Below are 57,614 nucleotides of genomic sequence, written 5' to 3'. Positions count from 1 at the left end.
ATGCACGAGCACTACCACCGTAGGTTTTAGCCAGAACGGTAGTGATTGCAGCGGTCAGCGTTGTTTTACCATGGTCAACGTGGCCGATAGTACCGACGTTAACGTGGGGTTTTGTACGTTCAAATTTTTCTTTAGACACGGCGATATTCCTTACTCAAATGCTCTCCCCCAACGGAGAGAGCACGGGATTTTGTTTTAACCCTGAGGCTTATTTACCACGGGCTTCAATTACGGCCTGAGCAACGTTATTAGGCGCATCATCGTACTTCAGGAACTCCATGGAGTAAGAAGCACGGCCTTTGGTCAGAGAACGCAGTTGAGTTGCGTATCCGAACATTTCAGACAACGGAACTTCAGCGTGAATCACAACGCCAGTAACGTTGGATTCCTGACCGCGCAGCATACCACGACGACGGCTAAGGTCACCGATGACGTCACCAGTGTTCTCTTCCGGCGTTTCCACTTCAACCTTCATGATTGGCTCAAGCAGAACAGGTTTTGCTTTCTTAAAGCCATCTTTAAAGGCAATAGAAGCAGCCAGTTTAAACGCCAATTCAGAGGAGTCAACGTCATGGAAAGAACCGAAGTGCAGACGCACACCGAGATCTACCACTGGGTAACCAGCCAGAGGGCCGGCTTTCAGCTGTTCCTGAATGCCTTTATCAACGGCAGGGATGTATTCACCAGGAATCACACCACCCTTGATGTCGTTGATGAACTCGTAACCTTTCGGGTTTGAGCCTGGCTCCAGAGGGTACATGTCGATAACAACATGACCATACTGACCACGACCACCAGACTGCTTGGCGTGTTTACCTTCGATATCGGTAACTTTCGCACGAATCGCTTCACGATAGGCAACCTGAGGTTTACCTACGTTCGCTTCAACGTTAAATTCACGCTTCATACGGTCAACGATGATATCGAGGTGCAATTCACCCATACCAGCGATGATAGTCTGGTTAGATTCTTCGTCAGTCCATACGCGGAAAGACGGGTCTTCTTTAGCCAAGCGACCCAATGCCAGACCCATTTTTTCCTGGTCAGCTTTGGTTTTTGGTTCTACCGCGATGGAAATTACCGGCTCTGGGAATTCCATACGCTCCAGAATGATGACGTTGTCTGGATCACACAGAGTGTCACCCGTCGTTACATCTTTCAAACCGATAGCGGCAGCGATATCGCCTGCACGAACTTCTTTGATCTCTTCACGCTTGTTAGCGTGCATCTGAACGATACGACCAAAACGTTCACGTGCTGATTTAACTGGGTTCAGTACGGTATCACCGGAGTTAACCACACCGGAGTACACGCGGAAGAACGTCAGGTTACCCACAAACGGGTCGGTAGCGATTTTGAACGCCAGTGCAGAAAACGGTTCATCATCACTTGCGTGACGCTCAGCCGGCGTATCTTTACCGTCATCCAAAATACCGTTGATCGCAGGTACGTCAACTGGAGATGGCAGGTAATCAATTACCGCATCCAGCATCGCCTGAACACCTTTGTTCTTAAACGCAGAACCACAGGTCACCAGGATGATTTCGTTGTTCAGAACACGCTGACGCAGAGCTTTCTTGATCTCTTCTTCAGTCAGTTCGTCACCACCCAGGTATTTTTCCATCAGCTCTTCTGAAGCTTCAGCGGCGGACTCGATCAGGTTCTGGTGCCATTCGTCAGCCAGATCCTGCATATCTGCCGGGATGTCTTCGTATTCAAAGGTCACGCCCTGATCGGCATCGTTCCAGTTGATGGCTTTCATTTTCACCAGGTCAACAACACCGGTGAAACCTTCTTCAGCACCAATAGCCAACTGCAACGGAACAGGGTTCGCGCCCAGACGGGTTTTGATCTGACCAACAACTTTCAGGAAGTTAGCACCCATGCGGTCCATTTTGTTAACGAACGCAATGCGTGGAACTTTATATTTATTTGCCTGACGCCATACGGTTTCAGACTGCGGCTGAACACCACCAACTGCGCAGTAAACCATTACCGCACCATCAAGAACACGCATGGAGCGTTCTACTTCGATAGTGAAGTCAACGTGCCCTGGGGTGTCGATGATGTTTACGCGATGCGGTTCATACTGCTTAGCCATACCAGACCAGAATGCAGTAGTCGCTGCGGACGTGATAGTAATACCACGCTCTTGCTCCTGCTCCATCCAGTCCATAGTAGCCGCGCCGTCATGAACTTCACCGATTTTATGGTTTACACCAGTGTAGAACAGAATACGTTCGGTAGTAGTGGTTTTACCGGCGTCGATGTGCGCACTGATACCGATATTACGGTAGCGTGCGATGGGTGTTGTACGAGCCATTTGTATCCTCTATATACTAGGGCGTTCAATTTAGTTAACCCAAGCGGGTTGGCTATTTTTAGCGCCCGCTTGGTTAGCATGACTACATCGAAGGGATTACCAACGGTAGTGAGCGAACGCCTTGTTGGCTTCAGCCATACGGTGAACGTCTTCACGTTTCTTAACAGCAGTACCTTTGTTTTCTGCTGCATCAGAAAGTTCGTTCGCCAGGCGCAGAGCCATAGATTTATCACCGCGTTTACGAGCAGCTTCTACGATCCAACGCATTGCCAGAGCATTACGACGAACCGGACGGACTTCTACTGGTACCTGATAAGTAGAACCACCAACGCGGCGCGACTTAACTTCGACAGTCGGGCGAACGTTGTCCAGAGCTACTTCAAAAGCTTCCAGATGATCTTTACCAGAACGCTGAGCCAGGGTCTCCAGCGCGGTATAGACGATTGCTTCAGCAGTAGATTTTTTACCATCTACCATCAGGATGTTTACAAATTTGGCCAGCAGTTCTGATCCGAACTTAGGATCCGGCAGAATTTTACGTTGACCAATGACGCGACGACGTGGCATGGAAATACTCCGTTGTTAATTCAGGATTGTCCAAAACTCTACGAGTTTAGTTTGACATTTAAGTTAAAACGTTTGGCCTTACTTAACGGAGAACCATTAAGCCTTTGGCTTCTTCACGCCGTATTTGGAACGGGATTGCTTACGGTCTTTAACACCTGAGCAGTCCAGCGCGCCACGAACGGTGTGGTAACGCACACCTGGCAGGTCTTTAACACGACCGCCACGGATCAGGATCACGGAGTGCTCCTGCAGGTTATGACCTTCACCACCGATGTAGGAGGTAACTTCAAAACCGTTAGTTAAACGAACACGACATACTTTACGCAGTGCGGAGTTCGGTTTTTTAGGGGTGGTAGTATATACACGAGTACATACGCCACGTTTCTGCGGGCATGCTTCCAGCGCCGGAACGTTGCTTTTAGCAGCCTTCAGGGAGCGTGGTTTGCGTACCAGCTGGTTAATTGTTGCCATTAAAAAAGCTCCTGGGTTTTGCTTCGTAAACACGTAATAAATCGTCTCATGTCTGCGCAAGGCAAAGTATGAGGACGCGGAATTTTAGGGCTGGCAGTGAAAGGAGTCAAGAAATATACAAAAATTCGGCGTTACCACGCGAGTTGCTGCGAATGCTCCACTGTCAGTTGAACAAATTCATTATAGTCAATGAGCACGACACTGTTTGAAATTTGTTCAGTCATGCCTCTCGCTACGACATCAGACCGGAGCGCATAGAGAGGAACCGCTGAATCAAGAAGACGATGGATAATGCTGCCACCAGTCAGAGCAGCGATAACACCATCCTGCAATAGGACTACAACATCGCCGCTACCCAAGCTACGCAACAGGGTATCCAGGTCAACTTGATAAGGAGAATATGAGAGCGTATGCAGCATAAATGGAGAGATCCGTCGCTAGAATGAAAGGATGGAATGATAGCTGGCCAGTTTGCTACGCCAGGCCTCCGGCGCTAACAGCTCCACATCCAAAACCCAGTCGGTATCGAGATTCAATCCACGCTGGCGCACGGACGCTTCGCACAGATAGCAACTGTCGATATCGTACAGCGGCAATACGCCAAACGTTGCGATATAATTACGCATCAAAATCTGCTCTGGCTGCTGCTGTGGCAGTAGTTGAAGTACACCGTCTCCGACAAAAAACACGCCAATCTCTTCCGTCAGGGCAGACATCGCCAATAGCGCATCCAGCCCCTCTCGCCCGGAAGCGCTCCCATGTGGAGAATGCGTAAAAACAAATGCGACTCGCTTCATAACGCTACCTTAAAACTGAATAACCCGATCGCAGGTCAATACAGATTGTGCCAGTTCCCCCAGCCCGCTGAGAACAAAGCCGGGTTGCAGGTTTGTACCTGCAAGGTTGAGCTGACTGGCTTGCTGAGCATCGGTTACGCCTCGGCGCAGCGCAGCAGCAACGCAGACATTCAGCGCCACCTGATGCGTTACCCCCAACTGCTGCCAAGCACGTACAAGATCAAATTCATCATTAGCGGGCGACGTCAGTTGGTTGGCATTCAACACGCCTTCACGATAGAAGAACACACTTTTCAGCCAGTGCCCCTCAGCCAACAGCGCCTGCGCAAACTGCAACGCGCTGCTCGCCTGCTGTGTGCCATAAGCAGGACCAGTCACCAGCAAACAGTAGCTCAGCATCAACGTTCGTGTCCGCTGAAGTCGCCGCTTTTGAATTGACGGATATAAAGGTAGACCGTGTGTTTGGAAATATTAAGACGCTCGGCGACCTGGTTGATGGCATCTTTAATATCAAAGATGCCTTTCTCATACAGGCTCAGTACGATTTGGCGATTTTTCGCATTATTGGAGACGTTGCGATCTGCATTGACTTCTTCGATCGAAAATTCCAGCGTTTGCGCCACAAGGTCATCAACCGACGACGCAAAGTTAACAGAAGATGCAACATCATGCGTTTCAGGTGGAATAAAGGTCTGCACAATCTGGGAGAAAGGGACGTCCAGATTCATGTTGATGCACAACAGCCCAATCACGCGCTGATCGCGATTACGGATTGCAATCGTGACTGACTTCATCAACACACCGCTTTTTGCGCGGGTAAAATAGGCCTTCGATACGCTGCTATCTTCGCCTGCCATGTCATGCAGCATGCGCAATGCAAGATCCGTAATCGGCGAGCCAATCTTTCTGCCGGTATGTTCCCCATTAGCAATACGCACGGCGGAACATTTAAGATCCTCAAGCGAGTGCAACACAATCTCACAGTGCTCGCCAATCAACATGGCCAAGCCATCAACCACCGCTTCATAAGATTTCAGGATCTCATAGTCCGTCTGGCTGAAAGGACGTTCATCCAGCAAATCAAGCTCATAAGATTCGCCAGATACAAGCGAATTAGACATGGCAGACACCACCCTCAACGTCATTTATTTATTTTGTATTGACAGGGTACATAGTCTAGCAAATGTCCACTCTCACGTCCCTGAATTTAACGGGCTACCTCTTAAGGTTGTATTAATTCAACCCCGCTAGAGTCTGCGTCTTCTTGCCTCTCAATCATGGAAATCACGAGAGACGTATATGAAAAAACCAATACCGATGGGCAGACCACACCTGAGCACCACAGTTCGTGCTGATCTTTTTCTGCCTATTACTCTGGTCCAGAGCATCGCCTACTACCGTTAGACACTGTAACTACTGGATATGACAGACGGGTTCAATACCCCTTTCTTCCTCAGCATGTGCGCCATGCGCAGGTAACTTTCAGGCTTGGTCTTGCTGACAGGTAGCAGTCGCACCGTGGCAGGATCGCAGCCAACGCGATGACAGGCGGCCTCAATGCGGGTCTGAACGCAGCCAGATTGAGCGGGAAATCTTCAACCGTGGCGGCTTCAGGGAGCGGCCATGCCTGTTGTGGCGCGTGGCTGTAGTGGAAGAGCGCGGCATCAGCTTAGCTCATGACGAAGAGGATAAATGGATTGTGAAACATACTTAAAAAGACGTTTACGGGAAAAGGATGAGGTCGCAGGGACATCGTTTTAACGCACAAAAAACCGCAGGCCAAAACCTGCGGTCATACCAACACTATAGCGAGGCTTATTTAGCAGCTTTTTCTTCTGCTGCTGGTTTTTTAGCTTTCGCATCATCCGCTGCTTTCAGGTCAGCTTCAGATTTAATGTCCAGCAGTTCAACGTCAAATACCAGCGTAGAGTTAGCCGGAATGCCAGGCACGCCGTTTTCACCGTATGCCAGTGCAGGTGGGATAGCCAGCTTGATTTTTCCGCCTTTCTTAACGTGTTTCAGGCCTTCGGTCCAGCCTGGGATTACACCATCCAAACGGAAAGAAAGCGGTTCGCCACGTTTGTAGGAGTTATCGAACTCGCTACCGTCAACCAGCGTACCTTTATAGTTAACCACCACGGTATCGCTGTCTTTCGGTGCGTTGCCGCTGCCTTCTTTCTCAACCTGATACAGAAGGCCAGATGCGGTTTTCTTCACGCCTTTTTCTTTGGCGAAGGATTCAAGGTACTTGGCACCTTTGTCCGCGTTATCTTTCGCATCTTGCTTCATTTTAGCTTCAGCAGCGGCTTTTACTTTTCCTTCAAAGCCTTGCAGCGTTTTCTCGATTTCTTCGTCAGTCAACTTGCTCTTGTCAGCAAACGCATCCTGCACGCCAGCAATCAGTTGCTCTTTATCCAGCTTAATGCCTAACTTTTCCTGCTCCTTCAGAGAGTTATCCATGTAACGCCCTAAAGATGCACCTAAAGCATAAGCCGCTGCCTGCTCATCGTTCTTGAATTTGGCTGCCGCAGTATTGTCAGACGCCTGCGCCTTGTCTGCCGCCAGAACCTGGCCTGCGTTCAGAGCCAGAGCCATCGTTGTTGCTAACAGCGTTACTTTAAACAGTGATTTCATCCATTTCTCCAGCATCTGGAGCAACGCGCTCCAGCCATCATTAAAATACATTCGCGCCTACTATAACTGTGCGAACGAAGACAACACAACGACGCACTCGACAATCCTTTGATAAAAAACGTCAGGAAGCTTTTCCAGCATCATTTGTGTCGTCCTAAGGTCATCTGGCAACAATATGCCCCACTCAGGATGGTTCATTGCGCCCTACTGCGACCGTTTTTACTACCAGAAGTTTCCGCTTTCTGACAAACTCGCGGGTAACAAGAAGTAAGGGGAATACCGATGTCACCATTAGCACTTGAAGAACGGCTAGAACAGTTGGAAAGCCGACAGGCTTTTCAGGAAGTCACCATAGAAGAGCTTAACCAAACGGTTATTCAACACGAGCGGGAAATTAGCCGCCTGCGCGAGCACGTGCGTCTACTCACCGACAGACTGCGCAACCAGCAAACCTCGCTCGTTGCCCCCCAGTCAGAAGAAACGCCGCCGCCGCATTATTAAGATCTGCACCTCGGTTATATCAGCGCTCAAGACAGGCCAGATATAAAAAACCTCAGGTGATAATCATCAACCTGAGGTTTTTTTATGCGCTACGGCTAATTAGTGGCAGCCGCATCCACCGTGGCCACCGCAGCCGCCTTTACCGTGCTGGTGACCGTGCTCATGATCATGGCCGTGACCGCCACAGCAACCGTCTCCGTGTTCATGATCGTGCTCACCGTGAACGTGACCATGCGCCAGCTCTTCTTCCGTTGCTTCACGGATAGCGACGACTTCAACATTGAAGCTCAGATTCTGGCCTGCCAACATGTGGTTGCCGTCAACAACAACGTGGTCGTCTTCAACTTCGGTGATTTCAACGGGTACTGGCCCCTGATCGGTCTCAGCCAGGAAACGCATGCCAACCTGCAGCTCATCAACGCCCATAAAGACATCTTTCGGTACGCGCTGAACCAGATTCTCATCATAGTTGCCGTAAGCGTCGTTGGAACCAATGTTCACATCAAACTTCTCACCCGCTTCACGGCCTTCCAACGCTTTTTCCAGACCAGAAATCAGGGAACCGTGACCATGCAGATAGTCCAACGGCGCACTCACCGGAGACTCATCAACCAACACACCATCTTCTGTACGTACCTGATAGGCCAGGCTGACCACCAGATCTTTTGCTACTTTCATGATATCTCCTACCGTTGGAAATCAAACTGGCGCAAATTGTAGCTGAAAAATGTCCCTATGTACCGTCCGGAATCAAAAAACGTCAACGGTTGATGACAATGCCATCACGGTACTCATCCCTCATTCAGGGCGGAAGATCCCGATAATCTCGTTAGCCTGCGGCGCGGCTGCCACAGCGGGTTCATCAGCCTGACTTTGGCGATACCCGCACTTCACGCACACCACCACCTCGACGTCATCCTCTCGTCCAACCGCCAGCGTGTCCTGCGCCTGGCACATCGGGCACACAGCCCCTGCAATAAAGCGTTTACGCATGATAGCTCCAATTCATCTCCGCCCTAGAACCTATTCAGATAGGCGTTATTTATTCTTACTCGTCGTCTTCATCCCACACGCTAGGCCGGCGGCGCTCGTGCTGCATTTCCCGCTGGAAAATATCCTCCAGTTCGCGACGTGCTTCTTTCACACGGGAGATTTGCGCAACATCCCCCGTCAGTTGCGGCATCAGCTCACGCAACATACGCATATCCAGACGGCGGAAATGCTGTTGTGCGCGCATCGCCTGATGTGGGTGCATACCCAACGTTACCAGCGTTTTCCGCCCCAGCTCCAGCGCGCTGGAAAATGTTTCGCGCGAAAAATGTCTTACGCCCGTCTGCAATAGCTCGTGGGCTTCAACACGCCCGCGAGCCCGCGCAAGAATTTCCAGATGGGGGAAATGTTGCTGACAGAGATGTACAATCTCCATCGTGTCTTCCGGCGCATTGCAGGTAATCACGATCGATTGCGCCTTATCCGCCCCTGCTGAACGCAACAGTTCCAGCTCAGTGGCATCGCCATAGTAAACCTTATAGCCATAGCTGCGCATCAGGCTCACGGCGCTGATATCACGCTCAAGCACCGTAATACGCATCTTGTTCGCCATTAATAAGCGACTGATCACCTGTCCGAAACGACCGAATCCCACAACAATCACCTGCGGCTCGTCATCCTCGACATACGGTTTCTCATCCGGCACATCCTGCACGTTGTAACGACGGACCAGAATGCGGTCGATCAACTGCATCAGCAACGGCGTTGTCATCATTGATAGCGTCACCGTCACCAGCAACAGCGGCAGTTGCTCGCCTTTCAATACGTTGAATGACGCCGCGGCGGAAAACAGGACAAAAGCGAACTCGCCGCCCTGACTCAGCACCCCCGCAAATTGCAAGCGCTCCGAGCGGCGCATCCGGTTAACCCGTGCCAGAAAGTATAAAACCGCCCCTTTAACGGCCACCAGCACCAGTACCGCGACCATCACTTTCATGATGTGGGTGTAGAGGATCCCGAGATTCAGCGCCATCCCCACTGAGATAAAAAACAGACCCAGCAGCAAGCCTTTGAACGGCTCGATGGCAATTTCCAGTTCATGCCGATACTCGCTTTCCGCCAGCAGGATACCAGCGATAAAGGTGCCTAGCGCCATGGAAAGCCCCAGCGTTTCCATAAACAGCGCCGAGCCGAGCACCAGCAACAGCGCGGCGGCGGTAAACACTTCGCGCACGCCGGATGCCGCAATAAAACGGAACAGCGGGCGCACCAGATAGCGGCCACCGATTAACATGCCAAGAAACGCGGCGACCTTCAGGCCAATCCGTTCCCAATCCCCAAAATCGCCCTGCACGCCAGCCAGAATGGGAATCAACGCCAGCGCAGGGATAACCGCCAAATCCTGAAACAGCAGGACAGAAAAACCAAGCTGCCCAGACTCGCTGCGGTTCATGCCCTTTTCGCGCATCAACTGTAGCGCCATCGCCGTTGACGACATCGCCAGCCCGACGCCGCCAATCAGCGCGGACTGCCACGAAAAGTCCGTCAGATACAAGGCACCGCCTAAAATCAGCGTACTCAGGCCAACCTGAGCCGCACCAACACCAAATATCGAGCGGCGCAGCGTCCAGAGCTTCGAGGGATTCAATTCCAGTCCGATGATGAACATCAGGAAAACGACACCCAGCTCCGAGAAATGCAGAATAGCTTCCACATCGCGGATAAAGCCAAGCCCCCAAGGACCAATAGCGATCCCGGCGATCAAATAGCCCAATACAGCACCAATGCCTAATCGAACAGCTATCGGTACGGCTACGACCGCCACAAACAAAAACAAGACTCCGGCGGTCAGTAGCGCGGAACTCTCCATATTAGCGTTCCTCTTCAGGTAAAGGGGAGGCTAGCCATTCACCGTAAGCTCTGGCTTGACTCGACAACACATCGGGCTGTAAACGACGCGCCCAGTAAACAATCATGGGATGCATCCAATGCATACGACACATGGCTGCCGTCAGCTCAAACGGACGCAGCAACTCTTCCATCGAGTAACGATTATTCCCGTCAGGATGGTAGGCATCTTCCGGTTCACCGGTCGTAATCACCGAACGCCAGTATTTCCCCGCCAGCGCATTACCGCCAATCCCGTTGGCAAAACCGCGGGAAAGCACCCTATCAAGCCACTCTTTCAGCAACGCCGGGCAGCTATAGGTATAAAAAGGATGTTGGAAAACAATGATCTGATGCTCACGCAGCAGTTGTTGTTCGTGATGAATATCGATAAAAAAATCAGGATAGTGTGCGTAAAGATCGTGCACGGTTACATTCGCCAACTGCTGAGCCGGTTGCAATAAGATCCGGTTCGCTACCGAGTCCTGTGGTTCAGGATGGGCATACAGCAGCAAAATCTTCGGTGGCTGCGACATCATTCCCCTCCAAAGCGTCGTCATAATAATTGTTTTCCGTTACCATGCAGCGCAACGACTCAAAACAGGACACCGCGTGTCCTGAGATGTCCATAATTTAACATACTCTGAACAGACGGCGCTTTATGATTGTTTTCTCTTCGCTGCAAATTCGACGTGGTGTACGCGTTCTGATCGACAACGCGACAGCAACGGTTAATCCCGGCCAGAAAGTCGGTCTGGTTGGCAAGAACGGCTGTGGTAAATCTACCCTGCTATCCTTACTGAAAGGTGAAATCAGCGCCGACGGCGGCAGCGCGACATTCCCGCAAAACTGGTCACTGGCCTGGGTTAATCAGGAAACCCCCGCGTTGGATAAACCCGCGCTAGACTACGTGATTGACGGCGACCGCGAGTTCCGCCAACTGGAAGCCGCATTGCAGACCGCCAACGAAGAGAACGACGGCAACGCCATTGCCACGCTACATGGCAAGCTGGATGCGATTCAGGCCTGGACGATTCAGGCCAGAGCATCAAGCCTGCTCAATGGGCTAGGGTTTTCTCAGTCACAATTACAGCAGCCTGTCAGCGCCTTTTCCGGCGGCTGGCGGATGCGTCTGAATCTGGCACAGGCATTGATCTGTCGTTCAGACCTGCTGTTGCTGGATGAGCCGACCAACCACCTCGATCTGGATGCGGTTATCTGGCTGGAGAAATGGCTAAAAAACTACGCTGGCACGCTGGTACTGATCTCGCACGACCGCGATTTCCTCGATCCGGTGGTAACCAAGATCCTGCACATCGAGCAGCAGTCGCTCAACGAGTACACGGGTAACTACTCCTCGTTTGAACGTCAGCGCGCCACCCGACTTGCACAACAACAGTCACTCTATGAACACCAGCAAGAGCGCGTCGCACATCTGCAACACTATATTGACCGCTTCCGCGCGAAAGCGACCAAAGCCAAGCAGGCGCAAAGCCGGATAAAAATGCTGGAACGCATGGAGCTGATTGCGCCAGCGCATGTCGATAACCCCTTCCGCTTCAGCTTTCGCGCCCCGGAATCGTTGCCCAATCCATTAATGAAGATGGAAAAAGTTAGCGCGGGCTATGGCGACACGCTGATTTTGGAATCAATTAAACTCAATTTAGTACCGGGCTCTCGTATCGGGCTACTCGGCCATAACGGCGCGGGTAAATCCACGCTGATCAAACTGCTTGCTGGCACGCTTGCCCCTTTGAAAGGGGAAATCGGGCTGGCAAAAGGCGTGAAGCTCGGCTACTTCGCCCAGCATCAATTAGAGTTTTTACGTGCGGACGAGTCGCCCTTGCAGCATCTGGTGCGTCTGGCTGAACGGGAAACGGAACAACAACTGCGTGACTACCTCGGCGGATTCGGTTTTCAGGGTGATAAGGTTACGGAGATTACCGAGCGCTTCTCCGGTGGCGAAAAAGCCCGTCTGGTGCTGGCGCTTATCGTCTGGCAGCGTCCGAATCTCCTACTGCTCGATGAACCGACTAACCACCTCGATCTGGATATGCGTCAGGCATTGACCGAGGCGTTAATCGATTTTGAAGGCGCGTTGGTTGTCGTTTCGCACGATCGCCACCTGATCCGTTCGACCACGGACGATCTCTATCTGGTACACGATCAGAAAGTAGAACCATTCGACGGTGATTTGGAAGATTATCAACAGTGGCTGGTCGGCCTACAACGTCAGGAAAATGCGGCGGCTGAAACGCCAAAAGAGAATGCCGCCAACAGCGCGCAGGGCAGAAAAGATCAGAAACGCCGTGAAGCCGAGTTGAGAACGCAAACTCAGCCGCTGCGAAAACAGATCGCTAAGTTTGAACAGCAGATGGAAAAGCTGGGAGAGACGCTGGCGGCGCTTGAAACCCGACTGGCGGACAGCGCAATCTACGACATCAGCCGCAAAGCGGAACTCACCGACTGCCTGCAACAACAAACCAAAGTCAAAATCGAGCTGGAAGAAACGGAGCTATCCTGGCTGGACGCGCAGGAACAGCTAGAGCAGATGATGCAGAGCGATTCGCTTTAAGATTTGTGTCCTGAAAGACATAGCGAGCGGAAAGCCGCTCGCTATACTCGTGAATGAAGCATTAATGCCAAATCAGCAGCACGCAGGCGGCAGTCAGCAGCCCCATTGACACATTAAAGATAATCCACGCTTTCTTACTGCGCAGCAGTCGGCCAATCATCGTGCCAAACCCAAGCCAGATGACACCGGACACTAGATTGACCAGCACAATCCCGATGCTTATCGCGATAACGGAATGGTTATAGCCTTCCCCCGCAAGACTAAAGCTGGCAACGGCGCCCAGCGCCATGAGCCACGCTTTCGGGTTCAGGAATTGTAGTAACCACCCTTGATAAAGCCGAATCGGCTTCGGTGGGGCTACGGACGTTTCCAGCCGTTCGTAAGCCGCCGTGGCGATTTTCCACGCCAGCCAGAGTAAATAGGCGCTGCCGAGCACTTTCAGGATAACGTGCAGCGCGGGATAAATCAGAATCAACCCGCCGACGCCGAATGCCACCAGCAGCAAAATGCTTTGCATGCCCAGCATGATGCCAATCATCAGCCACAGCGAGCGTACAAAGCCAAAATTCGCGCCCGAAGTAGTCAACAGCATATTATTCGGGCCCGGCGTGATGGCCGCGACCCACAAAAATCCTAACATCGACAGAAATAAACTCAGTTCCATTATTTATGGGCGCTCCTGACCCAAATATCGTACCCACTGGCAGCATTGAAGCTAACAGTGTGATATTGATCGTACAAGAGCCGACAATAAGATTTCCATATCCTTTATGTATGACCATTTTCATCCGCTGAGCGGTGCCCATAACCCGCATCTGCAAACGCTACTCCCGCGTCTGATTCGCCGTCGCGTACAGTTTTCACCCGTCTGGCAATCGCTCGAATTACCCGACGGCGATTTCGTCGATCTGGCGTGGAGTGAAACGCCCGAGCAGGCGCGGCACAAACCGCGCATCGTGCTGTTTCACGGGTTGGAAGGCAACTTTCATAGCCCCTATGCCCACGGCCTGCTGCATGCCTGTAAACAGCATGGCTGGCTCGCCGTCATCATGCATTTTCGCGGATGCAGCGGTAAGCCCAACAGGATGAAGCGTATTTATCACTCCGCTGAAACCAGCGATGCCAGCTATTTTCTGCACTGGATGCAAGAGACACTGGGCGTGGTGCCTACCGCTGCCATCGGCGTGTCTCTCGGCGGCAACATGCTGGCTTACCTGCTCGCCCAGCAAGGCGAAGCTTGCTCCCTATCCGCTGCCGTCATTGTTTCTGCACCATTAATGCTCGAACCCTGTAGCCGTCGGATGGAACAAGGCTTCTCCCGCGTCTACCAGCACTACCTGCTGCGACTGCTGAAGCAAAACGCCGGCCGCAAGCTGGCAGCCTACCCGGATACGCTGCCAATTCAGTTGCCGCAGTTGAAGCGAATTCGCCAGTTGCGAGAGTTTGATGACGTTATTACATCACGTATCCACGGCTTCCGCGATGCCGCCGATTACTATCGACGCTGTAGCGCCCTGCCGCTGCTGCCTCAGATACGTAAACCGCTGCTCATCATCCATGCGAAGGACGATCCTTTCATGACGTCAGAGGTGATTCCCGACCAGTCGCAGTTACCGTCAAATATTGAATATCAGCTAACAGAACACGGCGGGCATGTCGGCTTCGTCTGTGGAACGTTGCTGAAACCGGAAATGTGGCTGGAACAGCGCATTCCCAACTGGCTTAGCCCGTTTTTGGACCACGCCACCGATTCTTCAGGAACCTTTCACTCAGGAACTTTTTATTCAGGAGGAATCGCGTGATTATTCCCTGGCAACAGCTCGATCCAGAAACGCTGGATAACATCATCGAATCTTTCGTCCTGCGGGAAGGTACCGATTATGGCGAACAGGAGCGCTCATTGGCGCAGAAAGTGGAAGATATCCGCCTCCAGCTCAAATCTGGCCAGGTCGTTTTGGTGTGGTCCGAACTACATGAAACCCTCAATATTATGCCGCGCAGCCAGCTCAATGCAGGAGGCCATGCCCCTTATTGAGTATGCCGAAAGGCGTGAAAGAATGCGCCAAACATGCTAACAATGATAAAAACTTACGTCATTTTTGAGGATGCGCGCAGGCTCTCAGCCGATGCGTGTATCGCGATCACGGAGTTACGCGCCTTATGTCACATCAGCATCCGATTATTGCGGTTACCGGCTCTAGCGGGGCAGGAACAACGACAACCAGTCTGGCTTTCCGTAAGATTTTCCAGCAACTTAATCTGCGCGCCGCCCAGTTGGAAGGGGACAGTTTTCACCGCTATACCCGCCCGGAAATGGATATGGCCATTCGCAAAGCACGTGATTTAGGCCGCCATATCAGCTATTTCGGCCCGGAAGCGAATGACTTCAGCCTGCTGGAACAGTCGTTTATCGAATATGGTCTGCACGGTCGTGGCCAAACGCGTAAATATCTTCATACCTACGATGAAGCCATTCCGTACAATCAAGTTCCCGGAACCTTCACGCCGTGGGAGCGGATGCCGGAACCCACCGATATCCTGTTTTATGAAGGGCTACACGGTGGCGTGGTTACCGAACAAAACGACGTAGCACAGCATGTCGATTTGCTCGTCGGCGTGGTGCCGATCGTCAATCTGGAATGGATCCAAAAGCTGATACGCGACGTCAATGAGCGCGGTCACTCGCGTGAAGCGGTAATGGATTCCGTCGTGCGATCCATGGAAGACTACATCACCTATATTACGCCGCAGTTCTCTCGCACACACATCAACTTCCAGCGCGTGCCCACCGTGGACACCTCCAATCCGTTCGCCGCCAAGTCGATTCCGTCGCTGGACGAGAGCTTTGTCGTTATTCATTTTCAGGGCCTGGATAATATTGATTACCCCTATCTGCTCGCCATGTTGCAGGGATCATTTATCTCCCACATCAATACGTTGGTCGTTCCCGGCGGGAAAATGGGGCTAGCGATGGAACTCATCATGGCACCGCTGGTGCAGCGGTTAATGGAAGGGAAAACCATCGAATAAGCGAAACTGGGCGCGGCAATGTCGTGCCCAGAGAAAGAGATTAAGCCAGCACCCGAATTTCGTGACTATGCGTCACCTCAACGGCCTTGCCCAGCATCAGTGCCACAGAGCAGTATTTTTCCGCCGACAGGGCTACAGCGCGTTCAACGATTTTGTCGGTCAGCCCTTTTCCCGTCACGATAAAATGCAGATTGATATGGGTAAATAAACGCGGCGCTTCAGACCGGCGCGCTGACGTCAGTTTCACCTCACAATCCGCTACATCGTTGCGGCCTTTTTGCAGAATCGAAACCACATCAATCGCGCTGCATCCCCCCACAGACATCAACACCATTTCCATCGGGCTGGGCGCTTTATCGCCGGAATTGCCGTCCATCAACACCTGATGTCCTGACGCGGATTCGCCCAAAAACGTTAAGCCTTCAACCCATTTTACCCGTGCCTGCATGGTGCCTCTCCACTAAAAATTTTTTGAAAATTTATACCGTTACTGTACAAAAATCAGCGTTAATCAGAGCTTTGTCATGCTGAAGCGAGACAACACAAGACACATCCTTAAAGCTGTGTTAAAACGAAAATAGAATAGACCTTTTCTGGACAAACCCAGAAACGAAGAAGATGATGACGTAGCCAGATATACCCAGCCACGTTTACGGTGCGGCAAGGCAGCACCGGAAAATCAAGGGTCAGTGGTTCCAGTATATTCCCTGACGTCATTCTGCCTAGACTGAATTTTGTTTTTTTAGCAGTTAAACACGCCGTACAGGGAACTCTGACCCCTGTAATTTGCGCAGTGAATTACAACAGAGGATGATAGCGAATGGTTCTCGGCAAACCGCAAACAGACCCAACTCTCGAATGGTTCCTTTCCCATTGTCATATCCACAAGTATCCATCGAAGAGCACGCTTATTCACCAAGGTGAAAAAGCAGAAACGCTTTACTACATCGTGAAAGGCTCTGTCGCAGTGCTAATCAAAGATGAAGAAGGCAAGGAAATGATTCTTTCCTACCTCAATCAGGGCGATTTTATTGGTGAGCTCGGCCTGTTTGAAGAAGGTCAGGAACGCAGCGCTTGGGTGCGGGCAAAAACCGCCTGTGAAGTGGCTGAAATTTCCTATAAAAAATTCCGCCAGCTAATCCAGGTTAACCCAGATATCCTCATGCGTCTGTCTGCACAAATGGCAAGCAGACTCCAGGTTACCTCAGAGAAAGTCGGCAACCTCGCCTTCCTTGATGTAACTGGCCGTATTGCCCAAACCCTACTCAACCTGGCTAAACAACCTGATGCCATGACGCATCCAGATGGTATGCAAATAAAAATTACCCGTCAGGAAATTGGGCAAATCGTTGGCTGCTCGCGTGAAACCGTGGGCCGCATTCTGAAAATGTTAGAAGACCAGAACCTGATCTCTGCGCACGGTAAGACAATTGTCGTTTACGGCACTCGCTAAATCCCTGTTGCTCTACCCTACCAACAAAAAAGCGTGAAGCCTCGGCCTCACGCTTTTTTATGGTGTGCCATCCCTGCTCCCCCTTACAGACCGTCGCAAGCGGCGTGGAAAAACGTTCCCTACGTTTTTTATCGCTGCTCTTTTAAGAACATCACTCAGTTTGCTGCGTTAACAACCTGTGCGACGGCTTTGGCGAACTTCTCCATCCCCTGCACAATGTCGTCTTCATCAATGATCAAAGACGGCACAAAGCGGATGACGTTCGGACCCGCCATCAACACCATCAGGCCCTGAGCCGTTGCAGCAGCCAGAAACTCGCCCGCACGGCCATGCCACTGCGATTTCAGTTCTGCCCCCAACAGCAGCCCCATACCGCGCACCTGTTCAAATACACCGTACTGTTGGTTGATTTTTTCCAGCTCACTGACAAAGCGAGCGTGCCGATCCGCCACGCCTGACAGCACTTCTGGCGTATTGATGATATCCAGCGCAGCTTCCGCCACCGCACAGGCCAGCGGGTTACCGCCATAGGTGGTTCCATGTACCCCGACCGTCATCACAGAGGCAATTTCTTCCGTCGTCAGCATCGCACTAATCGGGAAGCCGCCACCCAGCGCTTTAGCGGTGGTGAGAATATCCGGCGTAATGCCGTAGTGCATGTAGCTGAATAGTTTGCCAGTGCGCCCCATTCCGCTCTGCACTTCATCAAACACCAGCAGCGCCTTATGCTGATCGCACAGATCGCGAACACCTTGTAAAAATTCAGGTGTCGCAGGCGTAATACCGCCCTCACCCTGAATCGGCTCCAGCACGACGGCACTGGTGTGATCGTCCATCACCGCTTTGACCGCAGCCAGATCGTTGAAAGGAACATGGACAATATCCGCAGGCTTAGGCCCGAAACCATCGGCATATTTAGGCTGTCCGCCAACTGAAACGGTAAACAGCGTGCGGCCATGGAACGCATTATAGAAAGCGATGATCTTGGTTTTATAAGGACTATGGCGTTTAACCGCATAGTGGCGCGCCAGTTTGAAAGCGGCTTCGTTAGCCTCAGCACCAGAATTAACAAAGAACACGCGGTCGGCAAAAGTGGCATCAATCAATTTGCTGGCGAGGCGTAGCGCAGGTTCGTTGGTGAAAATATTGCTGGTGTGCCACAGCTTTTCACCCTGTTGCTGCAATGCGTTCACCAGCGCAGGATGACAGTGACCCAGTGCCGTAACCGCAATGCCGCCGGAGAAATCGATATACTCACGGCCATCTTGATCCCAGACGCGGCTCCCTTTACCTTTCACTGGTACAAACTTCGCGGGTGCATAAACCGGCAAAATCACTTTATCGTGAGTATCCCGTGTCACTGCTTTCTGCTCTGCTGCCATTTGCTGCCTCACTCTGCTGTCCATTATGTCGAAATGAAAATATAGTCAATAAATATGCATAAAAAATCAATTACAGGCAATATTAAATCGGCTACTGTAGAGAATAACTTTCTATCTCGCTAAATTTTAAGGAAATTATCCAAAAGTTGATGCCCTTGCTGGCTGAGAATGCTTTCTGGATGAAACTGCACACCTTCCAGCGGAAGCGAGCGATGGCGGATTCCCATAATCTCGTCATGCTTACCTTCATGTTCGCTCCAGGCCGTGACCTCAAAGCAATCGGGTAGCGAGGAAGCATCAATGATGAGTGAATGATAACGGGTAACCGTCAAAGGCTGAGCCAGTCCCGTGAAAATCCCCGTATCATTGTGCGCAATCGCAGAAGTTTTCCCGTGCATAACCTGTCTTGCACGCACCACATGCGCGCCGAACGCCTGCCCCATCGCCTGATGGCCAAGGCACACGCCCAGAATCGGTAATTTATCGGCAAAGTGACGGATAGCAGCCAATGAAATGCCCGCCTCATCCGGCGTACAAGGGCCCGGTGAAATGACCAATCGCTCAGGCGCAAGCTGTTCAATCTCACGCAGTGTGAGTTCATCATTACGCTTCACCAAGACCTGTGCGCCAAGCTCACAAAAGTATTGGTAAAGGTTGTAGGTAAAGGAGTCGTAGTTATCGATGATTAGCAGCATATTTTACTTAACTTATTGATAAATAATAAACATATCATTTAATCTTTCTTTCCATACCCGCACAAATACCCGCAATTTTTTTCGATACATGCTTATGGGATAAAGCGGTTAAAGCCATTGTACCTGTCTCCGGCATGAAAGGGATGACAAGAAATTGACGTTCACAAAACGCTAAGGATATCGATGCCCCTACGGCAGGACACATTACACCGCGCCAGCCCCTTTTTTGGGAGGGGCTGGCGCTCATCTTTCTTATGTGGGTGATTTTTCCATGACTCACTCGATCGGGAACAGAAAGCCATCCCCCACCTTCCCCCCACTTACTCAGGGATCACGGCTTCCCCCACCTGATTTTCATGGCTAGATTAAAAATTATTATTTATTAGTGAGTTAAATCATTCCCCCACTTCGCGCCTATATATGCGTGGGAAGTGGGGGAAAATGCCGGATAGAAAGACTTCTTATCCGTTCGCCCCCACTTTCCCCCGTTTAATCCCCCACCTTATTCCGTTGTGATAACGGCGTGATCCGTTCCCCCTCAAAGGCGATCAGGCCATCCTTTTCCAGCTTGTCCAGCCAGCGGCTAAACTTCTTGTTTACATCAAAGCCCATTGCCCGCATATCGTCTCGTACTAATGAGCGGGTGCATCCTTCACCGTTAGCTGTGCGTGAGCGAATAGCCTGCCACAGTGCAAAATGATTTTCCGTCAGCCGTGGGATACCGGCTAAGTCGGGATCGCTGGCAGCCTCATCCTCTCTGACTTCACGGCCTTCATCGTTCAGCACCAGTGAGGTGATCTGGTCGCCATCATCGTCCACGTACAGATCGACGGCATTCAGATCATAGGCGCGACGCGGCGGCTCTTCCGCATCCTTCATCTTGGTGCAACTGAGGATCAACGCGCCGCCTTCACCTTCACGCCTGACGTTAAATTCCACGTCCAGCGCGGCACGGAAGGCGCTGGAGCCGCGTGCTCCTTTGTCCTGATCTTTACCGGAATGATGGATAATCAGCACCGTGGCCTGTGTCGCTGCTTTAATCGCGTCGCATCCCTGAATGAATGCGCCCATATCTTTAGCCGCGTTCTCATCCGAACCGCCAAAACAGCGGGCAAGCGTATCCAGAATAATCAGACGAACCGGCATACCGGAGGCGACTTTCACATCGCGGGCGGCACGTATCACCTGCTGTACGCTCTCCGGACTGGCCGGAAAAATTGGGCAATCGACACGATACAGCGCATCAATCGGGCTACCGCCGTTAAGCGTCTGCTCCCATGCCCGGATACGGCGGGGAACGCCAATCCCACCTTCACCAACAACATAAATCACTGCGCCCTGTGTCACCGGCTTGCCTGCCCACGGTTTGCCGGTGGCAATATGGCATCCCCACGATACCGCCAGAAACGACTTATACGAACCGCTGGCACCGTAAGCGCTGGCGACGGATGAACTCGGCAGATAGCCTTTAATCAGGTAGTCCTGCCGCGTATCAAAGCCGTCAGAGCCTTTGCGCAGGGGTAAGGCGGTGTTGAAGGCTGGTGTAGCGGAATCAGTACGGACTAGAGGCGTATACATCGTGTCGGGCTGATAGCGTTGTTTGTTGAACGCGGATTTGGTGGCTTCAAGCCCATATTGCTGACGGTAATCATCCCAGTCACAGAGCGTTGTGGTGGGCGGTAACGACACCCAGCCGTCCACCGCGAGCGCGGCTTTTTCAGCCTGTTCCTTACCGATATTGGTTGAGCCGTCTGCATGCAGGTCATGGTCGCCCGCCAGAATAATAGTGGCATCGGGATACCATCCACGCAGCGCTTGGGCGACGTTTATCAGGTTATTGGCCGACACCGCCGCGACCACCGCTGCCGTGGTGATCTGGCTGATGGTCAGGCCGGTGGCGTACCCTTCAGTGATCACGATGGTGTCCGGCTCTTTCGGGTAATGCACGGCGATGAAAGCGCCTTTCAATTGTGAACCGGGCAGCAGGCGTTTTTCTCCGTTGTCGTTGATCAACTGTGCGCCGATCAGTTCACCGGAAACGCGATGCAGCTTCAGCAGCAAGCTTCCCTCATCAAACAGCACGCCGCCGATGCGCATTTTTTGCTGTGCGGTCAGACGGGCATGGATGATAGAGAACCCTTTTGCTTTCAGGTAGGCGCTCTCACCGTTCCTTGAATGGGTCAGCATCTGCTTGATTTTATCGGCCAACACCGGGCGCTCAGCGGCTTTTTCCCTGGCTGGCGGAGTTGAGGCAGGGAGTGTCAGCGCGGCCACCTGTTTTGCGGCATCTGACAGGTCACAGTTTTTCACCCGTGCGACCAGATCAAGGCCATCACCATGACCACATTGATTGCAAAACCATGTCCCACGTCCTTCCTTGTCGTCAAAGCGGAAGCGATCTTTGCCGCCGCAGGCAGGACAAGCGCCGTGTTTACCACCGGAAGGCACTGGAATAGCCAGCGTGGACAGAATGGCAGGCCAGCGGTGGCGCGACTGTGCGGTAATATCTGAAACGAATTTACTCATCGTCAGTTACCTCCGCTTGCAGCGCGTCATTCAACTGGTTCAGACGCTCCCACAGGATAAAGATCAGCAGCTCTTTCGCGAGCGCGTTGTCCAGTTCAATGATGGCGTAGGCCAGCGCCCGACAGTGATCGACGAGTTCTTCTAACGTCAGGGGAGTGGGGTCATACATGATGTACCCCCGCAGAAAAAAAGAAAGATTGCGGGTAGAGAAAGGGAAGGATCGTAGCCATAAGGCAGCCTCCAGACTGTAGCTTCTTAGACAGCTACCACCAGAGACGCCAACCTCAAGGGTGGTAGCCCGTACGGGGTTGGCGTTACCGGACAGTCTGGCTACCGGCGCTCCTTGCGGAGCCCCCGCACGAGCCACCATTGCAGGTACGGCTCGATGCGTGCCTGAACAGCAATGCGCATAACACGCATATTCAGGCACCAGACATTTGTTCGGAACGCCAATTCCGGCTGCGGATTTTGCCGCAGCATCAGCAGTATATCGTAAATTGCCCGCCAGAAAAAAATAACAATGCATCATGGTTTAGCCTCCCCGCGCTGGCTAATACGTGCCGCGATCCAGTCATTCACCTCACTTTCCACCCACGCTACCGAGCGAGCGCCGATTTTGACCGTCTGAGGGAAGTCCCCCTGCTTCATCAGCAGGTAAATCCATGACTTCCTGAGGCCGGTTTTTTTCATCACACCCGATAAGCGAATCAACGTGTTATCCGTCATGTTCAATCCTCCTTCCGGGTGTAAACCCGCTCGACATAGCGCCCCCGACCATCACCGTGGCCGAGATCCATAGAGGTTAATGATCTGGCTTCACTGCGGGAAAAGCCCTGTGACAGGTAATAGCGCATGGCATCCTGCGCCCATGCGTAGCGCAGGCTGTGCGGGGAGTAGTAGCCGGTCAGCCCTAAGCGGGTGGTCTGCGTGCGCCAGAAGTTCATGGCGGTTTTCAGGTCGGGTTTATCGATCAGCCTGCCGTTATGCGCTTCAGCCACCTCTAGTGCCGCTTTCACTGCCCGTTGAATCGCTTCACGATCGATAATCCGGGTTTCGCGCGGCCTACCACCTTTGGTGCCAAACACCACAGTCAGCGTTTGTTGACGGCGCTCAAGCTGCTTTTCCCACGTTTTCAATGAACTGGCGCATTGCACTGCTTCCTGAGAACGCAGCCCCAGCAACCGGGCAAGCTGAAGTGCGCAGGCCAGCCCTTTATCACGCTGTTGCGCTGCAAGCAGAACGGACTGATAGCGCTCATCTGGGATAGCTAATTTGGTCCCGGCACGGCTTGCCCCACTCAGCCCCAGCGCGTTGTTGGTCAGGCGATCAGAAGCGACAAGCTTTTCCCGTCCTCCCTGCTTAAACACCGTGCGCAGTGCCGCCATTTCGTTGTGCAGGGTACGAAGGGCGATCTGCTGTGACAGGCGCTCGGCGATATAGCTTTCGATATGTCTGGCTTTGAGATACTTAACGTCACGCACCTGAATATTCAGCGCCAGCAGGTGACGGCACAGCCTGCCCATGATGCGGATACGATCATGAACCGTCTTGTAGCTCCCGCCAGCCTGTTTCGCCAGCGTGGTCATTTCACGACTTAATTTACTCATGCAACTTACCTCTCATAATTCAACTGGATGCTTTTCTCTGGCGCATGGGAAAGGGCAGAAACAATCGCAATTGACCTGCCTTGAACGATACCTGTGCGCCAGAGCGGACAGCAGTTGAGGTCTTGGGAGGTGTCGGCTAGGCACTCGGTGCGGCCGCCTGCGGTTGCAGGATTTCCTCTCAGGCGGTTAAGCCTGCCTCGGTATCGGTTCAATCTCCTGTAAAAAAGCGGTCAGTCCGGCACAAACGGGTGTGTCAGATTCATGACGCAGTAGTTGAGGTGCATGTCTCAGGGGCTGATGGGGTCTTCGGCTGCGGCGTCACTTTCATCCGCTGACACGGAAAAAGTGACGCCGGTGCAGACGTTGCCGGCAGGCGCGTAGCAGATGCCTGAAGGCATAGCAACGCGCAGCCAGCACGTTCACACGCGCAGACGCAAATAATTGAGACGAGTAAAATCGAAGTCGCGAGATAACGCGAACTTACGAGAATAAGCGCTGTTTAAGCCGCCTATGAAGTGAAATCACCACAACGATAAACGTTGCAGCTACGGCCAGTCTCCTACGGCATGGAAGCCGTTATCTGGCTGGGTATAGTAAGCCCACGGCAATGTTGGGCTTGAAGTAAAGTTCAACGGAACCTTCATCGTCACGCTCGTAGCGGCGTTCAAACTACCTGACGACATCTGCTTTCAAAGGATGGCAGATTTACCGCGCTTCTTAATCACGCTCCCTTCCTTTCAGGCGATGGAAGAGTAAAAGTATCGTGTGGTCGCCCGAAGGCGTCAGTCTCAGACCACGCTCTATTCCTTATGACTTTGGCAATGTGACCACCCGAAGGCGTTTCTCACAGGTCACTCGTATCATCCCGATATTGGAAACATTGGTGGCTGTCATCGACAGCATGGTTTCACGGTCAAAAATACGACAAAGTGTTGCAGACTTCAAGCGCTTTGACTCTGCCAGAAAAGAGAGTAATCTAGCACTAAGTGCTATAGTTAAGGTTACAGGATGTCGGCCTGATGCGTGTATTCAAAACCAAATGGTTTACTAAGGCGGCTAAATCCCACGCCATCAAGGATAGCGAGTTATGTGAAGCTATTGAGGCGGCGATGCAAGGAAAAGCTGACGATCTCGGCGGTGGCGTTTATAAAAAGCGGCTGAACCAGAATCGCGATCGCGCCATCATACTGGCGAAAAGTGGACAACATTGGTTTTACACGTTCCTATTTGCCAAGCAGGATATGGCGAACATCGATAATCGTGAACTGGCCGGATTCCGAGAGTTAGCGAAGCACTATGCCGCCCTTACCGATGAAAGGATTACGGCACTGATTAAGAGTAAAGAACTGGTGGAGATTTGCCATGACCGCAAAAAGTAAATTCAAGAGTCCTGCATTTGAGGCTATCCATAGCGCGGCTTCTGGATTATTCAGCGTTGACGCAATCCCTCAGGAAACTATGCGCAACTTTGATAAAGCGTGCCTCAACAGTGTGGACGATCTTCAACCCATTGAGATTAAGGCGTTACGTGAAAAGCTAAACGTCAGTCAGCCAGTTTTCGCAAGCTACCTGAACACCAGTGTTTCAACGGTGCAGAAATGGGAAAGCGGTGTTAAACGCCCTAGCGGGTTATCTCTGAAACTGCTTACCGTGGTGCAGAAGCATGGGTTGAAGGTGTTGGTTTGATTTATCGGACTGGTTATTTTGGGAGATAGATTGACGGTCTACTATTGCCAGAAGCGGAAGTAGTTAACAACACTTAGTGTTGACTACCGGGGAGCAGGTCAGTAGATGTAGATCAACGGTGGTTTTCATTATAAGCTTAGAAATGCTATAAAAACTTGACTCAAAATCGGTGTTAGTTATCCAACTTTGTGCAGAAGGATTTATAAACATGGCTGATTCAAAGAAAGTTATATTCGTTGCCTTTGCTATTGAAGATGAAAGAATGAGAGACCTTCTAAAAGGTCAATCTCTTAATACAAAATGTGAGTTTGAATATATTGATATGTCTGTTAAAGAGGCATACGAAAGCGGTTGGAAAGATAAAGTCAGAACTAGGATTAAACGATCTGATGGTGTTATTGCATTGATTAGCTCAGATTCTTTAACATCAACTGGGCAGAAGTGGGAGATAGAATGTGCTAAAGAGGAAGGCAAATCTATTTTACCTCTTTGGATTTATAAGGAAGATCGAACCAAGCCAAATGGATTATCTCCAATAGTATGGACATGGGATGGCGTTAAATCATTTATCGATTCTTTATGAGGCAATTAAATGAGAAAAGCGTTAGTTATTGGTATTGATCATTACGATAAAATATCCCCTTTGTTTGGGTGTGTTAATGATGCATACAGTGTAAAGAGTGTACTCGAGCGACATTCTGATGGCTCAGTTAACTTTTCCGTTAAGTTGATGACGGCTACTGGTCCCACAAAGCCTATAACCAGAAAAGAAATAAAACAAGCAACTGAGCAATTATTTGAAGGTGACAGTGATGTAGCCTTATTCTATTTCGCCGGTCATGGTTATATAGAAAGTGTTGGTGGTTTTCTTTGTGGTAGTGATTGTGAAACTGGTGATGATGGTTTTTCACTCCATGAATTAATACACATAGCCAATAAATCCAGAGCGCGAAACAAAATAATAATTTTGGATAGTTGCCACTCTGGTGTTGCAGGTAGCAACGATAGAAGTGATCCAACAGCAGAGCTTACCGAAGGGATGACCATCCTTACAGCATCAACTGAGGAGCAATACTCGATGGAGGAAAATGGGTCTGGTATTTTCACTACATTGCTAGTTGATGCTTTAAACGGTTCTGCTGCAAATTTGATTGGTGATATTACTCCAGGCAGTGTTTATGCACACATTGATCAGTCTTTGGGAGCTTGGGATCAACGACCTTTATTCAAAACAAACGTCAAAAGCTTCGTCTCACTAAGAAGTGTGCAATCTCCATTAGATTTGGCCGATTTGAGGAAGTTAGTTGATTACTTCCCACAGCCCGGCTTTAAATTTCAATTAGACCCATCTTACGAACCGAAAAGTGATTGTCCTGATCCAGATAAAACGGAGGTTTTTGCAATTCTCCAGCAATTTAATCGCGTCAATCTTCTCGTTCCTGAGGATGCACCTCATATGTACTTTGCTGCGATGGAAAACAAATCCTGTAGGCTTACAGTATTAGGCGAGCATTACCGACGGCTCATTGAAAAAGGATTGATTTAACCTTCTATTTTTCGTTGGACAACAAAAAACATTTTCCCTATGAGCCGGCGGAGGAGAATTGTTTAATCCGAAGCACGGTGAGGTTTTTTGCACGGCTTCATAAGTGTAACCTCCATAGCTTTTTTGAACCAGTTGAAGCCGAGCATATATATTTCGCTGCATTTAACTGAACTGGCTTCTGCTTTACAGTATTTGGTGCTTATTATCTTGAACTAGTAGCTAGAGGACGTTTCTAATGACAGTTTTTATCAGTTACCGCCACACTGATCGAGTGCAGGCCATGACGATTAATGACAGGCTTACAAAAGAAGGTATCTCTACATATCTTGATGTTCTTGATGTTGAGTCGCAATCCACTGATGATATAACTAGTGTAATAACTCGGCGAATTAGTGAAAGCACTCACCTCATTGCGGTAGTTTCCAGTCAAACGGCACAGTCCTGGTGGGTTCCATTCGAAATAGGTGAGGCCACAATCACAAATCGCAGGATTTGCTCGTATAGAACGACATTTAGTGATCTGCCTGAGTATCTGAGTAAATGGCCCCAGATGACAAAGCTTACTGAGATTGAATTGTTCATTCAATCTTACAAGAACGAAATAAGCGGGAAGCGCCAGATTGCCCTTGAGTCTCTCAATGGAAGCGAGGCAATGCGTCGTGTAGATAAAATAAATGCGGACACATTCCACACCGACCTTAAGCAAAAAATTCGGAGAGGTTACTAATTCACCCAATAAGCTCAAGGTTTGCTACCTGTTACATGGTTATCCATAGGATGGCACTGGATATGTGGTAGTACGTTTCATAATTATGTAGATTTTAATTCAAAGCACTTAGCCCTGACCCAAAATGCGACTTTATTCAAAAAAAGAATTTCCGTGTGATTCTGGGTCCGGGGCACGAACTTCAGCTGTTCGCTCATAGCAGACGTGTTAATCATGGGCCTGTCCGCTCCGTGCGAAGCGGACGTGGCGTATAATGCTTCTAGAAAAGCTCTCATGTCGTGGACAATTTTTGTCGCCCACTGAAATCATTTACAACGCAAATTACCAACAAAATCCGCCCACACTTGCATCATCTTGCGCCGCTCATCCAGATACTCCGCTCGGTTGTAACTTGCCCGAACCTTGTTACGTTCAGTATGAGCAAGCTGGCGTTCGATCACATCCGGGCGGTATCCCATCTCATTTAAAATAGTTGATGCGGTAGCGCGAAAGCCGTGTGCAGAAAAACCGATGCTGTCCTTGCCATTGAACCCCATACGCTCAAGCGCACGGTTAAGAGTGGTCGCCGTCATACAATCCTGTGGGTTCCGATAATTTGGAAACAACCATCCACGTCCGCCAGTGTATGTTTGTAGTTCTCGTAACAGAACAATCGCCTGCGTTGATAACGGGACGATATGCTCTTCTCGCATCTTCATTCTTCCAGCGGGAATTCGCCACTCGGCACCATCCAGATCAAATTCCCGCCATTCTGCTTTGCGAAGCTCCACGGTTCTGACAAACGTCAGCAACATCAATTCTAAGGCAATCACCGTGGTTCGATAGCCACCATAGCGATTCAGCGCCTGCATGAAATCCACAATTTCATTACGAGACAAGGGTTTATGGTGTTCAACTTTAGGGCGACGTACAGCACCTTTGAGCGCCGCCGCCGGATCGTTATCTGCTCGAAGCGTTGCTACGGCGTAACGAAATATTGCAGATGACCATTGCCTGACCAGCAAAGCAACCGTCTCCGCCCCTCGCCCTTCAATACGTTTAATGATCTCAAGCAGGTGAGCCGCTTTAACACTTTTGATCGGCAGCTTGCCAATGGCAGGGAATACATCGGCAGCGAGGAAGCGTTCTACCTGCCGTAAGTAGTAAGGCGTCCAGTCTGGTGACTTTTTATCGATCCATTCACGCGCAACAGCTTCAAACGTATTCGCATTCGCGCTGTGATTTGCCATACGTTCTAACTGGCGTTGATGTGCTGGGTGGATTGCCTGTTTGACTAAAGCTCTCGCTTTATCATGCTCTGCGCGGGCTTCAGCAAGACTCAGTGTTGGATACTCTCCCAGAGCAAATACGTTTTCTTTTCCTGCAATACGGTATCGGTAGCGCCACAGTTTTGAACCTGATGGACGAACCTCCAGATACAGGCCACCACCATCAACCAGCTTTATCGGTTTGCTGGTCGATTTGGTACTACGAATTTTAGCATCAGTCAGTGGCATAGGATTGCGGGTATCAGATAAACGATACCCGCAAAGATACCCGCTATTTTCATGGATAACAATGGACTACTTTATCCACTAATGAACGATAATTCACTGTAATTTAATGAAATTAAACCATGAAGTGGAGCGTAACAAACGCCAGTGGACGTCGATGAGAGTTATCGATAATTAGCAGCATCGTCATTGTACAGTTCGTCGGAAAAACCGTTCTACCATACATGAAATTCGCTCCAGAAACTTAGTTCCTATCACGACCAAATAGGAGTAAAGCGTCGTTTTTATAAAAAATTATCATGGTAATAATTACATTAACAATTAATAACTTATTCCCGAAACAAATACCTTTATTAATAGGTCTTATTTATTATTCATATCTATAGTAAACAATTACCCTGAAATTATTTTTAACAAAAAAACAATACCCCCAAATATCCTATGAATTAATTCAATTTTTTTAACTGATCGATAAGTTTACGAATCCATCCTTCCAATCGGTATTTATTTTTAATTTTTGACGGCGATCACGTTGCATGTCAAATGAATAAACCACACATAAATAATGAGTATAAAATAAAGAATCCATATTGAAATAAAAAGAACTAAAAAAAACAAACGATTGAATAACAAGTAATTAAATGGAAATTAATTTCTATTTAAAATAGATATACACAAATTCTCTAAGCTGTCCCATTTTATTTAAAAAATATATTTAACGCCCCATCTTGTATTGTTTGTTTTTTCTGTTAACAATTATCTCGGCTTTATCGACAAGCGTTATTTCATTTTTGTTGAAACAGCCATTTATTACACAGGGTGTGTAGTGATAAATACCCAAAAAATCTATGTCAAGGAGAGTACACAATGAAATACCTACTGCCTTCTGCAGCCACTGGGCTGTTGCTGCTTGCTGCCCAACCTACAATGGCGGCAAATACGGGAGGTTATGCCACCACGGACGGCGGCGACATTTCCGGTGCTGTGAAAAAGACTGCGCGTTCTCTGCAAGAGATCGTCGATATCATTGAGGCTGCGAAAAAAGACTCAAGCGGTAAAGCGGTCAAAGGTGGAGCCTACCCGCTCGTTATTACCTACAACGGTAATGAAGATGCGCTAATCAAAGCAGCCGAAGCTAACATCTGCGGCCAGTGGAGCAAAGATCCACGCAGTGTAGAAATCAAAGAGTTCACCAAGGGGATCACCATCCTCGGTACCAATGGTTCTTCCGCTAACTTCGGCATCTGGATGGTTAACTCTTCCAACGTTGTCGTACGTAACATGCGCTTCGGCTACATGCCGGGAGGCGCAAAGGATGGCGATGCCATCCGTATTGATAACACGCCGAACGTCTGGATCGATCACAACGAGATCTTCGCCAAAAACTTTGAATGTTCAGGTACGCCGGACGGCGACACTACATTCGAATCCGCGATTGATATCAAAAAAGCATCAACCAATGTCACAGTGTCGTACAACTACATTCATGGCGTGAAAAAGGTAGGTTTGAGCGGTTCGAGTAACACGGATACCGGTCGTAACCTGACTTACCATCACAACATTTATAGCGATGTTAACTCACGTCTGCCGCTACAGCGTGGTGGTCAGGTACACGCATACAATAACTTGTATAGCGGTATCACGGATTCAGGCCTGAATGTCCGTCAGAAAGGGATTGCGCTGATCGAAAGCAACTGGTTCGAAAATGCAAAAAACCCAGTCACTGCACGCAACGATACTTCCAATTTCGGTACCTGGGAGCTACGTAACAACAATATTACCAGCCCATCTGATTTTGCTAAATACAACATCACCTGGGGTAAACCTTCTTCAGCTCACATCAATGCGGATGACTGGAAAAGCACGGGTAAATTCCCTAAGGTTTCGTATAGCTACTCTCCGGTTTCTGCACAGTGCGTGAAGGATAAACTGGCAAACTACGCTGGCGTAGGTAAAAACCAGGCAGTACTGACAGCCGCTAACTGTAAATAAGTGCGTTAAATCCGGCGCATTCACTCAGCGCCGGATTCTATCTGAGCGAGTCATTTAGGCTCGCTCATTTTTATAGGGAACCTGAGCAAGATTGCCAACACGACCTTCACAGCAACAGGCTTCATGCTCATCATCATTCCGCGAATAATAAGGTATGGTCAATGAGATATATTTTCCTATCGCGTACAGGAACGCCAGTTTAAAAAATAACCCACTGATTTTATATTCTTTTATTCGGACACGAGTCGTAACCTGACTTATCATCACAATATCTATCGCAATGTTAACTCACGTCTGCCGCTACAGCATGGTGGTCTGGTTCAGGCTTTAACGTTCGTCAGAAAGGGATCGCGCTGATTGAAAGCAACTGGTTTGAAAATGCGCTGAACCCAGTCACCGCACGTAACGACAGCTCCAATTTCGGTACCTGGGCGTTGCGAAACAACAACATCAACAAACCGGCAGACTTCTCCAAATACAAAATCACCTGGGGCAAGCCTTCCTCTCCTCATATCAATGCGGATGACTGGAAAAGCACCGGCAAATTCCCTTCCATCTCTTATAAATACACCCCGGTTTCTGCACAGTGCGTGAAGGATAAACTGGCAAGCTATGCTGGCGTAGGAAAGAATCTGGCGGTACTGACAGCAACGGACTGTAAATAAACGCGGTCAGGCTTTCTCCGCTATACATAAATGACAGGAGGCAATAAGTCGAACTGTTCCGCAACCGTGTCTCTTCACACTGGGCTACGGTTTCTACCCGAGCGAGCGCTAAGCCTCGCTCGTTTTTTATGGAAACATGAACACGATTGCATCTCTAAAAACCCGCAACTAAATACAAGACTAATTATTTTCCAGTTAATTAATTATGCTAGCCAGACAATAGAACCATTATTTAACTGAGGATTTAGTGATAAGAAATTATTAATACAGAGTTAATTAATAATTTGAACGGCATCAAATATTTCTCAACACCTTAAGACAATAAAAACACGCTTATTTATTGATATCGATCACAGTTATCACTGCCATCAAAACACCTCCTACCGAAGAATAATAAAACAAAATGTGATTTTATTTTTCATAAAATACTAAAATTCATTATTTTAGAAAAATTGAAAAAAATATTACTATAAAAAATAGTAACTTATTGAACATCAATATTTTTTTATTTATTCATCCGATAGATTTGATATCGGAATATTGAATTATTTTATTTTTATGATAACACTTAATCGGGGTTTCAATAAACCCTGATTTCATTTTTATTGAAACACCAAAACAATATAATCTCGATTATGTGGATCATTTATACCCCAAAAAATTCAATTCCAAGGAGTGTACCTTAATGAAATACCTACTGCCTTCTGCAGCCGCAGGGCTGTTATTACTTGCGACCCAATCGACGATGGCGGCAAATACGGGCGGTTACGCCACCACTGACGGTGGTGACGTTGCCGGTGCAGTGAAAAAAACTGCACGTTCTATGCAAGACATCATTGATATCATCGAAGCCGCGAAGCTGGATGCCAACGGTAAGAAAGTGAAAGGTGGCGCTTATCCGATCGTCATCACCTATAACGGTAATGAAGATGCGCTGATCAACGCCGCAGAGAACGACATCTGCGGTCAGTGGAAGAAAGATGCACGTGGTGTGGAAATCAAAGAGTTTACCAAAGGGATTACCATCCTTGGAACCAACGGTTCTTCCGCTAACTTCGGGATCTGGCTGACCAAATCATCCGATGTCGTCATACGTAACATGCGCTTTGGCTACATGCCGGGCGGCGCGCAGGACGGCGATGCCATTCGTATCGATAACACGCCGAACGTCTGGATTGACCACAACGAGATCTTCGCGAAAAACTTTGAATGCGCAGGAACAAAAGACGGTGACACCACATTCGAATCCGCGATTGATATCAAGAAAGCCTCAACCAATGTCACTGTGTCGTACAACTACATTCACGGTATCAAAAAAGTGGGGCTGAGCGGCTTCAGCAGCAGCGATACAGGCCGTGACCTGACTTATCATCACAATATTTATGACGATGTTAACGCTCGTTTACCACTGCAACGTGGCGGTAAGGTTCATGCCTACAACAACCTATACACTGGCATCACCAGTTCTGGCCTGAACGTGCGCCAGAAAGGGATTGCGCTGATCGAACGTAACTGGTTCGAAAATGCGAAAAACCCAGTGACCTCACGTTATGACGGCTCCAACTTCGGTACCTGGGATCTGCGTAATAACAACATCATGAGTCCAGCCGACTTCGCGAAATACAACATCACCTGGGATAAGGACTCCAAAGCCTACGTGAACGCGGAAGATTGGAAGAGCACTGGTACGTTCCCTTCTGTTCCCTATAGCTACTCTACCGTTTCCCCGCAGTGCGTGAAGGATAAACTGGCGAACTATGCAGGGGTAGGTAAAAACCTTGCCGTACTAACAGCTGCAAGTTGCAACTAGTTACGACGTGTAAATCGTGAGGGTAGATAAGCGAACTTCAGGCTTCTACCCTCATTATCCTGTGCTAACAGGAGCTTGCAAGCAAGCTTAACGCCCGCCGGTTTACTTAACGCCCGCCGGTTTACTGTTCGGTCGCAGATGAGCGAGCCATCAAGGTTCGCTCATTTTTATCGTTAATATTCAAGGAAATGAAATGAAACGTTCTCTTCTGTCCGCCGCGCTGTTCAGCACCAGCATCGTATTCAGTGCTGGATTGGTATTCAGTGTCGGCATACCGATGGCTAGCGCCGCCACACCGGCAGCACCAGAGTTGAAAGGATTCGGGACCGATACCGTCGCGGGTAGCGGTGGGCGTATTATTCGCGTCACAACGCTGTCCTCTTCCGGTGCCGGTTCACTCCGCGAAGCCCTGGCTGCCAAAGGGCCGCGCATTATTGTTTTTGAGGTTGGCGGGATTATCGATCTGAATAAAAGCGACCTCAGATTAACAGAGCCGTTTGTCACCATCGCTGGCCAGACGGCCCCTTCCCCCGGTATCACCATCATTCGCGGCGGAATGGGAATTAGCACACATGATGTGCTCATGCAGCATATCCGTTTTCGCATCGGCGATGCCGGTACAAGCAAAAAAAGCGGCTTTGAACGCGATGTTTCCATCAACGGTAAAGATGCCTACAACGTCGTGATCGACCACTCGAGCTTCGCATGGGGTACAGACGAAAATCTGTCTATTTCCGGCCCACGCTACGATGGACCGCAGGGCACTGCGCACCGTATCACGCTCTCAAATAACATCATCGCTGAAGGTCTATACGACTCGGCCCACACCAAAGGCATTCACTCAATGGGCACGCTGGTTCACGATAACGTGACCGATGTGGCGATTGTGGGCAACTTGTACGCTCACAACAATGAGCGTAACGCCTGGTTCAAGACGGGTTCAACGGGCGTCATGGTCAATAACCTGATTTACAACCCCGGCATTTGGGGCATTCGCGTTGGCGGAGTCAAAAGCGAGTGGGAAGGGAAAACCATGCCCGCCAGTCCACGCGTTTCCGTTGCGGGTAACGTGATGCATTACGGCGCCAATACCAAAGCCGGTTTAGGACTGGTAGGTAGCAACAGCTCCGGCGATGTCTGGATGTCAGATAACCTCGCTTACGATGACAAGAGCAAAGCTGCTCCGCAAACGTCAGGCAGCGGGATTACCATACTTAAAGTGACTCCTATCTGGCCTTCAGGCTTAACGGCGTCACCCGCCAGTGCCGTCACCAATCAGGTACTGCAAAGCGCGGGAGCACGTCCCAAAGATCGTGATGCTGTCGATAAACGTATCGTGGACAATTTCAAACAACGGAAAGGCAGCTTTGTGAACAGCCAGGAAGAGGTTGGCGGCTATCCCGTTGCAACAACGATCTACCGTCAGTTGAACGTGCCGAGCACAGGCGTAGATGCCTGGCTACAGCAGATGGCAAAAGCACTGGAATAACGCTGCCGTTAATACGTGACGATCGAAAAAGGCCACATTTGTGGCGAATGCCGATCGTTTAAGGATTGAGATACCGGGGCTAACACGGTGTGAGGCATCCCTGCGTGAACCCATCACCGTGTTTCCCCTAAATCCATGCTTAAGTGAACGGCATTCACATGTGTGGCCCTCTTTCCATCAGCAGAAATACATAAGTAATTAGAAACAATTCAAGCCCATATATAACATGCCGATAACATACTTAGAGCGGCTCGTCGCGTTCTCGGACAGCCTGTATTTTCAGGTAAACAGCATGGAGGCAAAAAAATCCCCTTTTAAAAGCGGGAACTTAAAAATCATAACCTTACCAGGGTTTACATTATGAATTTCATTCGCAATACCAAAATCAGAACGATGATGATTCTGATACTCGTTCTATTCTCACTGCTTTGGGGCGGCGTATCGACATTCGCGCTCTACTCATTAACCCAGCTAACTTCGGAAATTGATCTCACTAACGTTCAGCAAAATAATGGCGACATCATTAACGGTGCCAGCGGGCAGTATTATCGTGTCAAGAACTCGATGGATCGGGCAATAGAAGCCAAAGAGAAAAACAACGCAGAAGCATTCATTCAGGAACTGCAAGCATCCTCTGCCGACATTGATAAACTCAGAGCCGGTTTGCAAGAATTTCAGGTCGTTGATCACGGTAATATAGACCCAAAGACAGTAGACATCATTTACAACAGTTCTTATGAACTGTTCAGTAAAGCTATCGTCCCTATGTATGATGCCGTAAAGACTGAACGTTTCGACGAGTTCAAGCAGCTATCCAGCGTGCAATATCGCGACCTGCGGGGGAATTTCACCGCGGCGATAGACCAATACAACGCTGTGATCAGTCGTCTGAAAGATGAAGCACAATCCCGCATTGCGGACTGGGTTAGCTGGTGTCAGAAAATGCTGATTGCCGCATTGGTCGCTGGATTAGTCATCGTTATCCTGACGGATCGTTACCTGGCACAGTTTGTCATCCGTCCACTCGATTTGATCAAACAACATCTTCAGGTACTCTCGATTGGGCAATTGCATACCTATCTTGAACAGAACGGGAAAAACTGCGTGGGTGAGCTGATTCCATTCGTCCAGCAGATGCAAGATAACTGGGTAAAAACGGTGTCCAATATTCGCTCTAGCGCCGAACAGATCTACCGCAGCGCGGGCGAGATTGCCTCTGGCAATACGGACCTCTCCTCACGTACCGAGGAGCAAGCTTCCGCGCTGGAACAAACCGCTGCCAGCATGGAAGAACTGAGCGCCGTGGTAAAGCAGAATGCGGAAAACGCCGGTCAGGCCAGTATGCTGGCGCAAAACGCCTCCAAAACGGCTAATGAAGGCGGCGATATCGTGGACGGCGTCATCAAGACGATGAACAGTATTTCCGGCAGTTCGCAGAAAATTTCCGACATCACCGCGGTAATCAACAGCATTGCCTTCCAGACCAATATTCTCGCATTGAACGCCGCAGTGGAAGCCGCACGCGCCGGAGAACAGGGTAGAGGATTTGCCGTCGTGGCAAGCGAAGTGCGCAATCTGGCGCAGCGGAGTGCTCAGGCAGCAAAAGAGATCGAAGGGCTCATCGCCGAGGCGGCAAATAACGTCACCATCGGCTCGCAACAGGTTACGCTGGCAGGTAATTCGATGAACAACATCATGAAGGCCATCACCAACGTCACCGACATTATGGGAGAAATCGCTTCCGCCTCCAGCGAACAGAGCAAAGGCATTACTCAGGTTGGCGCTGCTGTCGTGGAGATGGATAATGTCACGCAGCAGAACGCCGCGCTCGTCGAGCAGTCAGCAGCAGCCTCTTCTTCTTTGGAAGAACAAGCACGCCACCTGACGGAAATCGTGTCGATATTTAAACTCTCTGCCGCAGACGAGGTTTCAACGGTGAAAGCGCTCTCTCCTGCCAAAAAAACCGTTGCGGCAGTGACATCTCAGAAAGCACTTGCCGATCAAAAAGAGAAAAACTGGGAAACCTTTTAATCTCAACGGTGAGCAGTACTGGCCGTAAACGCGATTTCAGCCGTCTCATGGCGGCTGAAATCAGCGAGTTCGGCAATCAGGGCAGCACTTTCGCGGACTGAATAACGATAGGCGTAGTCGGCACATTCTGGTAAGGCCCGACGTTCTTAGTGGGTACCTGAGAGATCTTATCTACCACTTCCATACCCTTCACCACTTTACCAAACACGGCGTAGCCAAAATCACGCTGGCCGTGATCGAGGAACGCATTGTCCGCAACGTTGATAAAGAACTGGCTGGTCGCGCTATCCTTTTCTGAGGTACGTGCCATCGCGATCGTACCACGTTGGTTGCGCAGGCCGTTGTCGGCTTCATTTTTGATCGGCGCATTCGTCGCTTTTTGGCTCATTTCGCCAGAAAAACCGCCACCTTGTACCATAAAGCCAGGGATCACACGGTGAAATGTCGTCCCGTTGTAAAAGCCGTTGTTAACGTACTCGACGAAATTTTTTACCGAAACCGGTGCCTTTTGATTATCTAAAGACAGTTCGATATTGCCTGCAGACGTCATCAACAGTACACGCGTGGTGGTATCGGAAGCCGCAAAGGCGGGAGAAAATGCCGTCAGTGAAATAAGGGCTGCCGCAGCAACCAGAGTACGTTTGAACATGAGAATTCCTTTTTGAAGAGGCCGACTACAGAAAGCGTAATGATTGTAAGTATCCACACTCTTCAGCGCCACCCATTTACCTTTTTTTACGTATAAGCGCCTGCCTATAACCCACTGTGAGCGAAAACCTGCGATCAAGATAAAAAAGGGTCGATCACTCGACCCTCATGGCAATGATAACCACAATACTGACCTAGCCCATGCGTTCCGAACGCACGGCCAGATCGCGGCTATACTGACGACTCGCATCCACCAGCATTGAGGTATAGGCATCTTTTGGCACATCACTGGTCAGATCGTCAGTTTCCAGCGTTTCCAGTATTTTGCCATACTGCATCACTGCCACTCGATGACAGAGGTGGGAAATTACGCCCAAATCGTGCGTCACCATCAGATAGGTCAGCTTTTCCTGCTGCTGCAATTCCATCAGCAGGTTGAGAATTTCCGCCTGCACCGACACATCCAGCGCCGACGTAGGCTCATCCAGCAGCAGCACTCTCGGTTCCAGAATCAGCGCACGGGCAATCGCCACGCGCTGGCGCTGCCCGCCCGAAAGCTGGTGCGGGTAGCGGCGGCGGAAGTTCGTGCCTAATCCAACTTTCTCCAGCAAGCTATCAATACGATCGTCACGATCGTCAAAACGGTGGATCGACAAAGGTTCCTCCAGAATGTATTCCACCGTATGACGGGGATGCAACGAGCCATACGGATCCTGAAAGACCATCTGCACCCGACGACAGCGCGCCTGATCGATCCGATGCGCCAGTTTCTTCCCGTCAATCAGCAGCGTGCCTTCCCAATGGTTAAACAGCCCAGCCAAACACTTTAGCACGGTGGTTTTGCCGGAGCCGGATTCCCCCACCAGACCAAAGATATCGCCATCGTTGACGGTGAGGTTCACGTCGTACAACACCTGATTCGTCGTGCTACCCTGACCAAAAGAGAGATTCAGGTTATTCACTTCGATCATCGCCTTGCGCTGACGCATTGCTTCAATTGCCATGATTATCCCCTTTATCCATTGATCCAGGCAGGATCGCGATTCATTACCGGCAAACGCGGACGGCGATGATCGATATCCGGCAGCGAATTCAGCAACCCACGCGTGTACGGATGCTGCGCGTTGTCCAGATCGGCGGCGGCAATGGACTCCACGACGCGCCCGGCATACATCACCAGCACCCGATCGCAGAAGCTGCGTACCAGATTGATGTCGTGACTAATGAAAATCAGCCCCAGACCACGCTCGCTCACCAGATCGTCCAGCATTGCCAGCACCTGCAAGCGCACAGACACGTCCAGCGCCGAGGTCGGCTCATCGGCAATCACGATTTCAGGTTCCGTAATCAGCATCATCGCAATCATGATGCGCTGCCCCTGCCCGCCCGAGATTTCATGAGGATACAAATGATAGACGCGCTCTGGCTGACGAATACGCACCACGTCCAGCATCGTCATGACCTTTTCCTTCGCCTCACGGTGCGACATCTTATGGTGTGCCAGATAGGCTTCGGCAATCTGATCGCCGACGCACACTACTGGGTTCAGCGAGTATTTTGGATCCTGCATAATCATGGAGATACGCTTGCCGCGAATCTGACGCATCCGCGCCTCATCCGCTTTCAGCAGATCGGTATCGCCGAAGCGCAGTTTGTCCGCCGTAATCCGCGCGCTGTGCGGATGCAGCTGCAACAGCGCACGGCCGACCGTCGATTTACCGGAGCCGGATTCGCCGACAATCGCCAGCTTTTCACAGCCCAGCGTGAAGGATACGCCGCGCACGGCATCGGTCACCGCCCCGCGATTCACGAAACTCACCCGCAGATTCTCCACTTCCATCAGGGGCGAGCTTCCCGGCGCACGTTGAGAAAACTTATTCAGTTCTGGGATCGAGGATGTCACGTAGGCCGTCTCCAAGGAAGTTGAACGCCAGGCTGTTAATCAAAATCGCCAGCCCCGGAATAGTTACTAACCACCAGCACTCCATCATGTAACGACGACCCGCAGAGATCATCGCGCCCCATTCCGGATCGGGCGGCTGCGCCCCCAATCCCAGAAAGCCCAGACCCGCCGCGGTCAGAATGATGCCAGCCATATTCATGGTGATACGGATAATCACCGACGGCAGGCACAGCGGCACAATGTGGTGCAACAGGATGCGGATAGACGATGCCCCTTGCAGCTTCACAGCGGAAACAAAGTCCGCGTGACGCAGCGACAGCGTCTCCGCCCTTGCCAGACGGGCAATCGGCGGCCAGGCCGTCAACGTAATCGCGATCACCACATGCTCCAAACCTGGGCCAAGCGCCGCAACGAACGCCAGCGCCAACACCAAGCTGGGGAAAGAGATGAAGATATCGGTGATACGCATCAGGATGGTATCGACAATCCCGCCGTAATACCCCGCCACCACGCCCAGCAGCAGCCCGATAGGCCCGACGGTAACGGACACCAGCGCCACGATATACAGCGTGATGCGTGAACCATAGACCAGACGACTAAACACATCGCGCCCAAACTCATCGGTGCCAAAGTAATGCGCCGCACTCGGCGCCTGTAATGCATTAGCCAAATCCTGTACCAGCGGATCGTGCGTGGCGATCCACGGGGCGAAAATGGCGACCAGAATCAACATCAGCACAATCGCAGAACCAATCGCGGTAAGCGGATTGCGCATCATCGTCAAGAGAAACCCGCCGATTCGCGCACCGCGTAGCCGCAGGCGGCTCACGCGTTTTTCCGGCGGTGTCCGCATTACCGATTCACGACCGACCGGTTGCTCAGAGGAAATATTCATGCGTTCGTCCTCGGATCAAAGATTTGATACAACATGTCCGACAGCAGGTTAAGCGTCACGAAGATCAACCCGACCAGCAGCACACATCCCATCACCGCGTTCATATCCCCCAGCAACAGGCTGCCCGTCAGATAGGAACCAAAGCCCGGCCATGAGAAGACCGTTTCGATCAGTACCGCCCCTTCCAGCAGCGAGCCATAGGCCAGCGCCACCACCGTCAGAAGCTGAACCAGAATATTGCGAAACGCGTGCGCCCAGACAACACGAAACTCAGACAGCCCTTTCACCCGCGCGGTAATAATGTATTCCTGCGAAAGCTGCGCCAGCATGAAGCTGCGCGTCATACGGCTGATATAGGCCAGCGAGTGGAAGCCCAAAATCGTGGCCGGCAACACCAGATGGTTCAGCGCGCTGCGGAACACCTCCCACTCCCCCGCCAGCAGCGAATCCACCAGCAACAGACCGGTACGGTTTTCCACCAGACCGTCATAGGCCATATCAACCCGCCCTGCTCCGCCAACCCAGTTCAGCCAGGCATAGAACACCAGCAGCCCCATCATCCCAACCCAGAATATCGGCGTGGAATAACCAGCCAGGCTGATAAAACGCACCACATAATCCGCCCACTTACCGCGCCGCGCCGCAGCCAGCACGCCTAGCGGCACACCCAGACCCGCACCGACGATAATCGCCATCGTCGCCAGTTCAACGGTGGCCGGGAAGACGCGGATAATGTCATCCATGACCGGCCGTCCGGTCAGGAGCGCATTGCCCAGATCCCCGTGCATCAGCGAATTAAAGTAAATAAAGAACTGCACATACAGCGGCTTATCCAGCCCCAACTGTTGGTAAACCTGTTGATAGGTACTTTGGTCGGCATCCTGTCCGACAATAGCCAGGACGGGATCGATGGGCATCACGCGGCCGATCACAAAGGTCAGGATTAATAACCCGAACAGCGTGACGATCACCTGAAACAGACGCTTTGCCAAACGACGCAATACTCCACCCGGCTTGATCCAATCAGAGAAAACCATGTTCTTTCTCCTGATATCCCGGCTAGCGGCGACAGCAAATCACCACTCACGCGGTCATCTCTTTTTAGCGTATCTGATCGGGATGAATCGCCGGGAACGTATCGGCGATTCATCCGGTTTAACGTGTGGACACTAGCGCTGCTTATACACCTCGCGCAGATGCGTCGTAGAAGACGGGTGTGGCACATAGCCTTTCACGTCCTTACGCAACACCACAGAATCGATCATCTGCGACACCGGAATAATGGCCGGGAACAGTGCTTCATAACGATTCTGCACGTTGATATACATCTGCTTTTGTTTCTGAGGATCTTTCTCCAACAGCGCCTGATCGATCATGTCGTTCAGCGGTTTGTCGTAGAAAGACGTGCGCCAGCCCTGGAAGTTAGTCAGTTTGGCTTCGTCGCTGTTATCCGGGTTATAGACAACAGAACGCAGGCTGGAGTGAGGATGCGGATCGACGCCGCCGCCGCCACGGCCGACGAGCATGTCGAATTTACGATCGCGCATCGCGCCGTAAACCTGATTACCGGTACCGGAGATAATTTTGGCTTTGATGCCCGCCTGTGCCAGCGTGGACTGTACCGATGTCGCCAGATTCAGGAACGGCTGGTCGGACAGAACACGCAGCGTGGTTTCAAATCCATTTGGGTAGCCCGCTTCGGCCAGCAGCGCTTTAGCGCGCGGCACGTCCAGCTTGTAGCCAGGATCCGGCAACGTCGCATCCATCCCTTTCTGGATGGGGCGCTGATGATAGAAACCGTAGCCGGGCATGACCGTTTTATTAACGCCATCGTAATCAATCAGGTAACGAACTGCTTCGCGCACTTTTGGTTTCGCGAAGTATTCATTCTTCAGGCTCATGGCAACGTAGTACAGCGTGCCTTTTTTCACCTCATCAACCACAACGTCTTTATCTTGTTTTAGCGCATTGATATCGGGCACCGACATCCCAGAGGCCACGTCAATGTCGCCTTTTTCAATCATCAGGCGCAGCGCCTGTGATTCGGTCATGTGGCGAAAAATCACGCGCCGCATTTTCGCATCACCCTGCCAGTTATTCTCCACTTTGCTGATACGTAGCACGTCTTTCGCCTGCCACACGTCCAGCTTGAACGGGCCAGAACCGGCTTCGTTCGTGGTCAGCCAGCCGTTACCCCAGTCACCGTTTTTCTCGTGCTTCATGACAGTTTTGCTGTCCAGCACGGAACCGCTTCCCAATGTTGCCAGTGAGTAGATCACCAACTTAGGGTCGTTCGGTTTCGGTAACTCGATTTCAACGGTGTGGTCGTCTTTGGCTCGGATCATTTTCTCCACGTTTTCCGCCGTGAAACCGTAGGATTTCCACGTGGTGGCCTGTGCCATGTTGAGGTTGAGCAGACGCTTCATCGACCAGGCAAAATCTTGCGCCGTCACGGGGTTGCCGGAGTGGAATTTAGCGTTATCCACCAGATTGAAGGTAATGACCTTACCGTCATCACTGACGATCCAGCTTTTCGCCAGAGAAGGCAGAATGTTGCTCAGGTTGGCGGGGTCCAGCACCACCAGCGAATCATAGAGGTTGACGATAATGCCCACCACCTCGTTACCGGTCATGGCGGCCGGATCGAGTGAGAGCATGTTGTTCATATTCATCCCGACAATCAGCTGATCGTCAGGCGTCTTTGCCAATAGAATGGCCGGCGTGGCGGCCATGCAGAGTGAACCTAACAGCAGGGTACGGAGTATTGCTCGTGCTTTCATAATTCTTCTCCAGGTGTGGAAGCATGGAAGACGACAACTTTTTATTTTTAGGTAAGGCTATCTTTCAGATCGAACCAAAAACGATTCATATAAAACAAAAGCTATTCTTTGCTCAGGCTGTGCTCCTCAATCCAGTCAAAATTGATATCTTCTCCCAGCCCCGGACGTTGCGGCAGGTGCACAAAACCTTCATCATCCATAGGATCGACAATGGAATTCAGATAAGCGGCAGGTTCGTCATAATCGAGGAAGGGATGCAACAGACCGCGCTCATACCAGCGGCAGTTTTTGATCGCCCCAACGACGTTGAGGTTCGGCGCACCGTTACCGTGTATTTCACAATCCATCCCGAAGGATTCCGCCAGGCTTGCGACCTTCAGACATGGCCATAACCCTCCCACGCCTTGCACGCCCGCGCGTAAAATGTCGCAGGCACCTTCTTTAACCCAATCGGCGCGACTGAAGTATTTACCTGACAGGCTTTCTGGACCGATGACATCGATATCCAGACTCTTGGTCAGCCAGCTGTAGGACGCCATGCTCTGCTCTTCCATCGGTTCTTCAAACCAAGTGAAATCGAGCTTTTGCAGTTCACGACCGATATACAGCGCATCGCTGCGGCTATACCAGTGGTAACCATCCAGCATCAGGCAGATGTCTGGGCCGACCGCTTCACGCACCGCCGCACAGGCTTTCACATCCATTTTCGGGCTAGGCGCGAACGACACCGGAGGCATCCAGGTGTGCAACTTAATTGCTTTATAGCCGCGCTGCACCAGCTTTTCTGCAAACTGGCCGTATTCCTCTGGCGTAGATAACCCACCTTCCAGCTCATCGCCACACATGGTGCTACCGTAGGCAGGGACTTTTTCACGATAGCCGCCGAGCAGTTTGTGCACCGGCATGTTCAGTACGCGGCCTTGCAGATCCCACAGTGCGGATTCCACAATCGACAGCGCGCGATCGGTCAGTTGGTTGGCACTACCGCGTTGCCAGTGCACCAGATCCTGCCAGAGACGTTCACGGTCGAATGGGTTCTGCCCAATCAGTACTTTGCGGAAGAAAGCGTTAACGATATGAGGACGAATCACTTCCGGCGGCGCGAAAGCGTAACCTTGTTGGCCATCATCTGCCGTGATGGTTAACAGCGCCATCTTGGCCTGATTCTCGGCTCCCGGGTGTGAATGACCCGCACTGTCGGAAACCCGGCGTGTGGGATAAGTAAAGACGGTGACATCTATTGATTCTATTTTCACGTTGTTACCTGCCTTGATGTTTAACACAACTCATGTACAAGATTTGCGAATGTAAGCCATGTAAATAATTAAAGAATAACGCCACTGACTGTGTTGAGACGGGTAGATAAAAAGCGCAGATATCTCTCTGGTACGACCTGATAAGTCGATCAATGTCACATAATAGAAATGGCGTGCTAATTTAAAAAAAATGGTGTTTTATTTTCAATTATTAAGGTTGTTACGCGGTTAGTCATTAGGCAATTTCTTTCATATGAAGAAATTATGTCGCGGATAACTGTGCAAACGCACATAAAGTTGTGAGCATTATCACCAGAAAATCTCATATCCTTATTAAATAAATGGATAATCACGCCATTTTATTTTTGAGCGTGTAGGCAGGTAAAATAATTAATGGGAGTGAAAATTATGCTGATAGCTAATTGGTTAACGTCGTTCAGGCCAACGCCACCGAGCGTTACCTTGCTCGCGCCCATCAGTTGCCGGAACTACACCAGTTGGTCAAACGTGTGAAGAACATTGCCGCAGGCGCGGCGCTGATGATGGAAACCAAAGTCAGCAGCGAAGTGATTAGCGGTGATGCCAATTTGCTGGCAAACCCACCGCGGGAAGCACGTATGCACCAACATCTGCTGGCGTTCGGCCCGATACCATTCGAAAACCCGATTCCAGACGATGAGTTCTCGCCTATCCCACAGTGATAAGACGCGAATTCAAAGAGATGGGAAAGTGACAATACACCGTCAGGAGATGCCCTCCTGACGGTGATTAAGACTCACGGGCGGGCAACAAAACCCACGGCGTCGTAGACTCTCTTCAGCGTTTCCTGTGCGCGAGCGCTGGCTTTTTCCGCGCCTTCACGCATGATCTGTTGCAGGAATGCCTCATCGTTACGGAAGCGGTGATAGCGTTCTTGCAGTTCAGACAGCATACCGGATACGGCATCCGCCACCGCGCCTTTCAGGTGACCATACATTTGGCCGTTGAATTCTTGCTCCAGCTCGGGAATAGATTTTCCCGTCACGCCGGACAGAATATCCAACAGGTTCGATACCCCAGCTTTATTCGCCACATCATAGCGAACGACTGGCGGCTCGTCGGAATCGGTTACCGCACGTTTGATCTTCTTCACCACCGACTTCGGATCTTCCAGCAACCCGATAACGTTATTGCGGTTATCGTCAGACTTGGACATCTTCTTGGTCGGTTCCAGCAGCGACATCACGCGGGCACCCGATTTCGGAATGAACGGCTCTGGCACTTTGAAAATGTCGCCATACAGGCTGTTAAAGCGCTGACCAATGTCACGGCTCAGTTCCAGATGCTGCTTCTGATCTTCACCCACCGGCACCTGATTCGTCTGGTACAGCAGTATATCCGCCGCCATCAGCACCGGATAATCGAACAGGCCAGCATTGATGTTCTCTTCATAACGCGCGGATTTATCCTTGAATTGCGTCATGCGGCTCAGTTCGCCGAAATACGCGTAGCAGTTCAGTATCCAGCTCAGTTGGCTGTGCTCAGGCACGTGGGACTGAACAAAAATGGTGCTCTTTTTCGGATCGATGCCACAGGCCAGATAGAGCGCCAGCGTATCCAACGTCGCTTTTCTCAGCGCCTGCGGATCCTGACGTACCGTGATGGCATGCAGATCCACGATGCAATAGATGCAGTCGTATTCGTCCTGCATGTTGACCCACTGACGTAACGCCCCCATGTAGTTACCAATGGTCAATTCACCAGACGGCTGCGCACCGCTAAATACAATGGGCTTGCTCATACTAAGGGTTCCTGATTGTGTGAAGAAGAATGCCCGATCAGGGGCAAAATATCGGCAAAACGATCCAGAACGACATCCGGCTGGTTCAGTTCGATCGCTTCACCATAGTTATAGCCATACGTCATACCGACGCTACGACAGCCCGCCGCCTGTGCCGCCTGAATATCGTTGCGGGAATCGCCGACGAACAGGAGTTCGCTGGCACGTAGCCCCAACTTACCGAGTACCAGATAGAGCGGCGCAGGATGCGGCTTTTTCACCATGACGTCATCGCCACCGATGATCAGCGAAAAATAGTCGCCGATCCCGAGGCCTGCCAGCAACGGCGCAACGAACGGCGTGGGTTTATTGGTCACCACCGCCATCGGAACGCCCTGCTGCGCCAACTGCGCCAGCGTCTCTTTTACCTGCGGAAACAGCGTACTGCCACTATCCACCGTCTGTGCATAATAAACATCGAACCGCTCACGGGTTTCCTGCAAGCGCGCCGCCGTTGGCTCAACGCCAGCCCAGCGCAGCGCACGTTCGACCATGACATCCGCGCCGTTACCAATCCAGGTTGCGACGCGGGCTTCACCCGCCGCAGGTAACGATTGCGCCACTAACGCCTGATCGATCGCCGCCGCCAGACCCGGCGCACTGTGGATCAGCGTGCCGTCCAAATCAAAAGCCAAGCCGCGAACTGCGGTTAATTCAGTCATGTGTCGTCCTTGAAATTTCATTACGCATTTGATCAATGATGGCACGGTAATCTGGATGACCAAAAATAGCCGATCCCGCCACAAACATATCCGCACCTGCTTCTGCAATCGCGCCGATATTCTCCACTTTCACGCCGCCATCGACTTCCAGTCGAATGTCGTAACCGCTGTCGTCGATCAAGCGACGCACCTGACGTAATTTATCCAACGTGCCGGGAATAAAGGATTGTCCGCCAAATCCAGGGTTAACCGACATCAGCAGAATGATATCCAGCTTATCCATGACGTAGTCGAGATAGCTTAATGGCGTCGCAGGATTAAACACCAACCCGGCTTTGCAGCCGTGATCTTTGATCAGTTGGAGCGAACGATCGAGGTGATCGGTGGCTTCGGGATGAAAGGTAATGAAACTGGCGCCCGCATTGGCAAAATCGGGGATGATACGATCGACGGGTTTCACCATCAGGTGAACGTCAATCGGCGCGGTAATGCCGTAATCGCGCAGGGATTTCAGCACCAGCGGGCCAATCGTCAAATTTGGCACATAGTGGTTATCCATGACATCAAAATGGACCACATCCGCCCCGGCAGCCAATACGTTAGCGGTATCTTCACCAAGACGGGCAAAATCAGCCGACAAAATGGACGGCGCGATTAAAAACGGTTTCATTCATTTCTCCAAACGGTAAAGTCTGAATGCCTGCGGGTAACCTGTTCCCGGCCAGGCGTCTTTCACGCCATTGACCGATTCACTACGCTCTGTTTACCCCACCTTGTATACAAAACGGTATCACCGATAGAGGGCTAATAACTCATTTACTTTACTACGCCCTAAAATATTACGGCTAATTGTTCGACGCGCTTTAACCACATACAGCACGGCTTCCTGATACCACTCACGGGTAAGCAACGTGTCATGATTGGAAATCAGTACCGGAATCTGGCTTTCTACCGACAAACGGCGCGCCAATTGCGCCAAACTCTGCTGATCGGCACGGCTGAAATTATTGGTGTGATAGGCCGTAAAATTTGCGGTCGCAGACAGCGGCGCATAAGGCGGATCGCAATAGATAACCGATCCCTTCTCTGCTTTTTCCAGCGTGTCTTGATAATGCTCACAGATGAAGGTGGCATTTTGCGCCTTAAAGGCGAACCAGCGAATCTCTTCTTCAGGAAAATAAGGCTTCTTATAGCGCCCGAAAGGAACATTGAATTCACCACGCATGTTGTAGCGGCACAGGCCGTTATAACAATGACGATTCAAATAGAGAAACAGCAGCGCGCGCCGATAGGCGTCGCTGCAAAGGTTAAATTCATCACGCAGCAGATAAAACGTCTCAGCGGTGTTCATCTCTTCCGTAAACAGTTTACGGGCATCGAGAACAAACTCATCGGCATTCGATTTGACGATGTTGTACAGGTTAATCAGGTCGCTATTAATATCGGCCAGTACGTAGCGATCGTATTCCGTATTTAAAAATACGGAACCCGCGCCGACGAAGGGCTCAATAAGACAGTCTCCTGCGGGTAAATAGCGACGAATTTCTTCTACCAGCGGATATTTACCACCAGCCCATTTTAAAAAAGCGCGGTTCTTCTTCATGCCGTCGTTAGTTACTCATACGTTTCAGAGCCGCGGATTGTACTCTGTGTCAGACAGCACATCAGGGCTAAAATTGGTGTTACTTATTCAAGTCCTGCTTCACCTGGCGGATCGGCTTAACCCATGGTTTTTTCGCTTGAACGTCTGCGGGCAAGGTGGCAATCGCCTGTTTTGCTTCTGCAGAAGACGCATAGACTCCGGTCACTAACACATACCAGGATTTTCCATCTCGTTTCGTTTCGTACACCCACGAATGAGTGAGGTTGTTCTGTTTCGCGTAGGCTTTCAGCGTGTCCGCGCGTGAAGCGCTGCTCAGTTGCAGCGTAAAGTGGCTGGCTGGCGCATTCTGTACGGAGACGTTCTGCCCGGCTGCCGGAGCCGCTTTAGCGTTAGCCGCAGGCTTGCTCGCTACCGGCGCTTTTGGTGCGCTGTTCGCCGCAGGCTTGGCGTTATTCGCGTGTGCAGGCGTTGTAGTGTGTGAATTCTTCGCGGATGAGGCCGCTGACGTTTTCCCCGTCGGCGCGACAGTTGCAGGAGCCGTCGGCAGCGTCGAGTTTCCTGTCGCGCCCTGAGAGAATTCGCTCACGCGCCCTTGCTGTTGCGACAGCGCATCGGTGATATTACCCGGCAGTTCGATACGCTGCTGGCCTGCCACTGGCGGCTGAACCTGCGCATCCGTCGGCGTACCGGAAATTGGCGGAGCACTCAATGTCTGAGGCGACGTCGGCATCTGAGAAGACGCCTGCCCGGAAAGTTGACTCTGACTGGCATCGCCGGAAACTGCCGCAGGGCTTTCACCCTGTGAGGAAGGGATTGCGCCCGACGTCATGGAGGACGAGGAAGAAAGATCGATATTTCTCTCGCCGCTCGCTTGATTCTGCGTCTGTGACGTTTGTGGCTGAGAAGGCGCCTGCAAAGCAGAACCGATACCCACGATCAGCAACACCAGCACCACAATCCCGATACCAATCATCAGGTGCTGTCTGGAAAGCGCGATTTTAGGTACCTTGAAGTTGCTGCTTTTTTTCTGACGAGTCGGTCGACGGTCACTGGTATCAGGCTTCAGCTCATCTTCCGGCTTGAACTCATCCATTTAACATCTCCCCACTAAAAAGCTCGAATCCGCCGCGTAGTCGCCAAGGCGAATCATTGAATCGTAACGCATTGTATTTTATTAACCATAACCCATCAGGACGTGTCTGTCGTTAATACTTATCTTTCATAACCGATCGTCTTCCATCACCCGATAGCATCAGGCAAGGCAATCGGCGATTGAGGCCAATACCATGTCATGCGCTACACCGCCACGGACTTCTGATTGGCCAATTGTGGTTGGCAGTACCAGACGTAGCTCACCCGCCAGCACTTTCTTGTCGCGCATCATATGAGGAAGATAGGCTTCAGGTGCCATTTGCGTCGGGCCGTTCACCGGCAGGCCAGCGCGAACCAGCAGAGATTTGACTCGCTCAACATCCTCAACGGAGAACTGCCCGAGGCGACGTGCCGTGTGTGCAGCCATCACCATGCCTGCTGCCACCGCTTCGCCATGAAGCCAGTTACCATAGCCCATTTCCGCTTCAATGGCATGACCGTAAGTATGGCCCAAATTGAGCAGCGCACGCATACCACTTTCACGTTCATCTGCCGCGACCACTGCCGCTTTGATTTCGCAGCAGCGTCGAATGCAGTAAGCCAGCGCGTCATGCTGTAACCCACGCACTGCTTCAATGTTTTCTTCGAGCCAAAGAAAGAAATCGCGATCCAGAATAATGCCGTACTTGATAACTTCCGCCAGCCCGGATGACAATTCCCGTGCCGGTAAAGATTTCAGGCAATCCAGATCGATCACAACCGATACGGGCTGGTAGAACGCCCCGATCATGTTTTTACCTAACGGGTGATTGACGGCGGTTTTACCACCAACGGAGGAGTCTACCTGCGATAACAGCGTTGTCGGCACCTGAATAAACCGGACGCCACGCTGATAACTGGCTGCGGCAAAACCGGCTAAATCGCCGATGACACCGCCACCCAAGGCAACAATCGTCGTATCACGACCATGCGGCTTCGCCAACAGAGCGCTAAAGACCTGATCCAATACGGCCAGCGATTTGTACTGCTCGCCATCAGGCAAAATAACCTGATCGACATGTACGCCGTTGTTTTCCAGCACACCACGAACGTGGTCAAGATACAGAGGGGCCAACGTCTGGTTAGTCACCAGCATGGCCTGCTCCCCCGCTTTCAACGGCATAAAAGAAGCCGAATCATCAAATAACCCGGCGGCTATCGTAATGGGATAACTGCGTTCCCCGAGTGTTACGGTAATTCTTTCCATGCGCGTTAAACAACCCGTTCAGGATCCGCTTAAGGCGGATAAAGGTATGCTCTTAGTTACTTTCCAGCATATTGATAATCTGGTTAGCAACGACCTTGGCACTTTGCTCGTCAGTCCGAATGGTCACGTCAGCGATTTCTTCATAAAGCGGGTTCCGCTCTTTCGCCAGCGCTTCCAATACTTCACGTGGAGGGGTTTCAACCTGAAGTAACGGACGCCTCTTGTCACGCTGCGTGCGGGCCAGCTGTTTCTCGATTGTCGTTTCCAAATAAACGACAACGCCACGCGCGGAAAGACGGTTACGCGTCTCACGTGATTTGACTGAGCCACCGCCTGTCGCCAGCACGATGCCTTGCTTTTCCGTCAATTCATTAATGACTTTCTCTTCACGATCGCGGAAGCCTTCTTCACCTTCCACATCGAATACCCAGCCCACATCAGCTCCAGTGCGTCGCTCAATTTCTTGATCGGAGTCGAAAAACTCCATATTGAGTTGCTGAGCTAACTGACGGCCAATAGTGCTTTTGCCGGCACCCATAGGCCCAACCAGAAAGATATTGCGTTTCTCTGCCATGTTTTTTGGTATTACTAAGACAATTCGTTAATGATAACCCGCCCCGCCAATCAACCCAGCGGCGGGACCTAAACTGAAACCTCATGAGCGATAGTGCGAGAATCAGACAAAAAATTATCTCAAGACTCAGGGTAGTTTGGCAACCGAATAAAATGTCACACCGACCACAGGGGGACAATGCAGTATGTTTTATCGACATTTTCGGTGGAACAACACTTCAGTGCTCAATTCGCTAACCCTTGTAAGCTAAATCCGCCGCAGCGTCAAACGCATAAGCGCGAACGCGACAAAATATTGCGCCCTGTTAGAAAAAAATAACCGTATGGCATCAGTGTACGACTGGGTTTACTCACGATGAGGCGGGTATCAGCGTCGGGGTAATGAAAATGACCAATTCTCGACGCGTGTGCTGCTGAGTATGGTTTCTGAACAGGTGACCAAATACGGGAACCTCACCCAAGAGTGGCACCTGTCTGTCGCTGTTCTTTTTTTGCTGCTGGAAAATGCCACCCAATACGATAGTTTCGCCGTCGGCGACCGTCACCTGAGTTTGGATCTCCTGTTTATCGATCGCTAACGCTTCACCATTGTCACCCTGCTTAATCGTTTGCCCTGGCATGTTTTGGCTGATTTTCAGGTTCAATGTAATGCGTCCGGCCCGCAAAATAGTCGGCGTGACCTCCATTCCGAGCACCGCTTCTTTAAACTCAATGGACGTCGATCCGCTGGCGCCGCTGGAAACCTGATACGGGATTTCCGTACCTTGTTTAATACTGGCGGTCTGCTGATGCGCGGTAAACAGCCGAGGGCTGGCAATAATTTCGACCTGACTTTCCTGTTCCAGCGCCATGAGTTCCAGATCCAGCAGGCGACCATTCAATCGCGCCAAATGGAACCCCGCATTGATTGCTGGCGTATCCACCGGCAGACCAACATTAAAATTATTCAGCCTGAGCGCTTTATTCGCCGCACTTCCTTCCCCCAGCCCCCAGTTAACGCCCAGTTCCTGAAGGTGCTCACTGTTGATGGTGACAATATGTGCCGCCAACTGTACCTGCGCTAAAGGAAGATCGAGCGCCTTCACCCACGGTTCGAGCTGTGCCAGCGCGTCTTCTGTATCGCGAATCAATAACGTATTCATCCGTTTATCCACCGTTACGCTGCCGCGTGCAGAGAGCAGCGTTCCACGCTGAGCCTGAACGCTAGCCGCCACTTCCGTCGCCTCGGCATACTGCAACGCGACAGAGAGATTGTGTAGCGGCAATTTCTGCGCCTGCTCCGCCACACGTTCGTCCTGTTCCTTCAATAAAGACTCAAGGTGCCCGGCAGGGAAAACCAATAGCACATGGCCGCTACGTTCTACGCTGAGCTTCCCCATGCGTAAAACAATATCCAGCGCTTGCTGCCAGGGAACCTCTGACAGCCTCAAGCTCAGATTCCCCGCCACGCCCGGTGCCATCACGACATTAAGTTGCTGATGATCGGCTAACGCCTGTAGCACCCGTGCTATCGGTGCATCCTCAAACGCCATCGATACCGAACTTTCCCCACGGGCATAAGAGGGCGCGACGAGAAAAAGTAGCCCAATCCACACTACTACCTGACATAACATCCTCATGTTCATCACTTTCCTTGTTATTGAGATACGCTGTTGTCAAAAGAAATCGGTCAAAAGAATTCTGGCAAGAAACGAATACGCGATACCAGTCAGACTTCGCCTATTCCTCTGGCTTATTGATAAACGGAGATGCCAGCAGCAGGCTATCCGGCAGGCCATCACAGCCAGCCTCACGTGCGGTAGGGACAAGTTTGGCACCGGATTTATCCAGTTGGCTGACCATCCAATGCCCCGGAGGAATCGTTTCGCCGCTCGCCAGCCTGATCCAGCCAACCTCCGGTTGCGCTAACCAACCAATCCAGCGTTCTCCAGAGCCAATCAGGCCTTTTAGCTGCCACGCGGGTAGCTCCACCACGGAGGGCACACAACGCGTGGTGACCAACGGCTGAAAAGGGTCGATACGTTCTGTGGGCTTTTCTGCCTGAACGCTATGTGGCAAAAATAGCAGCATCAATGTGATACGAAACGAGGCCGGACTCATGGCACACCCTCCGGTCCGATCAACATTAATGCCACCTGAAGTTGTGGTGTTTCCGGCGACGACGCGGTTAAAACCGCATCAGGCTTGATGCTCAACTGTGCAATGCGCAGCACATAAGGCAGCGCAGCCAGTTCACGCAGCACCTGCAACACGCCGGTATAATCTGCGCTAAACGCAAATTGCCAACGTTCCTGATGAGGTTCCCCTGCGTGACGCGGAACTGGCTGCCAGGACAGCAACGAAGCACCAGCCTGTGACAGAGGTTCGACGATAAGCTGCGCCAGTCTGTCAGGCTGGAAAGGTTCGTCTTGCGCGGTTTTCTCCGCTAATTGTTCACGTAGCTCCGACAGCAGCGGCATCACGCCTAGCTTTTGCTGGAGTTCCCATACCGCGAAGCGCGTCTGAGCGGTTTGCTCTTCTATATCGAGCACCACCTGCCGGACTTCGCCGATAAATAACCAGCCGGCTAGCAGCCCGGCAGCGGCGACAAATGCTAACTGAAGGGCTATCTGCTGCCAGAGCGGTTTATTCACCAACCCTGGCCAACTCAGTACAACGTCAACCATGAGCGTTTGATTAATCATGGCCTTCCCCCGGTGAGGAAGTACCCACATCGCGCCAGTTGGCCTGAAAAGAAAAATGCAACCCGGTATTCACACCGCGCTCCCGGGACGTATGTAGTAGTTGAACGCGTTCGACGGAAGCATGGCGCAATAATGCATGCTGTAGCGTAGCGATATCGCGATAGCTTTCACTCACGCCTGAAAGCAACAGATGCGATCCGCGGTCGGCGATTTCCGTTAGCCACAGACGCGCAGGCATCATGCCAGCAATCTGCTCTAGCAAATGGAGATTACGACGATTGTCATGCAGGATTGCGGCCTGCGCCCGTTCTTGTTCCAGATAGCGGCGCAACGCTTCTCGCGCCTGATGCGTTTGTTGATATAGCGCTGTCAGTTGCTGTTGCCGGGCCAGTACCGCATTGAGTACATCCTGCGCCTGTTGCTGCCTGTACTGCCAAAACAGATAACTCGCGACGATAAGGCATAACGTCATCCCTATTTGTAGCCATAACAGCCCTAGCCAGCGACATGCCTGCCGATGCATCCGGATTTTACGCCAGGGTAAAAGATTAATCAGCAGCATAGTCAGACATCCTCAGGGCGCAATGCCAGCCCACCCGCAATCGTAAAAGCCGCAGGAAAACTCGGCAGCGGTGGCTGCATATGGCTAAACACGGTTAACGGCGACCACGGCAGCAATACGTCGGCCTTCTGGTTGGGAAAATCGGGCGAAACGCCAGAGTAATAGGCGATATTATCGATGTTACGTTGATAGCGAGTGCTCACAATCGATAAGATATCAACCTCGTCGTTCAGTTCATCAAGGTGTATAACTCCCGAGTGAAAGGCGTGGTTCAACGGGGATACCCACAGCCAGCCGTCCAACAGGCGATGCAGCAACAGGCGGTTAGCGTCAAGTCCAGCGTACTGCGCCATCATTCGAAGCGCACAGGTTGAAACATCCAGCACATCAGGGTGTAGCCCCGCACGATTCAGACATGCCAGCCATCTATCCATTTCCTGTCGCCGTGCTGCCGTCACCAGCAGTGAACCCTGTTCCTGCGGGTCTTCCCGATAGTCTATCACCAGCGATTCGCTGCTAACCGGCAGCTTACGCGCCGCCATGGCTTCAATATAGAGACTGCGCTCTGGCTCCTGTAAACGCCGGTCAGGCATTGGTAAATGCTGCTGCAAAATCAGTTGTGCAGGAACCGCCACCCGTAGTGAAATGTGCCCAGGCAGCAAACGACGCCATGTGCGCAAGGCCTCACAAAGCGCCTCAGTATGGTGTAGACTACCCGAGCGCAACGTATCGTCTGGTAGCGGACATTGCCACCAGTGACGAAGCTGCCAGCCATTGCGGCGACGCTGAACCGCCAGAGCGCGCATGAAGCCGTTCTGTATATCGACGCCAACCCGCCAGATGTGATAAGCCATGTTCAACCCGATTTCCTTATCCAATAAACATATCCACAGTGCTGGCTTACCTTTATACTAGCGCCCGGTTGTTTATAAACTGTCCAAACGCTACTGAATGGAAAATCCCAGGTGAAGTTCGTAAAGTATCTATTCATCCTTGCAGTCTCTTGCATTCTGCTGGGAGCTGCCTCGATATACGGTTTGTATCGCTATATCGAACCCCAACTGCCCGATGTCGCCACGCTGAAAGACGTTCGGCTACAAACGCCAATGCAGGTTTACAGCGCCGATGGCGAACTGATCGCCCAGTTTGGTGAAAAACGCCGTATCCCGCTCAAGCTGGACCAGATTCCCCCTGAGCTGGTGCATGCCTTTATCGCGACCGAAGACAGCCGCTTCTACGATCACCACGGTGTCGACCCCGTCGGGATTATTCGCGCTGCGTCTATCGCGTTGACGTCTGGTCACGCCTCTCAAGGGGCAAGTACCATTACGCAGCAGCTCGCCAGGAACTTCTTCCTGAGCCCTGAACGCACCCTGATTCGTAAGATCAAGGAAGTGTTTCTGGCTATCCGCATTGAGCAATTGCTGACCAAAAATGAAATCCTTGAGCTCTATCTGAACAAGATTTACCTCGGCTATCGCGCCTATGGCGTTGGCGCGGCGGCACAGGTTTACTTCGGCCGCCCTGTTGACCAGTTGACGCTGAGCGAAATGGCGATGATCGCCGGCTTGCCGAAAGCCCCGTCAACGTTCAACCCGCTCTATTCCTATAACCGTGCCGTTGCCCGCCGCAACGTGGTACTTGCGCGCATGAAGGATGAAAACTACATCACGCAGGCGCAATACGACGCGGCGCGTAACGAAACGCTGGTCGCGAATTATCACGCCCCAGAGATTTCGTTCTCCGCACCGTATGTCGCGGAAATGGCGCGGCAGGAGATGGTGAAACGCTACGGCGAAAATGCATATAACGACGGTTATAAGGTCTACACAACGGTCACCAAAAAATTGCAAACGGCCGCGCAAGATGCCCTACGTAATAACGTGATGGCCTATGACATGCGCCACGGTTACCGCGGCCCGAGCAAAGTGCTGTGGAAAGTAGGTGAAGGCGCCTGGGATCAGGCGAAGATGCTTACCGCGCTGAAAGCGCTGCCGGTCTACGGCCCGCTCTCTCCGGCTATCGTCACCAGCACCACGGCAGACAACGCGATTGCGATCCTGTCTGACGGCAGCAATATTGCTCTGCCAATGGCGGGCATGCGCTGGGCGCGTCCATACCGTTCCGATACGCAGCAAGGGCCAACGCCGAAACGCGTAACGGACGTGGTGCAGACGGGTCAGCAGATTTGGGTACGCAAAGTAAATGATGACTGGTGGCTGGCACAGGTGCCGGACGTCAACTCCGCCATCGTCTCGCTCAACCCGAAAGATGGCGCGATAGAAGCGCTGGTCGGCGGTTTTGACTTTAACCAAAGTAAATTCAACCGTGCGACGCAGGCTTTGCGTCAGATTGGTTCCAACATCAAACCGTTCCTGTATACCGCAGCGATGGACAAAGGGTTAACGCTAGCAACGATTCTGAACGACGTCCCGATCACTCGCTGGGATGCCGGTGCCGGATCTGACTGGCGGCCAAAAAACTCACCGGCAACCTATGATGGCCCAATCCGTCTGCGTCAGGGGCTGGGTCAGTCCAAAAACGTGGTGATGGTACGTGCCATGCGTGCGATGGGTGTGGATTATGCAGCGGATTACCTGCAACGCTTCGGCTTCCCGGCGCAGAATATCGTCCATACCGAATCGCTGGCGCTGGGCGCCGCCTCGTTTACACCGCTACAGGTCGTGCGGGGTTATGCCGTAATGGCAAACGGCGGCTACCTGGTCGATCCCTATCTGATTACCAGAGTAGAGAACGAAGCGGGCGGTACGGTCTTTACAGCGACGCCGAAAGTGGTCTGCGATACCTGTAACTTACCGCTGGTCTACGGTGAAACGCCACGTTCTCCGGTGTTAGCGACCACTAACGTTGAGGACGTCGCCACATCAAACGAAGCACCGCCGCAAGGTCTGCCTCAGCCGGAGTTGGAGCCTGTCACACCAAAGGCGGCACAGCAAAACGCCGCACAGCCCTACGCCCCGCACGTGATCAGCACGCCGCTGGCGTTCCTGATT

At 51.2% G+C, this 57,614-nt stretch carries 58 protein-coding genes and 2 pseudogenes (1 of these 60 running past the window's edge); 18 read left to right on the top strand and 42 right to left on the bottom strand.

Going from position 1 to position 57,614, the window contains the following annotated elements:
* The 9 genes from ACKQAD_RS03145 to fkpA all read right to left on the bottom strand — a co-directional run.
* Positions 1-139 (bottom strand): GTP-binding protein (locus tag ACKQAD_RS03145; protein WP_072198062.1); only part of this gene is annotated, 139 nt, incomplete at its 3' end.
* A gap of 69 nt (positions 140-208) precedes the next feature.
* Entirely contained in the window at positions 209-2,323 is a 2,115-nt protein-coding gene (fusA, locus tag ACKQAD_RS03140; RefSeq protein ID WP_409158799.1) for an elongation factor G, read from the bottom strand.
* A gap of 96 nt (positions 2,324-2,419) precedes the next feature.
* Complete coding sequence (rpsG, locus tag ACKQAD_RS03135) at positions 2,420-2,890, bottom strand: 30S ribosomal protein S7 (protein WP_009111198.1); 471 nt, start codon at positions 2,888-2,890, stop codon at positions 2,420-2,422.
* Between the two features lie 96 nt (positions 2,891-2,986).
* On the bottom strand, positions 2,987-3,361 hold the full coding sequence (gene rpsL / locus ACKQAD_RS03130) for a 30S ribosomal protein S12 (RefSeq protein WP_005969567.1): 375 nt from the start codon (positions 3,359-3,361) through the stop codon (positions 2,987-2,989).
* Between the two features lie 131 nt (positions 3,362-3,492).
* Positions 3,493-3,780, bottom strand: a complete 288-nt coding sequence (gene tusB / locus ACKQAD_RS03125) for a sulfurtransferase complex subunit TusB (RefSeq protein ID WP_409158798.1) — start codon at positions 3,778-3,780, stop codon at positions 3,493-3,495.
* Between the two features lie 18 nt (positions 3,781-3,798).
* The gene (tusC, locus tag ACKQAD_RS03120; protein ID WP_409158797.1) at positions 3,799-4,158 is read right to left on the bottom strand and encodes a sulfurtransferase complex subunit TusC; all 360 of its coding nucleotides are present in this window, start codon (positions 4,156-4,158) and stop codon (positions 3,799-3,801) included.
* Between the two features lie 9 nt (positions 4,159-4,167).
* A complete protein-coding gene (tusD, locus tag ACKQAD_RS03115; RefSeq protein WP_409158796.1) occupies positions 4,168-4,557 on the bottom strand; it encodes a sulfurtransferase complex subunit TusD in 390 nt (129 codons plus the stop codon).
* Positions 4,557-5,279 carry a helix-turn-helix transcriptional regulator gene (locus ACKQAD_RS03110; protein ID WP_005969561.1) on the bottom strand — a complete coding sequence of 241 codons (723 nt, stop codon included), beginning with the start codon at positions 5,277-5,279 and terminating at the stop codon, positions 4,557-4,559. The genes tusD and ACKQAD_RS03110 overlap by 1 nt, the downstream gene beginning before the upstream one ends.
* Before the next feature lie 694 nt (positions 5,280-5,973).
* Entirely contained in the window at positions 5,974-6,792 is an 819-nt protein-coding gene (fkpA, locus tag ACKQAD_RS03105) for an FKBP-type peptidyl-prolyl cis-trans isomerase (protein ID WP_409158809.1), read from the bottom strand.
* A gap of 282 nt (positions 6,793-7,074) precedes the next feature.
* Here fkpA and ACKQAD_RS03100 point away from each other — a divergent pair, with 282 nt between their 5' ends.
* The gene (locus ACKQAD_RS03100) at positions 7,075-7,293 is read left to right on the top strand and encodes a protein SlyX (protein WP_409158795.1); all 219 of its coding nucleotides are present in this window, start codon (positions 7,075-7,077) and stop codon (positions 7,291-7,293) included.
* Positions 7,294-7,392: 99 nt separating this feature from the next.
* On the opposite strand, the gene slyD is transcribed toward ACKQAD_RS03100, so the two are convergent.
* The 4 genes from slyD to kefG form a co-directional block, all read right to left on the bottom strand.
* Positions 7,393-7,971: a peptidylprolyl isomerase gene (gene slyD / locus ACKQAD_RS03095; RefSeq protein WP_409158794.1), complete on the bottom strand. Its 579-nt coding sequence runs from the start codon at positions 7,969-7,971 to the stop codon at positions 7,393-7,395.
* Between the two features lie 120 nt (positions 7,972-8,091).
* Complete coding sequence (locus ACKQAD_RS03090; protein WP_409158793.1) at positions 8,092-8,286, bottom strand: YheV family putative zinc ribbon protein; 195 nt, start codon at positions 8,284-8,286, stop codon at positions 8,092-8,094.
* Between the two features lie 55 nt (positions 8,287-8,341).
* The gene (gene kefB, locus ACKQAD_RS03085; RefSeq protein ID WP_409158792.1) at positions 8,342-10,153 is read right to left on the bottom strand and encodes a glutathione-regulated potassium-efflux system protein KefB; all 1,812 of its coding nucleotides are present in this window, start codon (positions 10,151-10,153) and stop codon (positions 8,342-8,344) included.
* A 1-nt stretch (position 10,154) separates the two neighbouring features.
* A complete protein-coding gene (kefG, locus tag ACKQAD_RS03080; RefSeq protein WP_409158808.1) occupies positions 10,155-10,706 on the bottom strand; it encodes a glutathione-regulated potassium-efflux system ancillary protein KefG in 552 nt (183 codons plus the stop codon).
* A 125-nt stretch (positions 10,707-10,831) separates the two neighbouring features.
* On the opposite strand from kefG, the gene ACKQAD_RS03075 reads away from it, so the two are divergent.
* Positions 10,832-12,745 (top strand): ABC transporter ATP-binding protein, encoded by a 1,914-nt coding sequence (locus tag ACKQAD_RS03075; RefSeq protein ID WP_409158791.1) that lies wholly within the window; start codon positions 10,832-10,834, stop codon positions 12,743-12,745.
* 61 nt (positions 12,746-12,806) lie between these two features.
* On the opposite strand, the gene ACKQAD_RS03070 is transcribed toward ACKQAD_RS03075, so the two are convergent.
* Complete coding sequence (locus tag ACKQAD_RS03070; RefSeq protein WP_409158790.1) at positions 12,807-13,409, bottom strand: LysE family translocator; 603 nt, start codon at positions 13,407-13,409, stop codon at positions 12,807-12,809.
* A gap of 106 nt (positions 13,410-13,515) precedes the next feature.
* Between ACKQAD_RS03070 and ACKQAD_RS03065 the strand changes: the two genes are divergently transcribed.
* The 3 genes from ACKQAD_RS03065 (at position 13,516) to ACKQAD_RS03055 (ending at position 15,775) form a co-directional block, all read left to right on the top strand.
* Positions 13,516-14,547: a hydrolase gene (locus ACKQAD_RS03065; RefSeq protein ID WP_409158789.1), complete on the top strand. Its 1,032-nt coding sequence runs from the start codon at positions 13,516-13,518 to the stop codon at positions 14,545-14,547.
* Positions 14,544-14,780, top strand: coding sequence for a YheU family protein (locus tag ACKQAD_RS03060; RefSeq protein WP_409158788.1), 237 nt, complete (start codon positions 14,544-14,546; stop codon positions 14,778-14,780). The genes ACKQAD_RS03065 and ACKQAD_RS03060 overlap by 4 nt, the downstream gene beginning before the upstream one ends.
* A 125-nt stretch (positions 14,781-14,905) precedes the next feature.
* On the top strand, positions 14,906-15,775 hold the full coding sequence (locus tag ACKQAD_RS03055; RefSeq protein WP_409158787.1) for a phosphoribulokinase: 870 nt from the start codon (positions 14,906-14,908) through the stop codon (positions 15,773-15,775).
* A gap of 40 nt (positions 15,776-15,815) precedes the next feature.
* On the opposite strand, the gene ACKQAD_RS03050 is transcribed toward ACKQAD_RS03055, so the two are convergent.
* Positions 15,816-16,223: an OsmC family protein gene (locus tag ACKQAD_RS03050; protein WP_409158786.1), complete on the bottom strand. Its 408-nt coding sequence runs from the start codon at positions 16,221-16,223 to the stop codon at positions 15,816-15,818.
* Positions 16,224-16,595: 372 nt separating this feature from the next.
* Here ACKQAD_RS03050 and crp point away from each other — a divergent pair, with 372 nt between their 5' ends.
* Positions 16,596-17,228, top strand: a complete 633-nt coding sequence (gene crp / locus ACKQAD_RS03045) for a cAMP-activated global transcriptional regulator CRP (protein WP_004090925.1) — start codon at positions 16,596-16,598, stop codon at positions 17,226-17,228.
* Between the two features lie 155 nt (positions 17,229-17,383).
* Here the strand turns inward: crp and argD are convergent, their stop codons facing one another.
* The 7 genes and pseudogenes from argD to ACKQAD_RS03010 all read right to left on the bottom strand — a co-directional run bounded on the left by argD (position 17,384) and on the right by ACKQAD_RS03010 (position 23,438).
* The gene (gene argD / locus ACKQAD_RS03040; protein ID WP_409158807.1) at positions 17,384-18,610 is read right to left on the bottom strand and encodes a bifunctional acetylornithine/succinyldiaminopimelate transaminase; all 1,227 of its coding nucleotides are present in this window, start codon (positions 18,608-18,610) and stop codon (positions 17,384-17,386) included.
* A gap of 119 nt (positions 18,611-18,729) precedes the next feature.
* A complete protein-coding gene (locus tag ACKQAD_RS03035) occupies positions 18,730-19,305 on the bottom strand; it encodes an aminodeoxychorismate synthase component II (RefSeq protein WP_409158785.1) in 576 nt (191 codons plus the stop codon).
* A gap of 489 nt (positions 19,306-19,794) precedes the next feature.
* Positions 19,795-20,883, bottom strand: coding sequence for a helicase RepA family protein (locus tag ACKQAD_RS03030; protein ID WP_409158806.1), 1,089 nt, complete (start codon positions 20,881-20,883; stop codon positions 19,795-19,797).
* Between the two features lie 63 nt (positions 20,884-20,946).
* A pseudogene (locus ACKQAD_RS03025) lies at positions 20,947-21,831 on the bottom strand (primase-helicase zinc-binding domain-containing protein); the annotation flags it as partial.
* The gene (locus tag ACKQAD_RS03020) at positions 21,824-22,360 is read right to left on the bottom strand and encodes an ash family protein (RefSeq protein WP_409158784.1); all 537 of its coding nucleotides are present in this window, start codon (positions 22,358-22,360) and stop codon (positions 21,824-21,826) included. The pseudogene ACKQAD_RS03025 and the gene ACKQAD_RS03020, both read right to left, overlap by 8 nt.
* A complete protein-coding gene (locus ACKQAD_RS03015; protein WP_039546869.1) occupies positions 22,357-22,557 on the bottom strand; it encodes a helix-turn-helix transcriptional regulator in 201 nt (66 codons plus the stop codon). Before ACKQAD_RS03015 ends, ACKQAD_RS03020 begins: the two co-directional genes overlap by 4 nt.
* A gap of 2 nt (positions 22,558-22,559) precedes the next feature.
* Entirely contained in the window at positions 22,560-23,438 is an 879-nt protein-coding gene (locus ACKQAD_RS03010) for an integrase domain-containing protein (RefSeq protein WP_409158783.1), read from the bottom strand.
* 1,019 nt (positions 23,439-24,457) lie between these two features.
* Between ACKQAD_RS03010 and ACKQAD_RS03005 the strand changes: the two genes are divergently transcribed.
* The 5 genes from ACKQAD_RS03005 (at position 24,458) to ACKQAD_RS02985 (ending at position 27,397) form a co-directional block, all read left to right on the top strand.
* A complete protein-coding gene (locus ACKQAD_RS03005; protein ID WP_409158782.1) occupies positions 24,458-24,817 on the top strand; it encodes a type II toxin-antitoxin system RelE/ParE family toxin in 360 nt (119 codons plus the stop codon).
* A complete protein-coding gene (locus ACKQAD_RS03000) occupies positions 24,801-25,124 on the top strand; it encodes a helix-turn-helix domain-containing protein (protein WP_039304754.1) in 324 nt (107 codons plus the stop codon). The genes ACKQAD_RS03005 and ACKQAD_RS03000 overlap by 17 nt, the downstream gene beginning before the upstream one ends.
* Positions 25,125-25,332: 208 nt before the next feature.
* Positions 25,333-25,707, top strand: coding sequence for a TIR domain-containing protein (locus ACKQAD_RS02995; RefSeq protein WP_409158781.1), 375 nt, complete (start codon positions 25,333-25,335; stop codon positions 25,705-25,707).
* Positions 25,708-25,716: 9 nt separating this feature from the next.
* Positions 25,717-26,670 (top strand): caspase family protein, encoded by a 954-nt coding sequence (locus tag ACKQAD_RS02990; RefSeq protein WP_409158780.1) that lies wholly within the window; start codon positions 25,717-25,719, stop codon positions 26,668-26,670.
* A gap of 235 nt (positions 26,671-26,905) precedes the next feature.
* Entirely contained in the window at positions 26,906-27,397 is a 492-nt protein-coding gene (locus ACKQAD_RS02985; RefSeq protein WP_409158779.1) for a toll/interleukin-1 receptor domain-containing protein, read from the top strand.
* 305 nt (positions 27,398-27,702) lie between these two features.
* Here ACKQAD_RS02985 and ACKQAD_RS02980 read toward each other — a convergent pair whose 3' ends face one another.
* Positions 27,703-28,893 carry a tyrosine-type recombinase/integrase gene (locus ACKQAD_RS02980; RefSeq protein ID WP_409158778.1) on the bottom strand — a complete coding sequence of 397 codons (1,191 nt, stop codon included), beginning with the start codon at positions 28,891-28,893 and terminating at the stop codon, positions 27,703-27,705.
* Positions 28,894-29,757: 864 nt separating this feature from the next.
* Between ACKQAD_RS02980 and ACKQAD_RS02975 the strand changes: the two genes are divergently transcribed.
* From ACKQAD_RS02975 to ACKQAD_RS02955, 5 genes and pseudogenes are all read left to right on the top strand, one after another.
* Positions 29,758-30,882 carry a polysaccharide lyase gene (locus ACKQAD_RS02975; protein ID WP_409158777.1) on the top strand — a complete coding sequence of 375 codons (1,125 nt, stop codon included), beginning with the start codon at positions 29,758-29,760 and terminating at the stop codon, positions 30,880-30,882.
* Between the two features lie 234 nt (positions 30,883-31,116).
* Positions 31,117-31,547 (top strand): annotated as a pseudogene (locus ACKQAD_RS02970) (pectate lyase family protein); the annotation flags it as partial.
* A gap of 685 nt (positions 31,548-32,232) precedes the next feature.
* Positions 32,233-33,357: a pectate lyase PelC gene (gene pelC / locus ACKQAD_RS02965; RefSeq protein ID WP_409158776.1), complete on the top strand. Its 1,125-nt coding sequence runs from the start codon at positions 32,233-32,235 to the stop codon at positions 33,355-33,357.
* A gap of 193 nt (positions 33,358-33,550) precedes the next feature.
* On the top strand, positions 33,551-34,846 hold the full coding sequence (gene pelZ / locus ACKQAD_RS02960; protein ID WP_409158775.1) for a pectate lyase PelZ: 1,296 nt from the start codon (positions 33,551-33,553) through the stop codon (positions 34,844-34,846).
* A gap of 360 nt (positions 34,847-35,206) precedes the next feature.
* Positions 35,207-36,877: a methyl-accepting chemotaxis protein gene (locus tag ACKQAD_RS02955; RefSeq protein ID WP_409158774.1), complete on the top strand. Its 1,671-nt coding sequence runs from the start codon at positions 35,207-35,209 to the stop codon at positions 36,875-36,877.
* Positions 36,878-36,953: 76 nt separating this feature from the next.
* On the opposite strand, the gene ppiA is transcribed toward ACKQAD_RS02955, so the two are convergent.
* From ppiA to ACKQAD_RS02920, 7 genes are all read right to left on the bottom strand, one after another.
* Positions 36,954-37,526, bottom strand: coding sequence for a peptidylprolyl isomerase A (gene ppiA, locus ACKQAD_RS02950; protein WP_409158773.1), 573 nt, complete (start codon positions 37,524-37,526; stop codon positions 36,954-36,956).
* Positions 37,527-37,719: 193 nt separating this feature from the next.
* Positions 37,720-38,496: an ABC transporter ATP-binding protein gene (locus tag ACKQAD_RS02945; protein WP_409158805.1), complete on the bottom strand. Its 777-nt coding sequence runs from the start codon at positions 38,494-38,496 to the stop codon at positions 37,720-37,722.
* Between the two features lie 44 nt (positions 38,497-38,540).
* A complete protein-coding gene (locus tag ACKQAD_RS02940) occupies positions 38,541-39,428 on the bottom strand; it encodes an ABC transporter ATP-binding protein (RefSeq protein ID WP_409158772.1) in 888 nt (295 codons plus the stop codon).
* On the bottom strand, positions 39,400-40,281 hold the full coding sequence (locus ACKQAD_RS02935) for an ABC transporter permease (protein WP_409158804.1): 882 nt from the start codon (positions 40,279-40,281) through the stop codon (positions 39,400-39,402). Before ACKQAD_RS02935 ends, ACKQAD_RS02940 begins: the two co-directional genes overlap by 29 nt.
* Positions 40,282-40,319: 38 nt before the next feature.
* Entirely contained in the window at positions 40,320-41,360 is a 1,041-nt protein-coding gene (locus ACKQAD_RS02930; RefSeq protein WP_409158771.1) for an ABC transporter permease, read from the bottom strand.
* Between the two features lie 132 nt (positions 41,361-41,492).
* On the bottom strand, positions 41,493-43,103 hold the full coding sequence (locus tag ACKQAD_RS02925; protein ID WP_409158770.1) for an ABC transporter substrate-binding protein: 1,611 nt from the start codon (positions 43,101-43,103) through the stop codon (positions 41,493-41,495).
* Between the two features lie 101 nt (positions 43,104-43,204).
* The gene (locus ACKQAD_RS02920; RefSeq protein WP_409158769.1) at positions 43,205-44,359 is read right to left on the bottom strand and encodes a mandelate racemase family protein; all 1,155 of its coding nucleotides are present in this window, start codon (positions 44,357-44,359) and stop codon (positions 43,205-43,207) included.
* Positions 44,360-44,781: 422 nt separating this feature from the next.
* On the opposite strand from ACKQAD_RS02920, the gene ACKQAD_RS02915 reads away from it, so the two are divergent.
* On the top strand, positions 44,782-45,060 hold the full coding sequence (locus tag ACKQAD_RS02915) for a hypothetical protein (protein ID WP_409158768.1): 279 nt from the start codon (positions 44,782-44,784) through the stop codon (positions 45,058-45,060).
* 74 nt (positions 45,061-45,134) lie between these two features.
* On the opposite strand, the gene trpS is transcribed toward ACKQAD_RS02915, so the two are convergent.
* From trpS to pilM, 12 genes are all read right to left on the bottom strand, one after another.
* Positions 45,135-46,139 carry a tryptophan--tRNA ligase gene (gene trpS, locus ACKQAD_RS02910; protein WP_409158767.1) on the bottom strand — a complete coding sequence of 335 codons (1,005 nt, stop codon included), beginning with the start codon at positions 46,137-46,139 and terminating at the stop codon, positions 45,135-45,137.
* A complete protein-coding gene (locus tag ACKQAD_RS02905) occupies positions 46,136-46,840 on the bottom strand; it encodes a phosphoglycolate phosphatase (protein ID WP_409158766.1) in 705 nt (234 codons plus the stop codon). Before ACKQAD_RS02905 ends, trpS begins: the two co-directional genes overlap by 4 nt.
* Positions 46,833-47,510, bottom strand: coding sequence for a ribulose-phosphate 3-epimerase (gene rpe, locus ACKQAD_RS02900; protein WP_409158765.1), 678 nt, complete (start codon positions 47,508-47,510; stop codon positions 46,833-46,835). Before rpe ends, ACKQAD_RS02905 begins: the two co-directional genes overlap by 8 nt.
* Before the next feature lie 120 nt (positions 47,511-47,630).
* Positions 47,631-48,443 carry an adenine-specific DNA-methyltransferase gene (gene dam / locus ACKQAD_RS02895; protein ID WP_409158764.1) on the bottom strand — a complete coding sequence of 271 codons (813 nt, stop codon included), beginning with the start codon at positions 48,441-48,443 and terminating at the stop codon, positions 47,631-47,633.
* Between the two features lie 79 nt (positions 48,444-48,522).
* Positions 48,523-49,536, bottom strand: a complete 1,014-nt coding sequence (locus ACKQAD_RS02890; protein ID WP_409158763.1) for an SPOR domain-containing protein — start codon at positions 49,534-49,536, stop codon at positions 48,523-48,525.
* Between the two features lie 159 nt (positions 49,537-49,695).
* Positions 49,696-50,781 (bottom strand): 3-dehydroquinate synthase, encoded by a 1,086-nt coding sequence (gene aroB, locus ACKQAD_RS02885; RefSeq protein WP_409158762.1) that lies wholly within the window; start codon positions 50,779-50,781, stop codon positions 49,696-49,698.
* 52 nt (positions 50,782-50,833) lie between these two features.
* Complete coding sequence (gene aroK, locus ACKQAD_RS02880) at positions 50,834-51,355, bottom strand: shikimate kinase AroK (protein WP_409158761.1); 522 nt, start codon at positions 51,353-51,355, stop codon at positions 50,834-50,836.
* A 349-nt stretch (positions 51,356-51,704) separates the two neighbouring features.
* The gene (hofQ, locus tag ACKQAD_RS02875) at positions 51,705-52,979 is read right to left on the bottom strand and encodes a DNA uptake porin HofQ (protein WP_409158760.1); all 1,275 of its coding nucleotides are present in this window, start codon (positions 52,977-52,979) and stop codon (positions 51,705-51,707) included.
* A 94-nt stretch (positions 52,980-53,073) separates the two neighbouring features.
* Positions 53,074-53,454, bottom strand: a complete 381-nt coding sequence (locus tag ACKQAD_RS02870; RefSeq protein WP_409158759.1) for a HofP DNA utilization family protein — start codon at positions 53,452-53,454, stop codon at positions 53,074-53,076.
* Positions 53,451-54,038 (bottom strand): hypothetical protein, encoded by a 588-nt coding sequence (locus ACKQAD_RS02865; protein ID WP_409158758.1) that lies wholly within the window; start codon positions 54,036-54,038, stop codon positions 53,451-53,453. The genes ACKQAD_RS02870 and ACKQAD_RS02865 overlap by 4 nt, the downstream gene beginning before the upstream one ends.
* Positions 54,031-54,600 (bottom strand): PilN domain-containing protein, encoded by a 570-nt coding sequence (locus tag ACKQAD_RS02860; RefSeq protein WP_409158757.1) that lies wholly within the window; start codon positions 54,598-54,600, stop codon positions 54,031-54,033. The genes ACKQAD_RS02865 and ACKQAD_RS02860 overlap by 8 nt, the downstream gene beginning before the upstream one ends.
* 2 nt (positions 54,601-54,602) lie before the next feature.
* Entirely contained in the window at positions 54,603-55,454 is an 852-nt protein-coding gene (gene pilM / locus ACKQAD_RS02855) for a type IV pilus biogenesis protein PilM (protein WP_409158756.1), read from the bottom strand.
* Positions 55,455-55,565: 111 nt separating this feature from the next.
* On the opposite strand from pilM, the gene mrcA reads away from it, so the two are divergent.
* Positions 55,566-57,614, top strand: the 5' portion of a protein-coding gene (gene mrcA / locus ACKQAD_RS02850) for a peptidoglycan glycosyltransferase/peptidoglycan DD-transpeptidase MrcA (protein WP_409158755.1). Its footprint extends 507 nt past the window's final position; only the first 2,049 of its 2,556 coding nucleotides appear in the window; its start codon is at positions 55,566-55,568; the stop codon falls past the right edge of the window.

Origin of the sequence: Pectobacterium artocarpous, assembly GCF_046159765.1 — a bacterium.
In the GTDB taxonomy this organism is placed as follows: Bacteria; Pseudomonadota; Gammaproteobacteria; order Enterobacterales; family Enterobacteriaceae; genus Pectobacterium.
This window is presented reverse-complemented; position numbering and strand designations above follow the sequence as displayed.

Coding starts and splice junctions, on each gene's coding strand:
- fusA (WP_409158799.1), bottom strand. CDS start 2,323: ATGGCTCGTACAACACCCATCGCACGCTACCGTAATATCGGTATCAGT.
- rpsG (WP_009111198.1), bottom strand. CDS start 2,890: ATGCCACGTCGTCGCGTCATTGGTCAACGTAAAATTCTGCCGGATCCT.
- rpsL (WP_005969567.1), bottom strand. CDS start 3,361: ATGGCAACAATTAACCAGCTGGTACGCAAACCACGCTCCCTGAAGGCT.
- tusB (WP_409158798.1), bottom strand. CDS start 3,780: ATGCTGCATACGCTCTCATATTCTCCTTATCAAGTTGACCTGGATACC.
- tusC (WP_409158797.1), bottom strand. CDS start 4,158: ATGAAGCGAGTCGCATTTGTTTTTACGCATTCTCCACATGGGAGCGCT.
- tusD (WP_409158796.1), bottom strand. CDS start 4,557: ATGCTGAGCTACTGTTTGCTGGTGACTGGTCCTGCTTATGGCACACAG.
- ACKQAD_RS03110 (WP_005969561.1), bottom strand. CDS start 5,279: ATGTCTAATTCGCTTGTATCTGGCGAATCTTATGAGCTTGATTTGCTG.
- fkpA (WP_409158809.1), bottom strand. CDS start 6,792: ATGAAATCACTGTTTAAAGTAACGCTGTTAGCAACAACGATGGCTCTG.
- ACKQAD_RS03100 (WP_409158795.1), top strand. CDS start 7,075: ATGTCACCATTAGCACTTGAAGAACGGCTAGAACAGTTGGAAAGCCGA.
- slyD (WP_409158794.1), bottom strand. CDS start 7,971: ATGAAAGTAGCAAAAGATCTGGTGGTCAGCCTGGCCTATCAGGTACGT.
- ACKQAD_RS03090 (WP_409158793.1), bottom strand. CDS start 8,286: ATGCGTAAACGCTTTATTGCAGGGGCTGTGTGCCCGATGTGCCAGGCG.
- kefB (WP_409158792.1), bottom strand. CDS start 10,153: ATGGAGAGTTCCGCGCTACTGACCGCCGGAGTCTTGTTTTTGTTTGTG.
- kefG (WP_409158808.1), bottom strand. CDS start 10,706: ATGTCGCAGCCACCGAAGATTTTGCTGCTGTATGCCCATCCTGAACCA.
- ACKQAD_RS03075 (WP_409158791.1), top strand. CDS start 10,832: ATGATTGTTTTCTCTTCGCTGCAAATTCGACGTGGTGTACGCGTTCTG.
- ACKQAD_RS03070 (WP_409158790.1), bottom strand. CDS start 13,409: ATGGAACTGAGTTTATTTCTGTCGATGTTAGGATTTTTGTGGGTCGCG.
- ACKQAD_RS03065 (WP_409158789.1), top strand. CDS start 13,516: ATGTATGACCATTTTCATCCGCTGAGCGGTGCCCATAACCCGCATCTG.
- ACKQAD_RS03055 (WP_409158787.1), top strand. CDS start 14,906: ATGTCACATCAGCATCCGATTATTGCGGTTACCGGCTCTAGCGGGGCA.
- ACKQAD_RS03050 (WP_409158786.1), bottom strand. CDS start 16,223: ATGCAGGCACGGGTAAAATGGGTTGAAGGCTTAACGTTTTTGGGCGAA.
- crp (WP_004090925.1), top strand. CDS start 16,596: ATGGTTCTCGGCAAACCGCAAACAGACCCAACTCTCGAATGGTTCCTT.
- argD (WP_409158807.1), bottom strand. CDS start 18,610: ATGGCAGCAGAGCAGAAAGCAGTGACACGGGATACTCACGATAAAGTG.
- ACKQAD_RS03035 (WP_409158785.1), bottom strand. CDS start 19,305: ATGCTGCTAATCATCGATAACTACGACTCCTTTACCTACAACCTTTAC.
- ACKQAD_RS03030 (WP_409158806.1), bottom strand. CDS start 20,883: ATGTATACGCCTCTAGTCCGTACTGATTCCGCTACACCAGCCTTCAAC.
- ACKQAD_RS03020 (WP_409158784.1), bottom strand. CDS start 22,360: ATGATGCATTGTTATTTTTTTCTGGCGGGCAATTTACGATATACTGCT.
- ACKQAD_RS03015 (WP_039546869.1), bottom strand. CDS start 22,557: ATGACGGATAACACGTTGATTCGCTTATCGGGTGTGATGAAAAAAACC.
- ACKQAD_RS03010 (WP_409158783.1), bottom strand. CDS start 23,438: ATGAGTAAATTAAGTCGTGAAATGACCACGCTGGCGAAACAGGCTGGC.
- ACKQAD_RS03005 (WP_409158782.1), top strand. CDS start 24,458: ATGCGTGTATTCAAAACCAAATGGTTTACTAAGGCGGCTAAATCCCAC.
- ACKQAD_RS03000 (WP_039304754.1), top strand. CDS start 24,801: ATGACCGCAAAAAGTAAATTCAAGAGTCCTGCATTTGAGGCTATCCAT.
- ACKQAD_RS02995 (WP_409158781.1), top strand. CDS start 25,333: ATGGCTGATTCAAAGAAAGTTATATTCGTTGCCTTTGCTATTGAAGAT.
- ACKQAD_RS02990 (WP_409158780.1), top strand. CDS start 25,717: ATGAGAAAAGCGTTAGTTATTGGTATTGATCATTACGATAAAATATCC.
- ACKQAD_RS02985 (WP_409158779.1), top strand. CDS start 26,906: ATGACAGTTTTTATCAGTTACCGCCACACTGATCGAGTGCAGGCCATG.
- ACKQAD_RS02980 (WP_409158778.1), bottom strand. CDS start 28,893: ATGCCACTGACTGATGCTAAAATTCGTAGTACCAAATCGACCAGCAAA.
- ACKQAD_RS02975 (WP_409158777.1), top strand. CDS start 29,758: ATGAAATACCTACTGCCTTCTGCAGCCACTGGGCTGTTGCTGCTTGCT.
- pelC (WP_409158776.1), top strand. CDS start 32,233: ATGAAATACCTACTGCCTTCTGCAGCCGCAGGGCTGTTATTACTTGCG.
- pelZ (WP_409158775.1), top strand. CDS start 33,551: ATGAAACGTTCTCTTCTGTCCGCCGCGCTGTTCAGCACCAGCATCGTA.
- ACKQAD_RS02955 (WP_409158774.1), top strand. CDS start 35,207: ATGAATTTCATTCGCAATACCAAAATCAGAACGATGATGATTCTGATA.
- ppiA (WP_409158773.1), bottom strand. CDS start 37,526: ATGTTCAAACGTACTCTGGTTGCTGCGGCAGCCCTTATTTCACTGACG.
- ACKQAD_RS02945 (WP_409158805.1), bottom strand. CDS start 38,496: ATGATCGAAGTGAATAACCTGAATCTCTCTTTTGGTCAGGGTAGCACG.
- ACKQAD_RS02935 (WP_409158804.1), bottom strand. CDS start 40,281: ATGCGGACACCGCCGGAAAAACGCGTGAGCCGCCTGCGGCTACGCGGT.
- ACKQAD_RS02930 (WP_409158771.1), bottom strand. CDS start 41,360: ATGGTTTTCTCTGATTGGATCAAGCCGGGTGGAGTATTGCGTCGTTTG.
- ACKQAD_RS02925 (WP_409158770.1), bottom strand. CDS start 43,103: ATGAAAGCACGAGCAATACTCCGTACCCTGCTGTTAGGTTCACTCTGC.
- trpS (WP_409158767.1), bottom strand. CDS start 46,139: ATGAGCAAGCCCATTGTATTTAGCGGTGCGCAGCCGTCTGGTGAATTG.
- ACKQAD_RS02905 (WP_409158766.1), bottom strand. CDS start 46,840: ATGACTGAATTAACCGCAGTTCGCGGCTTGGCTTTTGATTTGGACGGC.
- rpe (WP_409158765.1), bottom strand. CDS start 47,510: ATGAAACCGTTTTTAATCGCGCCGTCCATTTTGTCGGCTGATTTTGCC.
- dam (WP_409158764.1), bottom strand. CDS start 48,443: ATGAAGAAGAACCGCGCTTTTTTAAAATGGGCTGGTGGTAAATATCCG.
- ACKQAD_RS02890 (WP_409158763.1), bottom strand. CDS start 49,536: ATGGATGAGTTCAAGCCGGAAGATGAGCTGAAGCCTGATACCAGTGAC.
- aroB (WP_409158762.1), bottom strand. CDS start 50,781: ATGGAAAGAATTACCGTAACACTCGGGGAACGCAGTTATCCCATTACG.
- aroK (WP_409158761.1), bottom strand. CDS start 51,355: ATGGCAGAGAAACGCAATATCTTTCTGGTTGGGCCTATGGGTGCCGGC.
- hofQ (WP_409158760.1), bottom strand. CDS start 52,979: ATGAACATGAGGATGTTATGTCAGGTAGTAGTGTGGATTGGGCTACTT.
- ACKQAD_RS02870 (WP_409158759.1), bottom strand. CDS start 53,454: ATGAGTCCGGCCTCGTTTCGTATCACATTGATGCTGCTATTTTTGCCA.
- ACKQAD_RS02865 (WP_409158758.1), bottom strand. CDS start 54,038: ATGATTAATCAAACGCTCATGGTTGACGTTGTACTGAGTTGGCCAGGG.
- ACKQAD_RS02860 (WP_409158757.1), bottom strand. CDS start 54,600: ATGCTGCTGATTAATCTTTTACCCTGGCGTAAAATCCGGATGCATCGG.
- pilM (WP_409158756.1), bottom strand. CDS start 55,454: ATGGCTTATCACATCTGGCGGGTTGGCGTCGATATACAGAACGGCTTC.